At 69.1% G+C, this 55,847-nt stretch carries 58 protein-coding genes and 1 tRNA gene (2 of these 59 running past the window's edge); 19 read left to right on the top strand and 40 right to left on the bottom strand.

What is annotated here, in order from left to right; all coding sequences use genetic code 11:
* On the bottom strand, window positions 1–503 hold the 5' end (the start) of the coding sequence (hrcA, locus tag VNJ48_RS07560; protein ID WP_325600691.1) for a heat-inducible transcriptional repressor HrcA. The gene continues 526 nt to the left of window position 1, outside the view; 503 of the gene's 1,029 nt are visible here — the first part of the coding sequence; the start codon lies at window positions 501–503; its stop codon lies off the left edge, out of view.
* A 95-nt stretch (window positions 504–598) separates the two neighbouring features.
* Here hrcA and VNJ48_RS07555 point away from each other — a divergent pair, with 95 nt between their 5' ends.
* From VNJ48_RS07555 to VNJ48_RS07545, 3 genes are all read left to right on the top strand, one after another.
* Window positions 599–1,444, top strand: a complete 846-nt coding sequence (locus VNJ48_RS07555) for an MBL fold metallo-hydrolase (RefSeq protein ID WP_325600689.1) — start codon at window positions 599–601, stop codon at window positions 1,442–1,444.
* A 41-nt stretch (window positions 1,445–1,485) separates the two neighbouring features.
* Complete coding sequence (locus VNJ48_RS07550) at window positions 1,486–1,845, top strand: hypothetical protein (RefSeq protein WP_325600687.1); 360 nt, start codon at window positions 1,486–1,488, stop codon at window positions 1,843–1,845.
* Window positions 1,846–2,002: 157 nt separating this feature from the next.
* A complete protein-coding gene (locus VNJ48_RS07545) occupies window positions 2,003–2,857 on the top strand; it encodes a DUF3097 domain-containing protein (RefSeq protein WP_325600685.1) in 855 nt (284 codons plus the stop codon).
* Here the strand turns inward: VNJ48_RS07545 and hemW are convergent.
* The 8 genes from hemW to VNJ48_RS07505 form a co-directional block, all read right to left on the bottom strand.
* Window positions 2,854–4,068, bottom strand: a complete 1,215-nt coding sequence (gene hemW, locus VNJ48_RS07540) for a radical SAM family heme chaperone HemW (RefSeq protein WP_325600683.1) — start codon at window positions 4,066–4,068, stop codon at window positions 2,854–2,856. The two genes, VNJ48_RS07545 and hemW, sit on opposite strands and share 4 nt — an antisense overlap.
* A 107-nt stretch (window positions 4,069–4,175) precedes the next feature.
* Window positions 4,176–5,996, bottom strand: a complete 1,821-nt coding sequence (locus VNJ48_RS07535; protein WP_325600681.1) for an AMP-dependent synthetase/ligase — start codon at window positions 5,994–5,996, stop codon at window positions 4,176–4,178.
* 178 nt (window positions 5,997–6,174) lie between these two features.
* Window positions 6,175–7,089: an aminoglycoside phosphotransferase family protein gene (locus VNJ48_RS07530; protein ID WP_325600679.1), complete on the bottom strand. Its 915-nt coding sequence runs from the start codon at window positions 7,087–7,089 to the stop codon at window positions 6,175–6,177.
* Between the two features lie 31 nt (window positions 7,090–7,120).
* A complete protein-coding gene (locus VNJ48_RS07525) occupies window positions 7,121–7,432 on the bottom strand; it encodes a hypothetical protein (RefSeq protein ID WP_325600677.1) in 312 nt (103 codons plus the stop codon).
* Window positions 7,429–7,854 carry a hypothetical protein gene (locus tag VNJ48_RS07520; protein WP_325600675.1) on the bottom strand — a complete coding sequence of 142 codons (426 nt, stop codon included), beginning with the start codon at window positions 7,852–7,854 and terminating at the stop codon, window positions 7,429–7,431. The genes VNJ48_RS07525 and VNJ48_RS07520 overlap by 4 nt, the downstream gene beginning before the upstream one ends.
* Entirely contained in the window at window positions 7,854–8,603 is a 750-nt protein-coding gene (locus tag VNJ48_RS07515; RefSeq protein WP_325600673.1) for a hypothetical protein, read from the bottom strand. The genes VNJ48_RS07520 and VNJ48_RS07515 overlap by 1 nt, the downstream gene beginning before the upstream one ends.
* A complete protein-coding gene (locus tag VNJ48_RS07510) occupies window positions 8,603–9,232 on the bottom strand; it encodes a hypothetical protein (RefSeq protein WP_325600671.1) in 630 nt (209 codons plus the stop codon). Before VNJ48_RS07510 ends, VNJ48_RS07515 begins: the two co-directional genes overlap by 1 nt.
* 82 nt (window positions 9,233–9,314) lie before the next feature.
* Complete coding sequence (locus VNJ48_RS07505) at window positions 9,315–9,722, bottom strand: MerR family transcriptional regulator (protein ID WP_325600669.1); 408 nt, start codon at window positions 9,720–9,722, stop codon at window positions 9,315–9,317.
* Between the two features lie 55 nt (window positions 9,723–9,777).
* Between VNJ48_RS07505 and VNJ48_RS07500 the strand changes: the two genes are divergently transcribed.
* Entirely contained in the window at window positions 9,778–10,611 is an 834-nt protein-coding gene (locus tag VNJ48_RS07500; RefSeq protein WP_325600667.1) for an NAD(P)/FAD-dependent oxidoreductase, read from the top strand.
* A gap of 7 nt (window positions 10,612–10,618) precedes the next feature.
* On the opposite strand, the gene VNJ48_RS07495 is transcribed toward VNJ48_RS07500, so the two are convergent.
* Entirely contained in the window at window positions 10,619–11,449 is an 831-nt protein-coding gene (locus VNJ48_RS07495; RefSeq protein WP_325600665.1) for an AraC family transcriptional regulator, read from the bottom strand.
* A gap of 51 nt (window positions 11,450–11,500) precedes the next feature.
* On the opposite strand from VNJ48_RS07495, the gene VNJ48_RS07490 reads away from it, so the two are divergent.
* The 4 genes from VNJ48_RS07490 to VNJ48_RS07475 are packed head-to-tail and all read left to right on the top strand — an operon-like array spanning window position 11,501 to window position 13,709.
* Window positions 11,501–12,079, top strand: a complete 579-nt coding sequence (locus VNJ48_RS07490; protein ID WP_325600663.1) for a TIGR03086 family metal-binding protein — start codon at window positions 11,501–11,503, stop codon at window positions 12,077–12,079.
* A gap of 38 nt (window positions 12,080–12,117) precedes the next feature.
* The gene (locus VNJ48_RS07485) at window positions 12,118–12,810 is read left to right on the top strand and encodes a DNA glycosylase AlkZ-like family protein (RefSeq protein WP_325600661.1); all 693 of its coding nucleotides are present in this window, start codon (window positions 12,118–12,120) and stop codon (window positions 12,808–12,810) included.
* Window positions 12,800–13,225 (top strand): DNA glycosylase AlkZ-like family protein, encoded by a 426-nt coding sequence (locus VNJ48_RS07480; protein ID WP_325600659.1) that lies wholly within the window; start codon window positions 12,800–12,802, stop codon window positions 13,223–13,225. The genes VNJ48_RS07485 and VNJ48_RS07480 overlap by 11 nt, the downstream gene beginning before the upstream one ends.
* A 31-nt stretch (window positions 13,226–13,256) precedes the next feature.
* Window positions 13,257–13,709, top strand: coding sequence for an XdhC family protein (locus tag VNJ48_RS07475; RefSeq protein WP_325600657.1), 453 nt, complete (start codon window positions 13,257–13,259; stop codon window positions 13,707–13,709).
* On the opposite strand, the gene VNJ48_RS07470 is transcribed toward VNJ48_RS07475, so the two are convergent.
* The 4 genes from VNJ48_RS07470 to lepA all read right to left on the bottom strand — a co-directional run bounded on the left by VNJ48_RS07470 (window position 13,676) and on the right by lepA (window position 17,606).
* Window positions 13,676–14,578, bottom strand: coding sequence for an alpha/beta hydrolase (locus tag VNJ48_RS07470; RefSeq protein WP_325600655.1), 903 nt, complete (start codon window positions 14,576–14,578; stop codon window positions 13,676–13,678). The genes VNJ48_RS07475 and VNJ48_RS07470 overlap by 34 nt on opposite strands.
* Window positions 14,575–15,114, bottom strand: coding sequence for a HutD family protein (locus VNJ48_RS07465; protein ID WP_325600653.1), 540 nt, complete (start codon window positions 15,112–15,114; stop codon window positions 14,575–14,577). The genes VNJ48_RS07470 and VNJ48_RS07465 overlap by 4 nt, the downstream gene beginning before the upstream one ends.
* Before the next feature lie 64 nt (window positions 15,115–15,178).
* Window positions 15,179–15,730 (bottom strand): adenylate kinase, encoded by a 552-nt coding sequence (locus VNJ48_RS07460; RefSeq protein ID WP_325600651.1) that lies wholly within the window; start codon window positions 15,728–15,730, stop codon window positions 15,179–15,181.
* Window positions 15,731–15,734: 4 nt separating this feature from the next.
* Window positions 15,735–17,606, bottom strand: a complete 1,872-nt coding sequence (lepA, locus tag VNJ48_RS07455) for a translation elongation factor 4 (RefSeq protein ID WP_325600649.1) — start codon at window positions 17,604–17,606, stop codon at window positions 15,735–15,737.
* A 186-nt stretch (window positions 17,607–17,792) separates the two neighbouring features.
* Between lepA and VNJ48_RS07450 the strand changes: the two genes are divergently transcribed.
* Together VNJ48_RS07450 and VNJ48_RS07445 are read left to right on the top strand one after the other, a co-directional pair.
* The gene (locus VNJ48_RS07450; RefSeq protein ID WP_325600646.1) at window positions 17,793–18,302 is read left to right on the top strand and encodes a hypothetical protein; all 510 of its coding nucleotides are present in this window, start codon (window positions 17,793–17,795) and stop codon (window positions 18,300–18,302) included.
* 53 nt (window positions 18,303–18,355) lie between these two features.
* Window positions 18,356–19,195 (top strand): hypothetical protein, encoded by an 840-nt coding sequence (locus VNJ48_RS07445; RefSeq protein ID WP_325600644.1) that lies wholly within the window; start codon window positions 18,356–18,358, stop codon window positions 19,193–19,195.
* Here VNJ48_RS07445 and VNJ48_RS07440 read toward each other — a convergent pair.
* Window positions 19,138–19,710, bottom strand: a complete 573-nt coding sequence (locus tag VNJ48_RS07440) for a GNAT family N-acetyltransferase (RefSeq protein ID WP_325600642.1) — start codon at window positions 19,708–19,710, stop codon at window positions 19,138–19,140. The genes VNJ48_RS07445 and VNJ48_RS07440 overlap by 58 nt on opposite strands.
* Before the next feature lie 52 nt (window positions 19,711–19,762).
* Here VNJ48_RS07440 and VNJ48_RS07435 point away from each other — a divergent pair, with 52 nt between their 5' ends.
* The 3 genes from VNJ48_RS07435 to rpsT all read left to right on the top strand — a co-directional run bounded on the left by VNJ48_RS07435 (window position 19,763) and on the right by rpsT (window position 22,040).
* Complete coding sequence (locus VNJ48_RS07435; protein ID WP_325600641.1) at window positions 19,763–20,713, top strand: hypothetical protein; 951 nt, start codon at window positions 19,763–19,765, stop codon at window positions 20,711–20,713.
* The gene (locus VNJ48_RS07430; protein ID WP_325600639.1) at window positions 20,710–21,678 is read left to right on the top strand and encodes a phosphotransferase; all 969 of its coding nucleotides are present in this window, start codon (window positions 20,710–20,712) and stop codon (window positions 21,676–21,678) included. Before VNJ48_RS07435 ends, VNJ48_RS07430 begins: the two co-directional genes overlap by 4 nt.
* A 101-nt stretch (window positions 21,679–21,779) precedes the next feature.
* On the top strand, window positions 21,780–22,040 hold the full coding sequence (gene rpsT / locus VNJ48_RS07425; protein ID WP_325600637.1) for a 30S ribosomal protein S20: 261 nt from the start codon (window positions 21,780–21,782) through the stop codon (window positions 22,038–22,040).
* 200 nt (window positions 22,041–22,240) lie between these two features.
* On the opposite strand, the gene holA is transcribed toward rpsT, so the two are convergent.
* From holA to VNJ48_RS07405, 4 genes are all read right to left on the bottom strand, one after another.
* Window positions 22,241–23,227, bottom strand: a complete 987-nt coding sequence (holA, locus tag VNJ48_RS07420; protein ID WP_325600635.1) for a DNA polymerase III subunit delta — start codon at window positions 23,225–23,227, stop codon at window positions 22,241–22,243.
* A 13-nt stretch (window positions 23,228–23,240) separates the two neighbouring features.
* Window positions 23,241–25,505 (bottom strand): ComEC/Rec2 family competence protein, encoded by a 2,265-nt coding sequence (locus VNJ48_RS07415; RefSeq protein WP_325600633.1) that lies wholly within the window; start codon window positions 25,503–25,505, stop codon window positions 23,241–23,243.
* A 6-nt stretch (window positions 25,506–25,511) separates the two neighbouring features.
* Complete coding sequence (locus VNJ48_RS07410; protein ID WP_325600631.1) at window positions 25,512–26,408, bottom strand: helix-hairpin-helix domain-containing protein; 897 nt, start codon at window positions 26,406–26,408, stop codon at window positions 25,512–25,514.
* 137 nt (window positions 26,409–26,545) lie between these two features.
* Complete coding sequence (locus VNJ48_RS07405; protein ID WP_325600629.1) at window positions 26,546–27,601, bottom strand: hypothetical protein; 1,056 nt, start codon at window positions 27,599–27,601, stop codon at window positions 26,546–26,548.
* A gap of 123 nt (window positions 27,602–27,724) precedes the next feature.
* On the opposite strand from VNJ48_RS07405, the gene VNJ48_RS07400 reads away from it, so the two are divergent.
* On the top strand, window positions 27,725–28,981 hold the full coding sequence (locus tag VNJ48_RS07400; RefSeq protein WP_325600627.1) for a hypothetical protein: 1,257 nt from the start codon (window positions 27,725–27,727) through the stop codon (window positions 28,979–28,981).
* Here VNJ48_RS07400 and VNJ48_RS07395 read toward each other — a convergent pair.
* On the bottom strand, window positions 28,963–29,844 hold the full coding sequence (locus VNJ48_RS07395; RefSeq protein ID WP_325600625.1) for a DegV family protein: 882 nt from the start codon (window positions 29,842–29,844) through the stop codon (window positions 28,963–28,965). The genes VNJ48_RS07400 and VNJ48_RS07395 overlap by 19 nt on opposite strands.
* A 136-nt stretch (window positions 29,845–29,980) precedes the next feature.
* Here VNJ48_RS07395 and VNJ48_RS07390 point away from each other — a divergent pair, with 136 nt between their 5' ends.
* Window positions 29,981–30,868, top strand: coding sequence for an XRE family transcriptional regulator (locus VNJ48_RS07390; protein WP_325600623.1), 888 nt, complete (start codon window positions 29,981–29,983; stop codon window positions 30,866–30,868).
* Window positions 30,869–30,952: 84 nt separating this feature from the next.
* Window positions 30,953–32,530 carry a S8 family peptidase gene (locus VNJ48_RS07385; RefSeq protein WP_325600621.1) on the top strand — a complete coding sequence of 526 codons (1,578 nt, stop codon included), beginning with the start codon at window positions 30,953–30,955 and terminating at the stop codon, window positions 32,528–32,530.
* A 179-nt stretch (window positions 32,531–32,709) separates the two neighbouring features.
* Here VNJ48_RS07385 and leuS read toward each other — a convergent pair whose 3' ends face one another.
* Both leuS and VNJ48_RS07375 read right to left on the bottom strand, forming a co-directional pair.
* Window positions 32,710–35,217: a leucine--tRNA ligase gene (leuS, locus tag VNJ48_RS07380; RefSeq protein ID WP_325600619.1), complete on the bottom strand. Its 2,508-nt coding sequence runs from the start codon at window positions 35,215–35,217 to the stop codon at window positions 32,710–32,712.
* Window positions 35,218–35,461: 244 nt separating this feature from the next.
* Entirely contained in the window at window positions 35,462–35,983 is a 522-nt protein-coding gene (locus tag VNJ48_RS07375) for a DUF4870 domain-containing protein (protein WP_325600617.1), read from the bottom strand.
* Window positions 35,984–36,177: 194 nt separating this feature from the next.
* Between VNJ48_RS07375 and VNJ48_RS07370 the strand changes: the two genes are divergently transcribed.
* Entirely contained in the window at window positions 36,178–37,455 is a 1,278-nt protein-coding gene (locus VNJ48_RS07370; protein WP_325600615.1) for an MFS transporter, read from the top strand.
* A gap of 10 nt (window positions 37,456–37,465) precedes the next feature.
* Window positions 37,466–38,227: a glucose 1-dehydrogenase gene (locus VNJ48_RS07365; protein ID WP_325600613.1), complete on the top strand. Its 762-nt coding sequence runs from the start codon at window positions 37,466–37,468 to the stop codon at window positions 38,225–38,227.
* Between the two features lie 3 nt (window positions 38,228–38,230).
* On the opposite strand, the gene VNJ48_RS07360 is transcribed toward VNJ48_RS07365, so the two are convergent.
* The 6 genes from VNJ48_RS07360 to VNJ48_RS07335 are packed head-to-tail and all read right to left on the bottom strand — an operon-like array spanning window position 38,231 to window position 44,825.
* Window positions 38,231–38,941 (bottom strand): gamma-glutamyl-gamma-aminobutyrate hydrolase family protein, encoded by a 711-nt coding sequence (locus VNJ48_RS07360; protein WP_325600611.1) that lies wholly within the window; start codon window positions 38,939–38,941, stop codon window positions 38,231–38,233.
* 20 nt (window positions 38,942–38,961) lie between these two features.
* Window positions 38,962–39,729 carry a 3-oxoacyl-ACP reductase gene (locus VNJ48_RS07355; protein WP_325600609.1) on the bottom strand — a complete coding sequence of 256 codons (768 nt, stop codon included), beginning with the start codon at window positions 39,727–39,729 and terminating at the stop codon, window positions 38,962–38,964.
* Window positions 39,726–41,114, bottom strand: coding sequence for an aldehyde dehydrogenase family protein (locus tag VNJ48_RS07350; RefSeq protein ID WP_325600607.1), 1,389 nt, complete (start codon window positions 41,112–41,114; stop codon window positions 39,726–39,728). The genes VNJ48_RS07355 and VNJ48_RS07350 overlap by 4 nt, the downstream gene beginning before the upstream one ends.
* Before the next feature lie 2 nt (window positions 41,115–41,116).
* Window positions 41,117–42,475 carry a glutamine synthetase family protein gene (locus VNJ48_RS07345; RefSeq protein WP_325600605.1) on the bottom strand — a complete coding sequence of 453 codons (1,359 nt, stop codon included), beginning with the start codon at window positions 42,473–42,475 and terminating at the stop codon, window positions 41,117–41,119.
* An 8-nt stretch (window positions 42,476–42,483) separates the two neighbouring features.
* The gene (locus VNJ48_RS07340; RefSeq protein ID WP_325600604.1) at window positions 42,484–43,218 is read right to left on the bottom strand and encodes a FadR/GntR family transcriptional regulator; all 735 of its coding nucleotides are present in this window, start codon (window positions 43,216–43,218) and stop codon (window positions 42,484–42,486) included.
* A gap of 11 nt (window positions 43,219–43,229) precedes the next feature.
* Window positions 43,230–44,825, bottom strand: coding sequence for an amino acid permease (locus tag VNJ48_RS07335; protein ID WP_325600602.1), 1,596 nt, complete (start codon window positions 44,823–44,825; stop codon window positions 43,230–43,232).
* Between the two features lie 328 nt (window positions 44,826–45,153).
* Between VNJ48_RS07335 and VNJ48_RS07330 the strand changes: the two genes are divergently transcribed.
* Window positions 45,154–48,402: a S8 family serine peptidase gene (locus VNJ48_RS07330; protein ID WP_325600600.1), complete on the top strand. Its 3,249-nt coding sequence runs from the start codon at window positions 45,154–45,156 to the stop codon at window positions 48,400–48,402.
* Window positions 48,403–48,532: 130 nt separating this feature from the next.
* Here the strand turns inward: VNJ48_RS07330 and VNJ48_RS07325 are convergent, their stop codons facing one another.
* The 12 genes from VNJ48_RS07325 to VNJ48_RS07270 form a co-directional block, all read right to left on the bottom strand.
* Window positions 48,533–48,688, bottom strand: a complete 156-nt coding sequence (locus VNJ48_RS07325; RefSeq protein ID WP_325600598.1) for a hypothetical protein — start codon at window positions 48,686–48,688, stop codon at window positions 48,533–48,535.
* Between the two features lie 133 nt (window positions 48,689–48,821).
* Window positions 48,822–48,897 (bottom strand) — tRNA-Ala (locus VNJ48_RS07320).
* A 43-nt stretch (window positions 48,898–48,940) separates the two neighbouring features.
* On the bottom strand, window positions 48,941–49,594 hold the full coding sequence (locus tag VNJ48_RS07315; protein WP_325600596.1) for a histidine phosphatase family protein: 654 nt from the start codon (window positions 49,592–49,594) through the stop codon (window positions 48,941–48,943).
* On the bottom strand, window positions 49,591–49,971 hold the full coding sequence (rsfS, locus tag VNJ48_RS07310) for a ribosome silencing factor (protein ID WP_325600594.1): 381 nt from the start codon (window positions 49,969–49,971) through the stop codon (window positions 49,591–49,593). The genes VNJ48_RS07315 and rsfS overlap by 4 nt, the downstream gene beginning before the upstream one ends.
* A complete protein-coding gene (nadD, locus tag VNJ48_RS07305) occupies window positions 49,968–50,597 on the bottom strand; it encodes a nicotinate-nucleotide adenylyltransferase (RefSeq protein WP_325600592.1) in 630 nt (209 codons plus the stop codon). The genes rsfS and nadD overlap by 4 nt, the downstream gene beginning before the upstream one ends.
* Window positions 50,598–50,601: 4 nt before the next feature.
* Window positions 50,602–50,751: a hypothetical protein gene (locus VNJ48_RS07300; protein ID WP_325600590.1), complete on the bottom strand. Its 150-nt coding sequence runs from the start codon at window positions 50,749–50,751 to the stop codon at window positions 50,602–50,604.
* Between the two features lie 30 nt (window positions 50,752–50,781).
* Window positions 50,782–52,035 (bottom strand): glutamate-5-semialdehyde dehydrogenase, encoded by a 1,254-nt coding sequence (locus VNJ48_RS07295; protein WP_325600588.1) that lies wholly within the window; start codon window positions 52,033–52,035, stop codon window positions 50,782–50,784.
* Between the two features lie 153 nt (window positions 52,036–52,188).
* Window positions 52,189–53,169, bottom strand: coding sequence for an electron transfer flavoprotein subunit alpha/FixB family protein (locus VNJ48_RS07290; RefSeq protein ID WP_325600586.1), 981 nt, complete (start codon window positions 53,167–53,169; stop codon window positions 52,189–52,191).
* Between the two features lie 13 nt (window positions 53,170–53,182).
* Complete coding sequence (locus tag VNJ48_RS07285) at window positions 53,183–53,959, bottom strand: electron transfer flavoprotein subunit beta/FixA family protein (protein ID WP_325600585.1); 777 nt, start codon at window positions 53,957–53,959, stop codon at window positions 53,183–53,185.
* A 216-nt stretch (window positions 53,960–54,175) separates the two neighbouring features.
* Complete coding sequence (locus tag VNJ48_RS07280; protein ID WP_325600583.1) at window positions 54,176–54,889, bottom strand: Ig-like domain-containing protein; 714 nt, start codon at window positions 54,887–54,889, stop codon at window positions 54,176–54,178.
* A 33-nt stretch (window positions 54,890–54,922) separates the two neighbouring features.
* The gene (locus tag VNJ48_RS07275) at window positions 54,923–55,291 is read right to left on the bottom strand and encodes a hypothetical protein (RefSeq protein WP_325600581.1); all 369 of its coding nucleotides are present in this window, start codon (window positions 55,289–55,291) and stop codon (window positions 54,923–54,925) included.
* 29 nt (window positions 55,292–55,320) lie between these two features.
* On the bottom strand, window positions 55,321–55,847 hold the 3' portion of the coding sequence (locus VNJ48_RS07270; protein ID WP_325600579.1) for an enoyl-CoA hydratase/isomerase family protein. The gene runs 265 nt beyond the window's last position; 527 of the gene's 792 nt are visible here — the last part of the coding sequence; its start codon lies beyond the right edge, outside the window — the gene reads right to left on this strand; it ends in the stop codon at window positions 55,321–55,323.

Here is a 55,847-nt window from a genome sequence, read left to right as displayed (position 1 = left end):
GGAGCGACCGGGGTCTCGAGCAGGCGCTGCTCGACCCGGCCGGTGCTGAGGATCAGGATGAGCATGATCCGCGACGGCGTGATCTGGACGAGCTCGATGTGGCGCACCGTGCTGCGCGAGAGCGTCGGATATTGCACGATCGCGACCTGGTGGGTCAGGTTGCTGAGCAGTCGGACCGAGCGCTGGACCACGTCGTCGAGGTCGACGGCGCTGTCGAGCAGGGTCGCGATCGCCCGCTTCTCCGCAGCGCTCATCGGCTTGACGCCGCTCAGTCGGTCGACGAAGAGCCGGTAGCCCTTGTCGGTCGGCACCCGACCGGCACTCGTGTGCGGTTGGTGGATGAAGCCCTCCTCCTCGAGGGCGGCCATGTCGTTGCGGACCGTCGCCGGCGACACCCCCAGGCCGTGCCGCTCGACGAGGGCGCGGGACCCGACGGGCTCCTCGGTGGCGACGTAGTCCTCGACGATCGCGCGCAGGACGGCGAGCTTGCGGTCCTCGACCATCTGGCCTCCTCGTCGGTCTCGTCGGGCATCACCCCGGGGCTGGCACTCCTGGTGCTTGAGTGCCAAGCCTACTAGTCCTGCCTACAGTGACCGACATGCCCGAGTTCACTGAGGTGGCACCGCGTGTCTGGGTCGCCCACTACGACTGGATGCACGTCAACATCACCCTCATCGGTGGCAGTGACGGCCTCGTGATGGTCGACACCCACGGCTCGGAGCGACAGGCCAGGATCATCGCCGACGACCTCGGCCGACTCGGTGCCGGACCGCTCACCGCCCTCGTGAACACGCACGACCACTGGGACCACTGGTTCGGCAACGACGTCTTGGCCTCCGCGTACGCCGCACTCCCGATCCACGCCACCGAGTTCGCCCTCCAGCGGATGGTCGAGGCCGGGGACCGCCCGACGGATGAGCGGCTCGCCGAGCACGCTCGCGCCGAGGAGATCCTCGACACGACGCTGCGCCCGGCGACGCATGGCTTCTCCTCCGCGCTCGCACTCGACCTGGGTGATCGGGTCGTCGAGCTCATCCACCCCGGCCGAGGCCACACCGCCGGCGACCTGGTGGTCCGTGTCCCGGACGCCGACGTGCTGGTCGGCGGCGACCTCATCGAGGAGTCGGACAAGCCCTTCATCGGCGACGACTCCTTCCCGCTGGAGTGGCCGCTGACGCTGGACCTGGTGCTCGGACTGATGACCTCCTCGACCGTGGTGGTCCCGGGGCACGGCCAGGTCGTGGACCTCGACTTCGTCCAGGAGCAGCGCACCGAGCTCGGGATCATCGCCGAGACCATCCGCGACCTCGCCGGACGCGGAGTGCCGGCGTCCCAGGCCCTCGACGAGGGCGACTGGCCGTGGGACGAGCAGCTGCTCACCTCCGCCGTACGCCTGGGCTACGAACACCTCCCCCGGGCACAGAAACGGCTGCCACTCGTCTGAGGGGTGTATACGCCGGGCGCGAACTCCGTTAGGAACGACTCATGACCGAACAGAGCGACACACCCACAGCCAGCTCCACCACGAGCCCGGCCGATGCCGACAACGACTCCGCGAGCGCCGGGCCGGACGACGCATCCCTCGCCGGGGTCTCGGACGAGCAGCTCCCCGAAGACCTGCGCCCGACCGAGGACAATCCCCTCGCCCAGCCGCTCGACCCCGACGACGAGGCGACCAAGGACGCCGACGAGCTCGGGATGGACGACACCCAGGACGACACGAGCGGCGAGTACAAGTCGTCGGGCACGACCCCCAGCACGGAGTCCGAGGACTCGCTCGACGCCGACGCCGATGCCGCGTCCGTGAGCGGCGACGGCGCGCAAGGGGCCGGTATCAGCGGCTGATCGTCGTTCTCGGCGGTTGTTTGTAACGCCGGGTTGCTGGCTGTATCCACCCGGACACAACACCCGGGGTACAAGGGCTAACCCGGCGTTACAGCGGCCAGCGCACTCCGGCGTGGCGAGCCACCCCTGTGCTCAACCCGCACCTAGCGTTGCCCGGGTGACTTCCCCCACGGACCGATATGCCGGTGACGTCCTTGCCGCCGACTGGCGCGCCCCGAAGAACGGCCGCACCGTCGACGTCCCTGCCGAGCTCGGCCTGGTCGTGGAGGAGGTGACCACGGACTGGTGCGGTGAGATCGTGGCCGTCGACCGCGACCTCGACACCGTCACCCTCGAGGACAGGCGGGCCAAGCGCCGGACCTTCCCGATGGGACCGGGGTTCCTGCTCGAGGGCAAGCCCGTGGCGCTGGTGCGCGCGACGAGGGCCAACCCCAAGGCGGCGACGCGCACCGCGAGCGGTTCGGTGGCAGTGCACGGCGCCAAGGCCAGGGTCGCGCGTGCCAGCCGGATCTTCGTCGAGGGCCGACATGACGCCGAGCTCGTCGAGAAGGTGTGGGGCGACGACCTGCGGATCGAGGGTGTCGTCGTGGAGTTCCTCGGCGGCGTCGACGACCTCGCCGAGCACCTGCGCGACTTCAAGCCGGGTCCTCAGCGTCGCGTGGGGGTGCTCGTCGACCACCTCGTCCCGGGCTCCAAGGAGAGCCGGATCGCGCAGGGCATCGCCCGCTCGGGCGTCGGCAAGCACGTGCTGATCGTCGGCCACCCGTTCATCGACGTCTGGCAGGCGGTCAAGCCGTCGCGGCTCGGCTTCAAGCGCTGGCCCGACGTGCCGCGCGGCATCGACTGGAAGACGGGCACCTGTCAGCAGCTCGGCTGGCCCCACCGCAACCAGGCCGACATCGCGCGGGCGTGGAAGCATGTCCTCGGCGCCGTCCGCGGTTTCGGCGATCTCGATCCCCAGCTCCTCGGCCGGGTCGAGGAGCTGATCGACTTCGTAACGGCTCCTGACTAGGTCAGGTCACGGACGACAGCGTCGGCCAGCAACCGTCCCCGGCGGGTCAGCACCAGACGCTCGGTGGCGAGGGTGACGAGATCCTCCTCGACGAGTCGCGCCACCTGGGATCGGCCGTTGCGATCGAGTGCGAGCACCGGCAGCCCATCTCGCAGCCGCAGCTCGAGCAGGATCCGCTCGAGGCGCCGGTCGTCCTCGGTCAGGTGCTCGTAGGCCAGAGCCGGACTGTTCCCGGCGGCCAGCCTGTCGGCGTACGCCGCAGGATGCTTGACGTTCCACCACCGCACCCCACCGACGTGCGAGTGCGCCCCTGGCCCGGCTCCCCACCAGTGCCCGCCGGTCCAGTAGAGGACGTTGTGGCGGCACCTGCTCTCGCGCCGTCGAGCCCAGTTGGAGACTTCGTACCACTCCAGCCCGGCCGCGGTGAGGCGATCGTCTGCGATGTCGTACTTGTCGGCCAGGTCGTCCTCGTCGGGCATCGGGAGCTCGCCGCGGCGGACCTGTCGGGCCAGCGCGGTGCCGTCCTCGACGATCAGGGAGTACGCCGACACATGATCGGGTGCGCAGGACAGGGCCGCGTCGAGGGAGGTCTCCCAATCCGCGATCGACTCCCCGGGCGTGCCGTAGATCAGGTCGAGCGAGACCTCGTCGAACCCGGCCAACCGCGCCCACTCGACGACCGCCGGCACCCGCAGCGGGTCGTGGGTCCGGTTGAGCACCCGCAGCACGTGGTCGACGGCCGACTGCATGCCGAAGCTGATCCGGTTGAAGCCGGCCGTGCGCAGCGCCGTGAGGTCCCACGCGGCCACGCTGTCGGGGTTGGCCTCGGTCGTGATCTCGATGTCGTCGGCCAGGCCGAACTCGGCTGCCGCGCTCGCGACGATCGCACCGAGGTCGGCCGGCTTGATCAGCGTCGGCGTGCCGCCGCCGAAGAAGATGGTGTCGATCTTGACGTCGCGATCCCCCAGCACCCGCCGGGCGCTGCGGATCTCACTGATCACGGCCTCCGCGTAGGTCGCCCGTGAGGCGCCGGGAGCCTCGCCCAGCTCGTCGGCGGTGTAGGTGTTGAAGTCGCAGTAGCCGCAGCGCACCGTGCAGAAGGGGACGTGGACGTAGAGACCGAAGGGCCGGGTGCCGAACTCGGCCAACGCGGCGTCGGGAAGCGATCCGTCGGCGGGCGCGGTCAGGCCGGCGGGTTGGGCGGGAGGCACGCGCTCATCCAACCACCAGCACGCGAACGGGTGCCGGTGGTCTCCCACCGGCACCCGTCGTGTCGTGCGCCTGGCTCAGGCCTGGCGCAGGCCCGGATCAGCCCAGATCAGGCGTACATCTTGTCGATCGTGTCCTTGTAGTTGTCCTCGACGACGTTGCGCTTGACCTTCATCGAGGGGGTGAGCTCGCCGGACTCGACCGAGAGGTCGTGGTCGAGCAGCTCCCACTTCTTGATGGTCTCCCAGCGGTTCAGCTTGGAGTTGAGCTCGTCGACGTAGCCGCCGACCATCGCCTTGACCTCGTCGCTGTTGACGATCTCGGTGTAGGACTTGCCCTCCATGCCGTTCTCCGCGGCCCAGCCGGTCATAGCGTCGGGGTCGAGGGTCACCAGGGCGATGACGAAGTTGCGCTCGGCGCCGAAGACCATGAACTGGCTGGCGTAGGGGCAGATCGCCTTGAACTTCGACTCGATGGCCGGGGGCGCGATGTACTTGCCACCCGAGGTCTTGAAGAGCTCCTTGATGCGTCCGGTGATGGTGAGGAAGCCGTCGGCGTCGAGGGAACCCTTGTCGCCGGTGTGCAGCCACCCGTCGGCGTCGAGCGCCTTGGCCGTCTCCTCGGGGAGGTTGTGGTAGCCGTCCATGACGTGGGGACCACGCAGCAGCACCTCGTCGCCCTCGCCGATCTTCACCTCGGCGCCCGGCAGGGCGCGACCGACGGTGCCGATCCGGTTGTCATCGGGGTGGTTGACCGTGGCTCCGGCGGAGTTCTCGGTCATGCCGTAGCCCTCGAGGATCACGATGCCGGCGGCGTTGAACCACTCGGCGATCTCCCGGTTGAGGGCGGCAGCACCGGAGATGAAGAAGCGCACACGACCACCGAAGCGGGCGCGGACCTTGCTGAAGACCAGCTTGTCGAAGAGCGCGTGCTGCATCTTCAGGCCGGCGGGGACGGACTTGCCCTCGCGCTTGAGCTGCTCGACCTTGAGACCGACCTCGAATGCCTTGTGGAAGAGCTTCTCCTTGGCACCACCCTCCGCGGCCTGCATGGTCTGGATCCGACCGTAGGCCTTCTCGAAGATGCGCGGCGCAGCACCCATGAACGTCGGCTTCACCGACGCGCAGTTGTCGACGATCTTCTCGACGCGACCGTCGACGGCGGAGGCGAAGCCGCAGGCGAGCTGGGCGGAGAGCAGGACCTTGCCGAAGGAGTGGGCCATCGGCAACCAGAGGAACTGCAGGTCGCTCTCGTCGAGGATGTTCTGGACCTTGATGGCCTCGCCCTCGTAGACCCACGACTTGTGGCGCAGACGAACGCCCTTGGGGCGACCCGTCGTGCCCGAGGTGTAGATCAAGGTGGCGAGCTGGTCGGGCGCGATGGACTGCGCCTTCTCCTCGATCGCGCTGGGGTGCTCGGCCAGGTAGGCCGTGCCGAGCTTCTTCAGGTCATCGAGCGTGATGACCCAGTCACCGTCGCCGGGGCCGTCGAAGACGACGACCTTCTCGACGTGGGGCAGCTCGGACTTGTTGTCGGTGAGCTTCTTGACCTGCGTGGCGTCCTCGACGAAGACGACGCGGCTCTCGGAGTCACTGAGGATGTAGGCCGTGTCTTCGGCGTTGGTGGACGGGTAGACCGTGGTCGTGGCGCCACCGGCGCACATCACCGCGAGGTCCGCGAGGATCCACTCGTAGCGCGTGTTGGACGCGATGCCCACCCGCTGCTCGGGCTGGATGCCCAGCGACAGCAGGCCACCTGCCAGGGCAGAGACGGCCTCGCCGGTCTGCTTCCACGTGATGGACTCCCAGGTCTCGCCCTGGGGGTAGCGGAACGCCTCGCGGTCGGGCGACTTTGCCACCCGGTCGAGGAACAGAACCGCCACGTTGGGCGACAACGTGTCGACAAAGCTCGTGTCGTGGTTGATGGGCATGCGACTCCCTGACTGATGTGCTGGGCCGCGGTCGGCACGACCGCGTTGGCTGACTCTCCGGAGTAACCTAGATCACTGCGTTACGCGGCGGTAGCATTTGTCCGGCTGAAGGACATCTGACGTTCGACCAGGCTCATGTCGCAGGCCCTCCGGCCGGTTCCGCGCGGCTCCCGGGCGGTCAGTCCTGGACCGCCTTCGCGATCGCGATGCACCGGGTGATCCATTGCAGCTCGTCGGCGTCTGGTGCGCGGGAGTCCCGCTCCGCGTCCTCGATCGACCAGTGCGCGTTGAGCACCATCCGCACGACCACCCAGTCCCGGGCCCGGTCCTCCTCGAGCCCGGCGCTGTCCAGCACTGCATGGAACCGGCGCCGCACCCCTGCCCGGATGTCACCCGCTAGCTCGTCCCAGCGATTCCACAGCAGCGGGGCCGGCTCGTAGTGCGGGTCTCCGTTCATCGGCTTCGGGTCGATGACCAGCCAACGCTCCTCGTGGCCGGCCAGGACGTTCTCGTAGTGCAGGTCACCGTGGATCAGCGTGCCGGTGCTGGCATCGTCGGCGATGAAGTCCCGGGCCAGGGCGGTTGCCTGCTCCACCAGCCGCCTGGGGATCGGCGCGTTGCGCGGCATCTGCTGCAGGGCGCCGGTCCAGCGTTCGACGTACGACGTGATGGTGCGGAGCTGCGGCAGGGCCGGCACGTGGATCCTGCCGTAGAGCCCGCCCACGACCTCGCACGCCTCGACGTCCCACACCTCGGTGAGGTCCTCGGGGTGGAGGCGCTCGAGGAGCAGCGCGCGACGGTGGGGATCGGCGCACAGGAGGCGTACGGCGCCTGACCCACCCCACCGCTGCAGGGCCAGGCCCTCGTGCTCCGACTCGTCATCGCCGTCGAAGGTGATCTTGAGCGCGGCCGGCCGCCCGGCGACGGTGCGGACCGGGAGGACGAGGGAGACGAACCCATGCATCGCGCTGCCGTCGAGGGACAGCTGCCACTCCTCGAGGAGGTCCTCAGCGAGGCGAGGCAGCCGGTCGAGCCAGGCGCCCCAGGCAGGTCCCAGGCTGCGCCGCGAGTCCAGGTCAGCGGGAATCTTCACGCTGGCGTCCCCCTCCGGGAAGAGTGAGTCCTCACGCTCGAATGAGCGCAAAAGGCAGGACACAGCCGACCATGGCAAGGATCCAGCCGTACAGGTAGGGCAGGCCTCTGGCGTAGGCCCAGCCTCGGACGAAGAAGTAGATCGCGAACGGGGCGAGCAGCGGGGCCAGGATCGACCAGGGTTGCTCGCCTTCGTTCCAGATGTAGACCTGCATGTAGGTGAGAGTGAGAGTGGCTCCCACTGAGCCGACGAGGAAGCGCCAGTAGTAGATGTCCCCGTTGGTGAAGCGCCATCGCAGCACCTCGAGCAGCGGGCGCGAGGCCAGGTCGTCCCGGCTGATCATCCGGGCGATCCCGGACGGTCACCGGCTGCTTGCTGAGCGTCGCTCAGGGCTTGGGCGAGCTCGTCGTCTTCAGCGGCGACCTGCTCGACCGCGGCGTTGAACTGGGTCGCGAAGCGCGCGCGGTAGTCGACGGCCGTCGCGTGCTCGTCGGCACCGCTCATCACGTCGTGCCAGGTGGTCTCGCGCTTGAGCACACGTGCCACCAGGGCTCGATCCTCGTCGGGGAGATCGTTCTGCTCGAACTGTCGACGCAGCTCTTGCTGCGCTTCCGCACGGTCTGCCCGAGCACGCTCCGCTCGCGGCTGGAGCTGGGCCTTGGCTTGCTCCATCCGGTCCCTGAACGCTGCAGTCTGCTCGCGGAGCCCGGCCACCTGGGAGCGGAGCTGAGCCATCTGCGCGTCCAACCCCTCACTGCGCGCCATCAGCGCTCTTCCCTCGGGAACCTCGGCAGATGGCTGCTCGCGTCATCAGCCTTGTTGCCCACGTCCACGTTGTTCGTCATGGTGGACCCGACGATCGCGAAGTTGAGCCCCTTCAAGGTGACTGCGACCAGTGACGCGGTCTTGGAGAGCGCGGGGATCAGATCGGCCAGGGCCTCCAGGGTCCGGATGGCGTCGCGGGCAAACTCGATGATCTGCTTGATCCGTCTGCCGCCCGTGAATATCTCCTTGGCCAGCTTGGCCAGGCTGCCGGCGAAGTACATGCAGAGGTCGTCGATCAGGCTGAGCAACATCGCGACGACCTCCATGGCTGCCTTGGTCGCTGCCAGCATGTCGTCGATGGCCATCTGGACCATCTCGATGCACTCGGCTGCAGCGTCCAGGTTCTCGCCGAACTCCTCCATCTTGGCCGTCATGGCATCGGCGGTGTCCCCCTGCCACACGGCGGGGACGGCCGCGGCCATGGCTCGGTAGTTGTCGGCAAGGATGCCCGCAGCCAGCCCGGTGCGGCGCCAGTCCTCGGCCATGACGCTCACCGTGGAGAAGTCCCCGGCCAGCTTGTCGAAGATGGCGTCGAGCAAGTGGATGTGGACCTGTTCGAGGACCCAGTTGATCCCGCGGACGACATAGCCGCAGTTGTCCTTGATCTGCTCGACGAGGTCGCCTTCGATGCCGGAAGCGCCGGACACCAGGGTGGACTCCAGGTCGCGCAGAGCGACTGCATAGGCCATCAGTCGCGATCCCGTCGCTCGAGGTAGTCGTCCATCTTGTCCTCGTCGTCGCGGGCCTCGTCGTTCTCCTGGGCGTGGTGTACGGCAGCCTGCGCCTGTTGCGCCGCGTCCAGGACCGACAGCGGCGAGTGGGTGGGCGTGTGTGGCGCCGCGTGCTGAGGCGGATTGGGCAGGTTCTTGACGATAGCCTCGTTGATCTCGGGGTCGTTCAGAGCCGAATGCACCGTGTTGCCCGCGACCAGTGGCCCGTTGGTGCGGTCCGGCCAGCCGGGAGTCGAGTGACCCGGGCCCGTGCCCGGCGCCTCACCGGTCAGGCTCACCGCAAGCTGCCGGTGCCTCTCCGCCACGCCTTCGTCCGCCCTCAGGATGTCCTTGCGCGCCAGCGCGATCGCGTCCTCGAAGTCGAACGCCGCCTGATAGGCCTGCTCCAGGCAGTCGACGAGGTCGTGGTGAGCGGTGGTGTAGGTGTCCTTGAACAGGCTGAGGAACCCACGGAACGCGCCGTACTCATTCATCGACGACCCGAAGGCACCGAAGGAGTGCGTGCGGGACGTCTGTCGAGCCAGCTCGTTCATGGTCTCGACGACCTGGCCCGATCCGGGTCGGGAGATCTTGATCTCGTGCGCCATGACTTCTCCTCATGTGTCGCGGTGAGAGTAGCCACTAGTCGCCTCCGCCAAACCTCGTGGGTCGAACTCGAGTCGGCCTGAATCAGTCGAAGGCGGCCATCAGGTCGGCCAGGTGCCGTTGAAAGGCCGGGCAGCCGCTGATGTCGTGAGCCTTGCAGTTGTAGGCGTGCTCGGTCATCTCCCTCGAGATCCGCATCTGCTCCATCCGATGCTCCAGGTCGTCGAGGTGAGCCTGCAGCACTGCATGACGCTCCGGTGCTCCCGAGTCGAGCAGCACCGCGATCTGGTCGAGGGTCATCCCGGCGTCCTTGTTGCGCTGGATGGCGGCGACCCTCGCGATGTCGTCGCGGCTGTAGCGACGGCGGCCAGCGGAGTCGCGTGGCGGGGTGAGCAGCCCCACGGACTCCCAGTGCCGCAGCACGTTGGTGGGGAGGTCGAAGCGCTCGGCCACCTCGCCGACGGACCAGGTCCGATCACGACTTGACTTCATCCCAACATGAAGTCACACGCTGGTGTCTCCTGACAAGTCCAGACCAAGGAGCAACATGTACGACGCACTCGTGATCGGCGGCGGCCCCGCCGGACTGCAAGCCACGCTCACCCTCGGCCGGATGCACCGGTCCACCCTGATGCTCGACTCGGGCACCTACCGCAACGCCCCGGTCGAGGCCATGCACAACATCGTGACCAACGACGGCCGGCACCCCGCGGAGTTCCGCTCCATCGTGCGCGCAGAGCTTGCGGCATACGCCACGGTCGAGATCCGCGATCTGGGCGCGGAGTCCGTCGAGCGACTGCCGGACGGCACCTTCTCGGTGGCGTTGGCGGACGGCATGACCGAGACCTCCCGCGCGGTCGTGCTGGCCACGGGCCTTCGTGACGTGATGCCGGACGTGCCGGGCTTCGCCGAGCAGTGGGGCCGCACGGTCCACGTCTGCCCGTTCTGCCACGGCCACGAGCTGAGCGGGAGGCGGGTCGCCATCCAGGACTCACCGGCCGCGGGCCACTTCGTGGCCATGCTGTCGCCCGTGGTCGGCGCGATCGAGATCGTCCCACCGGTCACCGGCGTCCAGATGACCTCTGAGGGCCTGCGCGTCTCGTCCGACACGGGGGCGGTGGTCGTGGACGGGCTCTTCGCCCACCCCGCCTATGAGCAAGCAGCGCCCTTCGCCGCCCAGCTCGGCCTGGAGATGCGGGAGAGCGGCTGCATCGCCGTCGACCTCTTCGGCCACACGAGCGTCCCGGGTGTCTATGCCGCCGGCGACCTCGCCCATGTCGCCGACCTGCCGATGCCGATGCCGTCGGTGCTCGCGGCGGCGTATGCCGGCCAGCTCGCCGGAGCCTCCGTCGTCCGCGACGCCGCGATGGCGCACGCCTAGCTCGACCTCACGTCGGCTGGTCGGCGAGGTACTCCCCCGGCGTCATGCCGGTCACGGTGCGGAAGTCGTGGGTGAAGTGGGCCTGGTCGGCGTAGCCGAGATCTGCCGCCATGTCCGCCAGGGAGGACTCCCCCGCCTTCAGCGCCAGGACCGCGTCGTGCAGGCGACGACGCTGGATGAGCCACTTGGGGCTCAGTCCCACCCGCTGCTCGACGAGCCGCTGGAGGCTGCGCTCGCTGAGCCCCACGTGGGCTGCCAGCTCGTCCACCCGGGTGACCTCCGAGTGGTCGCGAAGCCACGCGACCACGTCGTTGATCAGCAGCCCGGCGTCATCGACCGGCAGGTATGCCGCCAGCCGCTGCTCGACCGCCTCGATCGCGACGGCATGGGCAGCCGGGTCGCGCGGATCATGCGCCATGGCCTGGCGGATCTCGGCGACCAGCAGATCGGCGTCGATGGCGTCGACCTCGGCCAGGTCGATGTGGCCGTCGGTGATCGCTGCCACGGATGCTCCCAGCACGAGCCGGCCTGCCGCCGGGGTGAGCATCGTGCCGACCGCCCAGCCGTCGCCTTCCAGGGTGACGCTCGAGCGACCTCGCGCGACGCCGTACAACCGGGCATAGGTGTTGCTGACCACGATGAGGCAGACCGGGTGCTGCAAGGTGCTCTGGGTCGACGGCTCCGCCAACAACCACACCGGGATCCAGTAGCGCTCCACCAGGTCGCGGAGATGCACGGAAGGTGGATAGCGGTGGATCGGCGGTGAGGGGCGGGTGACGCCGGTGAGGTGAGCACGGTCGACCGGATCGACCCGACCGGCTCCTCCCCCCGCTGACATGTGTCGGATTATCACAAGAGACACCGACAACGGGTCTGCCAGCCTGAGCGCATGACTTCTCCCACGACTGAGACCGCACTCCACTTCACCAGCCGCGCCGCCGACTTCGCCGCCATCCTCGACTCCGCTGACCGCCAGTGGGACCTCCCGACCCCCTGCGAGGGGTGGTCGGTGCGCGACGTGGTCACCCACGTCGTCGAGACCGAGCGCGACTTCCTCCAGCGCCAAGGCTTCGAGGTCGGCGCAGCTCCGGACCTCGCCGATCCCGCCATGGCCTGGAGTGCCCACTGCTCGACCGTGACCGAGGTCCTGGGTGGCGAGGGCGTCGCCGATCGGGAGTACGACGGCTACTTCGGCCGCACCACGATCGGTGGCACGATGGCCGACTTCTACGGCTGGGACCTCGTCGTGCACGGCTCCGACATCGCCCGGGCCACCGGCCAGCCGTGGTCGATCAGCGACCAGGAGGCAGCCGAGCTGCACGCCACCGCCGATGGCTGGGGAGATGCGCTCCACTCCGAGGGTGTCTGTGCGGGCGCGGTGCCCGTGCCGGACGACGCTTCCGCCTCCGACCGGTTGCTCGCGCGTCTCGGGCGCGATCCTGCGTGGCGCCCCACCGTTCGGGGTTGAGGACCGGACCGGTCCGCGTCGGGCCCTAGCGTGGAGCCATGGTGCTCTTGCTCGAGGAACTGACGGCGGCAAGCCTGGGCCGACAGTTCCCGGACGGCGTCGACGACGTCGCCGACCTCGTGGGCCGGACCGGCCCGATCCAGTCGCAGACGGCGCGTTCGCCGTACCTCGCCCTGGCAGCGCGGCGACCGGGCACCACCCACACCGAGGTCACTGCGGCGTACGCCCTGGGGCGGCTCGTGCGCGGCAGCACGATCCGGGGCACCGTGCACACCGCGACTCCGGGCCAGCACGCAGCGCTCGACATCGCCACCAGGACCGGTCAACGAGCCCTGTGGGAGCGGCTCCTCCGCCCGACGACGTTCACACTCGAGGAGCTGTGGACCGCGACGGAGAGGTTCGCTGCCGAGGAGTGGCGCAGCGCCGAGGAACTCACCGAGCACCTCCACGCATTCCTGCGCTCGCACGGGGCCCACGAGACGGTGGACCGACTCTCGGCCCAGCAGGGCGGTCGCTACCTGGCGTTCGGCCATGGCGGGCTGATGCGCAGGCCGGCCGCAGGCTCGTGGTCCGGGCAGGCGCGGGCGGTCTATCGCACGGCCGATGCCGTGGTCGACCGTCCGCACGCGACGCTCGACGATGCCATCGCTCTGCACGTGCGGTGCCACGGACCCGTCTCTCGCCACGACATCGCCCTGGTGGTCGGGGCTCGGGCTGCGGGTGGTCGATGAAGCACTCGACCGGCTGGGACTCGTCGGGGCCCCGGGTCCGGACGGACGTACGTACGTCGACGTGCCCGACGCCCCTGCCGGCCGGGACCTGCCAGGAGTGCGACTGCTGCCCGAGTTCGACGCCCTCATGTGCGGCTACGACCCGTCCGCGCGTGACCGCTTCGCCGAACCGGACCACCTGCGGCGTCTGTGGAACCAGAGCAACGGGATGGTCCTGCCGCCCCTGCTGGTGGACGGACGGATCACCGGTCACTGGCGGGCCGGAGGATCGGCCAAGCGTCGTCCTCTGGACATCGTGTGGTTCGCGGGGACACGCAGGCCGGATCAGTCAGAACTGGCGGCCACGGTCACCTCACTCGAGGCGGCCCTCGACATCACGATCACCGGCGTGACGCTCACTCGCGAGCAGGCGTGACGACACGTCGCGTGGATGCGATGGTGACCTCATGAGCGATCGAGAGCAGCCGTGGTCGGACGCAGGCACCGAGCCGGGCCGGGTCCTGGTGCTGAGCGACAACCCGATCGCCCGAGCCATCGTCGCCATCGGCACGGCCGCCGGGCGCGACGTGCAGGTGCAGGCGAGTGATGACTGCGGCCCCGGTCTCGAGCCGTGTGCGGGCGACGCGGTCGTGCTCTGTGACCACGACGCGCCCGACGCTCCCCGAGTGCTTCGAGCCGCCCTCGCCTCGCAGGCGTCGTACGTCGCCATGATGGCCAGTCGAGGCCGAGCAGCAGGTCTGATCGAGGAGCTTCGCAACGAGGGCGTGGACGTCGCTCGGCTGCACGCCCCCGCTGGTCACGACCTCGGCGGCAAGCGCCCCGGTGAGATCGCGCTGTCGGTCGTTGCCGAGATCGTCGCGGAGTCCTACGACCGACCCGGTGGACCCATGCGCGGCTGACCCGCAGCGCGGATCTCGGCAGCGACCATCGCCATCGTCACGCGAGCACGCACGGGGTCCTCGGTCAGGAAGTAGTGGTCGACCCCGGGCGTCACGTCGTGCACGACCCGGATCCCCGCTTCGCGCAACCGGTCGGCGTACGCATCTCCCTCCGTCCGGAGGACGTCGCGCTCGGCGGTCAGCACGATCGCCGGCGGCAGACCGGTGAGGTCGTCGGCGAGCAACGGTGAGGCGTAGGGCTCCAGCCTGGCCGCCGGGTCAGGCAGGTAGACCCTGCGCACCAGCCGTCGCAGCTCGGGCGAGATCATGCCGCGGTCGCCGTTGCGTGGTTCCGCAGAGAGGTCGAGGGCAGGGATGCCCAGCACTTGTAGCGTCGGCACGAAGCTGCCGGCATCGCGGGCCTGGAGGCACACCGACGCCGCCAGCCCGCCTCCCGAGCTGAACCCGCCCACCGAGACCCGATCGCCGTCGAGCCCGAGCTCGTGACCGTGAGCGGCCAGCCACGCTGCCGCGTCGTGGGCCTGGTGCTGGGCGACGGGATAGGCCACCCGTGGTGCGACCTCGAAGTCGACGTTGGCCACGGCCACCCCCGCGGTCGCTGCGAGGTAGCGGCACCACCAGTCGTCCATCTCGGGGTAGCGCATCAGGAACGCACCGCCATGGAAGTGCACGTGCACCGGGAGCGGACCGCTGTCGTCTCCCGCTGGTCGGTAGACGAAGACAGGCACCTGGCCGTGCCTCGTCGGGACCTTGACCCGGGTCGGCGCGGGGAGGTCGGTGCCCGCGAAGCGCAGATCCTTGCCGTAGTCGACGGTGAAGCGTGCGCTCGCGCGCATCATCTCCACCCGCAGGCGGTCGGCGAGCCTCATGAGCGTTGAAGAGTGACGATCGCGAGCGTGCAACGGCCGGAGACCTCCGTCGGACCGACGACGAGGTCGTACGCCGCAGCGTCAGCGCCGCCCGCCCTGGCCCTGCCCTGGAGGATCAGCGCAGCCTGGTCGTCCGCGAGGGGCAGGGTCGAGCCTCGGCCGAGCTCCAGCACGGTCACGAAGGGCGACACGGCAGCCGGGTCGACCATCACGTTGAGGGCACGCACCGGCCCATCCGGGAGGCTCGCACCTACCTCGGCCCCACCGGCGAAGGCGAACGGCCGACGCGGCTCGACGACGTGGTCGACGCCGTCGACCACGAGCGCCAGCACCTGACCCGCCACCACGGTGAGCAGGCGCTCTCGACCGGGGAAGGCGGAGAACGGCCCGTCCCGGTCGATGTCGGCCATGCTCACCCGCCACGCGCCGTCCTCGGCGCACAGCAGCTCGCGGGTGACTCCCCCGCCGTTCGACCACGGCTCAGCGCGGACTCCCGCGCTGCGGACGACGGTCGGCGCGCTCGCCTCTTCACTCATGGTCACGACGGTAGACGTGTGCTCCGAAAGTCCGGGCTGGATCTCCACTCGCGCGAGTGGACGTTCAGCAACCGAGCCGGCGCAGCAGGTCGTCCGCGTCCCGTGGTCGCGTCAGCAGCAGCACGCGTGGCCCAACCGGGTCGGCGTGCCAGGCCCGCATCGTGTCGCGCTTGCGCCGCCAGGAGGTGAAGTGCCAACGGACGATGGAATCCCGCGAGACGGCGTTGCGCAGCGTCTCGGTGTTGCCGTTGCAGAGCTGTTCCTGGGTCACGATCCTGGTCGCCGTACGTCGCACGAGCCGGCCGAGCGAGAGCAGGCGCGGGTAGTCCAGGCAGATCACCACGTCGGCACGCTCGACGGTCGCGGCTCGGTGCCGGCCATAGGCCGAGTCCAGGATCCACTCATCGCGGGCGATCCACCGGGCGGACATGTCGTCCTGCTCCTCCAGCGGCACCGGCACCCAGCCCGGTCGCCACATCTCCTCGTCCACGAGGGTCACGGGCAGGTCGAGCGCTGCACCGAGGGCGAGCGCGAGCGTCGACTTCCCGCTGCCGGTGACCCCGTGCAGGAGGATCCGGCGGGCCTGCGAGACCTCACGCCACGTTGCCGTCGCCACTGCGCTACTTCTTCGTCTTCTCCGTCGGCTGCGTGGTGGACAGCGCGGCGATGAAGGCCTCCGGTGGCACCTCGACGGTGCCGATGTTCTTCATCCGCTTCTTGCCCGCCTTCTGCTTCTCGAGCAGCTTGCGCTTGCGGCTGATGTCACCGCCGTAGCACTTGGCGAGCACGTCCTTGCGGATGGCGCGGATGTTCTCGCGGGCGATCACGCGCGCGCCGATGGCCGCCTGGATCGGCACCTCGAACTGCTGGCGCGGGATGAGGTCCTTGAGCTTGCCGGCCATCATCACGCCGTAGCCGTAGGCGGCCTCGCGGTGGATGATCGCGGAGAAGGCGTCGACGGGTTCGCCCTGCAGCAGGATGTCGACCTTGACCAGATCGGCGGCCTGCTCGCCGGAGCGTTCGTAGTCGAGCGAGGCGTAACCCTTGGTGCGCGACTTGAGCTGGTCGAAGAAGTCGAAGACGATCTCGCCCATCGGCAGCGTGTAGCGCATCTCGACGCGGTCCTCGGAGAGGTAGTCCATCCCCTGCAGGTTGCCGCGCTTGGTCTGGCACAGCTCCATGATCGTGCCGATGTAGTCGCTGGGGCTGAGGATCGTGGCCTTGACGACGGGTTCGCGGACCTCGGCGATCTTGCCCTCGGGATATTCACTGGGGTTGGTCACCACGATCTCGGTGCCGTCCTCCATGAGGACCTCGTAGACCACGTTGGGGGCGGTCGAGATGAGGTCGAGGTCGAACTCGCGCTCGAGTCGTTCACGGGTGATCTCCATGTGCAGCAGCCCGAGGAACCCGATCCGGAAACCGAAGCCGAGGGCGCCGGAGGTCTCGGGCTCGAAGGCCAGCGCGGCGTCGTTGAGCTGGAGTCGCTCGAGCGCCTCGCGCAGCGTCGGGTAGTCGTCGCCGTCGATCGGGTAGAGCCCCGAGTAGACCATCGGGTTGGGGTGCTTGTAGCCGCCGAGCGCCTCGGTCGCGCCGTGGTGCTGGCTGGTGACGGTGTCGCCGACGCGGGACTGGCGGACGTCCTTCACCCCGGTGATGAGGTAGCCCACCTCCCCGACGCCGAGGTCGCCGGCCTTGACCGGCTCGGGGCTGATCACGCCCACCTCGAGCATCTCGTGCACGGCACCGGTCGACATCATCTTGATCCGGTCGCGGTGCGTGAGCTTGCCGTCGATGACCCGGACGTAGGTGACCACGCCGCGGTAGGTGTCGTAGACGGAGTCGAAGATCAGCGCCCGCGGCGGTGCGTCCGCGTCACCGACCGGGCCCGGCGTCTGCAGGACGATCTCGTTCATGAGGTCGGCGACGCCCACTCCGGTCTTCGCGCTGACCCGCAGCACGTCCTCGGGCTCACACCCGACCAGGCCCGCCAGCTCGGCGGCGTACTTGTCCACCATCGCGCCCGGCAGGTCGATCTTGTTGAGGACCGGGATGATGTGGAGGTCGGCGCCCATGGCGAGGTAGAGGTTGGCCAGAGTCTGTGCCTCGATGCCCTGCGCTGCGTCGACGAGCAGGACCGCGGCCTCGCACGCCTCGAGCGAGCGGCTCACCTCATAGGTGAAGTCGACGTGCCCGGGGGTGTCGATCATGTTCAGGACGTAGGTCCCCGGCACGGCCCCGGGCGCGTTGTCCACGGGCACGGTCCACGGCATGCGGACGGCCTGGCTCTTGATCGTGATGCCGCGCTCGCGCTCGATGTCCATGCGGTCGAGGTACTGCGCCCGCTCCTGACGCGCGTCGACGACACCCGTCAGCTGCAGCATCCGGTCCGCCAGCGTCGACTTCCCGTGGTCGATGTGGGCGATGATGCAGAAGTTACGGATGATCGCCGGATCGGTCTGGCCCGGCAGGGGCGCGTTCTTGAGGGACACAGGCGACTTTCTGCACGACTTCAGGGCGGGTACGGCGAACAGCGCATTCTTCCACGCAGGGCCGCCCGCCCACGAACTACCGCCGACCAACCGGCCCCACCCATTGACGGGGGCAGCACAACGCGCTCCACTGGCAGCACAGGACGACCCCATCGGGGGTGTCGTCCGTTGAGTCTGGAGCAGTCCATGATGAATCTGTCCCGCGTCTTCCGCGCATCCGCCCTCTCCACCGTCCTGACCGCCACCCTGTTCGCCAGCGTGGCCCTGGGCGCCGCGCCGAGCTGGGCGGTCACGAAGCTGACCGACAGCCAAGCCTCCTCACAGTTGTCGGCATCGGGCATCGGGCGTTCCTCCAGTGGCGGCTGCACCAACCGCTACGGGTCCACGTGCACGTCCTACGAGCAGATCAACCAGGAGACCGTGAGCGGCATCAAGACCTTCAAGTCGATCAGCGGCTGCGCCATCACGATCACCGGTGGCACCGAGATCGGTCATGCCTCCGGCACCTACAGCCACTGGAACGGCTACAAGGTGGACGTCCCCCTGACGTCCTGCATCTCCAACTACATCACCAGCCACTACGCCTACGCCGGCACCCGTGGTGACGGTGCGGTCCTCTACAAGGCGCCGTCCGGCAACGTGTACGCCCGCGAGAGCAACCACTGGGACATCACGTACTACACCTGCGGCTGCTGATCGATCGGTCGATTTCACCCACACCCGAGCCGATGAAGCGCCAGAATCCCGGCGTGAAGATGGTGTTGCACGACATCACGGCGATCGCCGGGCCCGACGAGCACTGCCCGGAGTTCCGGGCAGGACTCGAGGAGCTCGGCTGGCAGGTGCTCGGTCGCGTCCGCCTCGCCACGCACGACGAGATCGTCGAGCTCATGGAGAACTACGACCCCGCCCTCGCACCGGCCCTGCTGGAGAAGGAGCTGACCGGAACGACCGTCCTCCGCGAACGCGACGGGACGTCCTTCGCGTTCGTGGACTGGTTCTTCCGGTGTCCCTTCACCCGGCTGATGACATTGCTCGACGACGGCAGGCTCGTGGAGACACACGAGACCTGGACGTCTGACCCGGTCGAGCCGCGAAGAGGGTGGGCGTCCCGGGCCCTGTTCGACCGCAGACGCGAGCAGACGCGGTCGGCGACCCGAGGCCGCAGCATCGTGCTCGTAGACGACCCCGGCCCTGCTGAGCTGGTCCGCGCGCACCGAGAGCACGTGGCCCGCGTGGTCGGCGATGCCGGCGCCAGTCCTGCGCCGCACATCTCGCTCGCGCAGGCGATGGATCTCTTCGACCACCAGCTGCGCCACGGCGTGGCGGTCGGTCGCCGGGCTGCCAGCCTGACCGGCCTCCTGACGATGGCCCCGCTCGTCGTCCTCTACATCGTCCTGATGCAGGTCATCCCCTGGGGCACGGACGGCGAGTTCGCCGTTCTGCCCTACCTGCTCACGTCCATCGGTGGCGTAGCGCTCGTAGTAGTCCTCGGCCGATGGCTGATGCTCCTCCTGCTCCCCCCTGTCGGCTACGTCCGCGCCATTCGGCCCGCCTTCCGGGGCATGGCACCGGTCGGCACCCAGTAGCGCCGCTTGACACCGCGGACGTCCTCGAGCTCCCCGCCCGCGGCCTCAATCACCTTACGTGAGGCGACGTTGGTCTCGTCGCACGTCACCAGGGCGGGGTCGATGCCGAGCGCATGGGCGTGCGGCAGCACGGCGCGGAGCATGGCCGTCGCATGGCCCCGCCGCCGAGCGGACGGCCGGACCTCGTAGCCGATGTGGCCGCCGTACTCCAGGAGCCAGTCGTTGAGGACGTGCCGACTGGAGATGCGACCCAGATAGTCGTCGCCGTCGACCAACCACCACGTGCTCTGGGGCACGTGATGGCTCGGTCGCGCCGCGTCCGGCGTCGCGTCGGCGTGGAGATGGTCGACGAACTCGGCGAACCCGGCCTCGGTGTGCCACCGGTCGGCGTACTGCCTGATCCAGCGAGCGATCATCGAGTCCTCGCTGATCATCCGGCCGTCGGCGAGAGACTCCTCCACAGCCGTCAGGAACGACTCGCGGACACGGACGTGGGGCTCGATGAGGTCGGGCATGGCAGTGATTATCCGATTACGGGCCAACAGGTTTTGTGGGGAGGATGTCCTCATGCCGTCAGCGCCCGGTCCTTATCCCGCCCCCGTGGGCAAGACCTCACACCGTCTGGAGTGGGCCTTCCTGCCGCCCAACCTGCGGGCCTTCATCGAGCGCAAGTGCGGCTCACCGGTGGTCGAGGCGATCTCCCAGACGTCGGGCTTCACCCCCGGTTTCGCCAGCGTGCTGGTCTGCGCCGACGGTTCGCGCCACTTCGTCAAGGCCGCCTCGGTCAAGGCGCAGCGCGCGTTCGCGGACTCCTACCGCGAGGAGGCCCGCAAGCTCGCGGCTCTCCCGACCGGCGTCCCGAGCCCGCGCCTGCTCTGGCACCTCGACGACGACTGGGTCGCGCTGGGCATCGAGTACGTCGATGGGCGGGCCCCGCGCCGGCCTTGGCGTCGGGCCGACCTCGATACCGTCCTCGACGCCCTGGAGGTCGTCGCCGACGAGCTCACTCCACCGCCTGCCGGCCTGGATCTCGATACCCTGGCGGACGACTTCGTCGACATGGTCTCGATGTGGGACCACCTCAAGGCAGTGCGTCCCGACCTACCGCACCTGGACGAGGCGGCCGCCCTGGCCGCAGGCTTCGCCGACGTCGTCGGTGGCACCACCCTCATCCACACAGACATCCGCGACGACAACCTGCTGGTCGACGCAGCCCGCAAGGTCTGGCTCTGCGACTGGAACTGGCCGGTCGTCGGTGCCGCCTGGATCGACACGATCCTCACCCTGATCGGTCCGCGGGGGGACGGGATCGACGTGGAGCCGGTGCTCGCGTCCCGTCGGCTGACCCGCGACGTACCCCCTGAAGCGATCGACCGCGTGCTGGCCCTGCTGGTGGGCTACTTCCTCAAGTCGGCCGACGACCCGGTGCCGGCGACCTCGCCGTTCCTCCGCGAGCACCAGCGCTGGCAGGGCGATGTCTGCTGGCACTGGCTGAGCGAGCGCCGGGGCTGGCAGTGAGCCCTCGCGCGGAGGGGGTGCGCGCCGGGTACGCCGAGATGCCGACCGCCATCCACACGTGGGTCACCGACGTGCTGGGCTCGCCCGTCGTGTCCACGCAGGAGATGACTGGCGGGATGTCGCCGGGTTGCGCGACGCGGCTCCGTTGCGCCGACGGCCGCCGGGTCTTCGTCAAGGCCGTCGGGACGCCGCTGAACCCCGTCACGCCGAGCATGTTCCGGCGCGAGATCGCCGCGCTGAACCTGCTCGGGTCGCACCCTCTCTGGGCCGGGCTCCTCGCCTCCTACGACGACGGTGACTGGGTCGGGCTCCTGCTCGAGGACGTCGAGGGGGCAAACCCTGACCTGGCCGACGACGACACGATGGGCGTGTTGCTCGACGCCACCGAGGACCTGGGTGCGCTGCTGCGTGAACGGGTGCCCTCGCCCGACGTCGAGGCCCTTGGCCTCCTCGACTTCCGGGACGTCGTGACGAACTGGGCTGCGTCGTTCGACGAGGTCAGCCGCCTCGAGGAAGTGCCGGTGCCGCGCTGGGTGCGGGACGACCTGGACGGGTGGCAGGCCCGCGTGGCCGGGCTGGCAGCCCACGACTGCCCCCGGCTGCAGCACTGGGACATCCGCGAGGACAACCTCGTCCAGCGCCCCGACGGGTCTCTCGTGTTCGTGGACTGGGGGCAGGCGCTGGTCGGTCCTGCCTGGATCGACCCGCTGCTCGCCCGACTCGAACGTGCCGAGGACCCGTGGTTCGACACATCGCTGGGCAGCTCCCCGGCCCTGGTCGCTGCGGGCGACGACACCCTGAACGCGTGGCTGGTCGGTTTCGCCACGATGTTGGCGGTGCGGACCGTCACGGCGGTGGACATCGGCCTACCGACGTTGGCTGCCTTCCGGCGCAGCGAGAGCGCCCGCATGTTCTCCGCTGCCGCGCGCCGACTCGATTTGGGTCCGCGAGCGGCTCGGGCGTAGTGTTTCCCCTTGCATGTCCGGCGCCCAACCCTGCTCTGGGGTGAGTCGGCAGCCGACACACGACTTTCCGTGACCAGCAACGAGCGAGCAAAGGTTCTCCTGTGGCCAACATCAAGTCCCAGATCAAGCGCAACAAGCAGAACGAGAAGGCGCACGAGCGCAACAAGGCCGTCAAGACGGGCCTGAAGAGCGCCGTCCGCAAGTTCCGCGAGGCCGTTGCCTCCGGCGACAAGGACACCGCTCTCACCGCCGGCCGCGACGCCGCCCGGAAGCTCGACAAGGCCGCCTCGAAGGGCATCATCCACAAGAACCAGGCAGCGAACCGCAAGTCGTCGATCGCGAAGCAGTCCGCCGCTCTCTGATCCTCTGACACGTTCACCTCGTCGCCTGCGACGGGGTGTTCGTGCATTTCGGCCCCGGCGACGTCGGGGGCCGACCGACTGTTCACCATGGGATACAGGCGAATAGGCACTCCCCATGGTCAATTGACCGTGGGAAGTGCCCACCGGGCGACATACCGTGGTGAATCGGCAGGGGGCCGCGCCAGAGGTGCGTGACTCTGTCAGCGACCGGTGCGCAGGCCGGCGACGGTGAGCACCAGCCGCTCGAGGGTGTACGCCGCATCGTGCGCCTGCCCCTTGATGTCGGCGTCTGCGACCGCGACCGCACGCAGGGCCGCCGAGATCCCCTCGGGCGTCCACGACCGGGACTGGTCGCGGACCTGCCGGACCTTCCACGGGGGGACACCGAGGTCGCGGGCCAGGTCGCCCTCGCGCATGCCGTTGGGGGCGCCGAGGAACCTGGCAAGGCTGCGCGCCGAGCCAGCCATCGCCGACGTGATGAGCACCGAGGCGGTGCCCCCGTCCATCGCCCATCGCAGCTCCTCGAGGGCCTGCGCCTTGCGCCCCGCGAAGGCCGCGTCGGCCACGGCGAAGGACTTGGCCTCCGCACGTCCGCCGAAGTAGCGCTGGACCTTCTCGACGGTGAGCTGCTCGTCGGGGAAGTCGTTGGTCAGCTGGTGGGCCGCCGCGGCCAGCGACCGGAGGTCTCCCCCGACGGCGGTCACCAGGAAGGTGGCCGCGTCGGGTGCGATCTTGGCGCCCAGCCCGGCGAACTCGGAGGTGACGAAGCGCGGGAGGTCGCTGGCCTTGATCTCCTCCGACTTCACCTCAGTCACGGACGCCAGCTTGCGCAGCTTGGCCAGCAGTCCGCTGCCCTTCTGTCCCCCACCGTGCACGAGCACCAGCGAGATGTCGTCCACCGGGGCGCTGGCATAGTCGAGGATCCCGTCGTAGCACTCGTCGGCCAGCCCCTCCAGCCCGCGGACGATCACGCAGCGGGTCGAGGAGAACAGCGAGGGCGCAGCCATCTCACCCAGGCTGGCGAGCGTCAGGTCGCTCGCGCTGGACTCGGCGATCTCAGCCTCGGCATCGAACGCCTTGACGCCCGCGCGCACGCCCTGGACGGTGCGTTCGCTGAGGTACTCCTCCTTGCCGGTCACGAGGATGACCCGGCCGAGGACCTGCGCTGCTGTGGGGATGGAAGCCATGGTGGGGCCCACCCTAGCCGCGAGCACGGACAGCGATCCCGTCCTCGGTGCGGAGCACGATCACGTCGCCGTCGAGGTCCGTGCGGCGTACCTCCGCGCCGGTGGCCGTCAGCGCCGCCAGCACGTCAGGAGCGGGATGGCCGTAGTCGTTGTCCTCCCCCACCGAGATCAGCGCGAGCTGCGCGCGCAGCCCGGTGAGGAAGTCGAGGTCCTGGTGCCGGCTGCCGTGGTGCGGGACCTTGAGCACGTCGACCTGCAAGTCAGGCACGGTACGCCGCAGGGCGAGCTGGGCCGGCGGCTCGATGTCGCCGGTGAGCAGGATCCGCACCCCCTGCACTTCGGCCAGCAGCACGACGCTGGCGTCGTTGGCGAAGCTCCCGTCGCCTGCCCCCGTCGTCGGCGCGTCCGGCAACGGCCACAAGGTCTGCACGGTCACGTCGCCGATCTGTCGTGTCGATCCGTACGCCGCCACGACAGGTGGCGTCGCCACGACCCGACTCACCGCGGCCGCGCCTTCCGGCGGATCGACCATCGAGGTCACCGCGACCTCACCTGTCGCGCGCCCCTCGAGGACTCCGGGCAGCCCGTCGGCGTGGTCGGCGTGGAAGTGGGTCACCACGACGAGCGGGACCCGGGTGATGCCGAGGCGATCGAGACAGCCGTCGATGACCTCGGGGTCCGGCCCGGCATCGACGACCACCCCCGCGCCCGCCCCGGCGTTGAGGACGAGTCCGTCGCCCTGTCCCACGTCGCACATCGCCAACACCCAGCCCTCCGGCGGCCAGCCGAGGGTCGGGGGCCGGGTGAGCACCGTGACCACCAGGAGCACGGAGCAGCCGATGCCGGTGACGGGCGAGCGCAGCAACCGAGGCGCCATCACGACGAGCAACAGGCACAGGACCGTGATCGCGAGGATCGCCGCCGGCCCGGTCCCCCACTCCACCGCGGAGGTCGGCAACGAGGCCCCGCGCTGAGCGACCACCACGATCCAGGACACCGACCACGCCGCCGGGGCCGCCACGACCTCGCCCAGCGGTGCCCAGACCAGGCCCACGAGACCCCCCGCCAGCCCCAGGACCGTCGCCGGCGCCACCGCAGGCGCAGCCAACAGGTTCGCCACCACCGCCACCAGACTGATCTCGCCGGAGATCGCGGTCACGACCGGCGTGCACGCGACCTGGGCGGCCAGCGGCACCGACACGGCCTCTGCGGCCCACTGCGGTAGCCACCGGCACATCGAGTCGCGCCACACCGGCGCCAGGAACAGGATGCCCCCGGTCGCGAGCACCGAGAGCGCGAAACCGGCCGTCACCGCCAACCCCGGGTCGATCAGCAGCAGCGAGAAGACTGCCGCGCCCAGGCATCTGCTGCCACGCTCACGACCGTTGCTGCCCATCCCGATCAACGCCACCGTCCCCATGGCCGCGGCCCGCACCACGCTCGGCTCGGTCCGGGCGATGAGCACGAACCCGACGATGCCGAGCGCCGCTGCGGCGTACATCCACCTGCCCCGCAACCCGCACCATCGGCCGATGATCAGCACGAACCCGACGAGCAGGGTCAGGTTGGTGCCCGAGACGGCCAGCAGATGGGTCAGGCCGGTCGTCCGGAAGTCCTCGGCGAGCGCGGGGTCGAGCCCGCTGTCATCGCCCACCACGAGGGACGGGACGAGCTCACGCGCGTGCCGGCCTCGTGGCTCCACCGCGTCGCGGATCGATCCCCGCACGGCGGCCGCCCCCCGCCACCAGATGTCGGGGCCCTCCTCGATCGCCGGCGCCCCTCGCACCGCGAGCACCCCGAGCACCTGCGGGCCGCGTCCGTCGTCGGGCGCCAGCCGGCCCGTGACCGCGACGGAGGTCCCCAGTCGGACGCCGAGCCAGCTGTCGTCGGCCAGCACCACGACCGGCGCCTGCAGGGAGTACGCCGCCCCGCGACCATGCACCTGGGTCAGCACCGCTCGCACCACGACGACATCCCCGAACCGTCCCGACACCAGGCGCGGATCGCCGCTGATCTCAAGGCGCGCGTCCACCACCGCCCGCGCTTCGACCAGGTCAGCGACCGGTCCGGTCTCGTGGGCCGCGACCCGCAGGGTCGCCACTCCCAGCACGGCCAGGGCCGCCAGGGCGCACGCGATCCAGGGCCACGACCGAAGGGCGGCGGCTGCCCCGAGGCACCCCACTGCCATCAAGAGGCTCAACCAGCCGGGCAGCCCTTCGGCCGCCAACCCACCGAGCCAGGCGCCGGCGCCCAGCAACGGTAGTCGGAGGTCGCTCACCCCGCGTCAGATCGTGGCGTGCGGAGCGATCTCGGCCAACGTCGCGTCACCGATCCCGGCCACCTCGAGCAGCTCGTCCACCCTGGTGAAGCCTCCGTTCTCGGTGCGCCAGTCAACGATGGCCTGCGCTGTCACCGGTCCCACTCCGGGCAGAGTCTCGAGTGCGGTGAGATCTGCTGAGTTGAGGTTGACCAGGACTCCCGACTCTCCCGCCGTGCCAGCTGGGGACCCCAGCGAGCCCGCCACGCCCGTTGGAACGGACACCCCGACCAGGATCTGCTCGCCGTCGACGAGAGGCCGCGCCAGGTTGAGCGTGGCCAGGTCGACTCCGGGTCGTGCGCCACCAGCCGCCTCGACGGCGTCGACCACGCGCGAGCCCGGCGGAAGCACCGCGATCCCGGGGCGCCGCACCTTGCCGGCGACGTCGACCGTGACGTCACCGCCGGTCGTTGCCGGCGAATCACTGGTCGTGGGCGACCCCGGCGCCGCCGGGTTCACCGCGGACACCGAGGGCGTGGTCAGCGGCTCACTGGCCTGCACCAACGCCGGGACCGGTTCGGGATCCGACCGCACGGCGAGCCACGCTGCCAGCCCCACCGCGAGTGCGATCACGACCGCAATGACCGCCACATGCGTCCCGGTCAGCGGCAGCCGCGCCGCCAGTCCACGCACGAGCCCTCGCGACGCATGGCGCCCCGGCGTTGGGATGCGCGCAGGAAGTGAGGGGACGGCGCCGGGGTCGACGGGCTCGTCGGCGTACAGCCCGCGAACCTGCGTGTGGCGATGGGGGGCAGGCGGGTCGCCCCGGACCGCGGCGAGCTCCGCGCTGAGCGTCGCGAGCCGCCGCGAGACCGCTTCGGCGTGCTCGTCGCTGGTGGTGCTCCTCGGCTGGAGTGGGCGCATGGCTCGAACCTAGGAACGAACAGCCGCACCTGCCACCGCAACGTCTGTTGCCTGTGGACAAGTCGTCCCGGCCGACCTTCTCCACAGTGCCGGCCCGGGCATGTGGTCACCGTTTGCGGCGGTCGCGGGAGTCTGTCTCAGAGGAACTGCGGATCGTCGCCTTCGTAGATCCCCACGACACGTTGGATCGCTCCGGTGGGAGTCACCCGGAGAATGGTCGAGTAGTAGCGGCCAGTCGCAGCGTCGTATCGGCCCACGTCGAAGAGCAGGTCGTGCGAGTTCTCCCACCTCGCGCCACCGACGTCGAGCTTGGCGGGCAAGGTCACGCGACGCAGAGCCGTGCCGGTGAGCGGGTCCACGACCTTCCACCGGCGGCCTCGGCCGTCCAGCCGGACGAGACCTCGAGTGCCGTCGAGGCTCCATGCGTCGACACGCGTCGATGACTGAGCGACGGGCGCGAGACTCACGAGATCGACCAGCATCGGCGATGCGCGCCGGCAGCAAGCGAGCCCCTGCGGGCTGACAGATGTCACGGCGGACATCCCTGGCACGCGGACCACCTCGCCGGTGGCGGGGCGTGCCACGAACACGTCTTCGGCATATCCGCGGATGTTGTCGGTGCGCTGGATGGCCACGCCCCAGTCGCCCACGGCAACGGGAAGTGCGACCAACCCGCTCCAATCGGGCAGGGGTAGTTCCTGGTCCGGCGTCTCTTGGTCGTCGCCGGGTCCGAGCCACAGAGTCCCGTCCCCGCCCCCGCCGCAGGTGTGCGAGGTCCACGCAACCAGACGTCCGTCGGCGCTGCTCACGTCGAACACACAGCGACCGAATCGGCGTAGCACCTGGCCCTGCGCGTCGAAGACCCACCCGGTCTGGCGAGTTGATCTCCGGTCCCGGACGGAGGCGAGATATCCGCCACGATAGGCAGCGACGCTGTTCACCGTGTCGCGGCCCCGCACATCGAGTCGTACGGGCGGCGCGCCACCCGGCAGCCACACCGTCGCGCCCCGGGACCAGGCGATCTCAGGCGGAGCGCCCTTCGCAATGCCGGCCAGGTCATCTCGAGGCGAGGCTCGCTGGTCCTTGGCCTCTGCTGCGGGCGGCGCGGCGGACCGCGTGCCGCTCTCCGGCTGCGTAGTACACGCGCCCGCGACGGAGGCGATGACGAGCGCCACCCAGACAACCGACCGCATCTCGCCCCCCCGTGTCCCGGACGGGACGAGTCGAAGGTACGCCCAGGTGGTCGACAACCAAACCGGGCGCCCGCGCATCACATGGGCACAGTGCCCGCCCATCACCGCTCGTCAGGACATCACATGCGCATGACCGGTCTCCTCGTCCTTGCGCTGGCTGCGGCCAGCCTGGCCGTCCCGCACGGCGCTCCGGCCGCCGGCAGCGCACCGAACGAGAGCGGTGCCCCGCTCCTGACCTTCGCCGACGACCCGTGGACCAACATCTCTCCCAACGGCGACGGCAGGCTGGACGCTGCCCGGTTCCGGTTCGAGCTCGGCCGGCGTGCCTCGGTCGCCGTGACCATCCGGCCGGCGCAGAACGGGGACGCCAAGCCCCTCCAGCGCGAGTCGCTGGGTGAGCTCGAGCCAGGCCGACACGCCTGGCGTTGGGACGGCACACGGCGCGGCAGGTCGGTGGCCGACGGCACCTACGAGCTCGTCTTCACCGCCAGGCGTGGCACCCGGACGGAGCGGGTGTCGAGGTACGTCGGCGTCGACACCGACGGCAGGGGTCGGCTCCTGACGACGCGACCCACTGTCCACCCGCTCGCCGAGGCAGTGGAGGACCAGATCGCCCTCACGTGGGTGACCCGCGAGTGGACCGAGCACCACGAGGAGGCTGATCCCGGTGACCGGCAGAGCCGGTCGCGTCTCTCGATCAAGGATCGTCGCGGGACGACGGTCTGGCACACCTTCCGCAAGAACGAGTACGCCCCGCACTTCAGGTGGGACGGCCGAGACGCAGACGGCACGGTGCTGGCCGCGGGCGACTACGTCGCCGTGCTGAAGACTGTCGACCAAGCGGGCAACTTGTTCACCGACGCGACCACCCTCCGCGTCTCGCACGAGCAGCTCGAGCAGAGGACGTGGACCACGACCGTCCCCGCAGCCCAGACGGTGCCCTACCGGCATGCCAGCCACGGCTGCCTCAGCTGTGAGGACTTCGTCGAACCGGTCCCGAGCGATCGGTTCCCGGGCGGCCTGAGCTACCGACCTGCCGGAGTCAGCAGCTGGGGCTCCCGGACGATCCCGCTCCCGTTTCCTGCGGCGCCGGTCGACACCTACCGGGTGAGCGCATTCGGTGGCCCGACGACGCCAGGGGCCCCCGACGTCGGCATCCTGTACGGGTCCGGTGGCAGTGCGAGGACGCCCGTGGGCGATGGGACCACGACCGTCCCGTGGGGGCCGGTCGGGGTCGACGACCTGCCGTTCCTCCCGAGCGGGACCCAGCCGATTGGCTGGAGGTTCCTCGCCGACTACTCATACGAGCTGAACCGGCACCAGTCCTACGACGTCGCGAGCTTCACCGTCGAGTACAGGTACTACGCGCCAGTGGGCTGAGCATCGTCCAGCCGGGGCGCCACACACACCGCGACCATGCCCGGGCCGACGTGGGCCCCGAGGACAGCACCGAGCTCGCCGCACCAGATGTCACGACCCTCGAGGTTGGCGGCGAGCCGCTCGGTGAGCTTGGCGGTCAGCTGCTCGGCGCGGTCCGGGCTGGCCAGGTGTGCCACGCAGACGTCGACCGACAGGTCCCCTGCCGCCTCGACCGCGAGGTCCTCGAGCCGTGACAGCGCTCGGGCGCCCGTGCGGACGCGTTCCAGGTTGGCGACCCTGCCGTCGATGATGCCGAGCAGCGGCTTGACCGCCAACGCGCCTCCGAGGAACGCGGCAGCTGCACCGATCCGGCCACCGCGACGGAGGTACTCCAGGGTGTCGACGTAGAACAGCGACCTCGCCGAGGCAGCGCGATCGCGGGCGGCCTGCGCGGCTTCCGCGGCTGACCCCCCGGCGTCGAGCACGTCGGCCGCCGAGAGCGCTGCGTAACCCGTCGCGACGCCGACCTGCCGGCTGTCGATGACCGTGACGCTGACCTCGACCTGCTGGGCGGCCAGCTGGGCCGACTCGTAGGTCCCGCTCATGTCGCCTGAGATGTGGATCGACACGATCTCGTCGGCGCCGTCTCGCGCGAGCCGCTCGTAGACCTCCGCCATGGTGGCGGGGTTGGGCCGCGACGTGCTGACCGGAAGGAACTCGGCGAGCGCCTTTGCCACCAGCTCAGGCGTCGCTCCCCCCGCTCCCTCGTCGTAGACCTGGGCGCCGATCACGACCTGCAGGGGCACGACCACGATGCCGCGCGCCTCCGCCTGCTCAGGCGGAATGCTCGCGGTCGAGTCGGTGACGATCACGGTCCCTGGCACGAGCCAGACCCTAGTGCCCGGAGCCGCCCGCGAGGTCGATACGTCCACCCCCGGCGCTTACGCAGGTTCTCGCATTGCACCTTCCTGCAGCGCGATCCCGGCGAGCCGATTGCCCCAACGGGATTGAATGTCACTGATGTCCGGATCCCCCACGACGTTCGCCGAGACGCTGCGACTCGCCATCGAAGACCGTGGCCTCGGCCTCGATCGCATCCGGGACCATCTCGAGCAGCGCGGGGTGTCTGTCAGCATCGCCACGCTGAGCTACTGGCGGTCAGGACGCAGCGAGCCGGGACGCAAGACCTCGATGGCTGCGATCCCACACCTCGAAGAAGTGCTCGAGCTGGACCCGGGGACCCTGCTCCAGACGCTCCCCCTGAACCGTGACCGGTCACGACGCACGGCCGTGTGTGGGCTCGATGAGTTGTGGCCCGAGTCCCCGCAGACCGACATCCTGGGGCGGTTGGACACCCGCTGGGACGCGGAGCTCGACCGCGTCACCCTGCACGACATCCTGCGGATCGGTGCCGACCGTCGCCAGGTCAGCCTCACCGTCCGTCAGGTGATGCGGGCCCGTTCCGACGGCCCGGACCGGCGGGTCGTCCTGCACACCCAGGACGACACCACGGTCGAGCTGCCGTCGCTCCGGATCCTGCGGGGTTGCAAGCTGGGCCGGGTGGAGGGCAGCCGCCCGGACGGCGTGATCGGCGCCGAGCTGTTGTTCCCCCAGCCCCTACGCCGCGGCGACACGGTCATCGTGGAGTACGAAGTTGTCGCGGCTGAGCCCGGAGCGCTGGAGAGCGAATACCTGCGACGGTTGCCCTCCCCCCTTCGCGAGTACTTCCTCGAGGTGGAGTTCGATCGCGCTGCCGTACCAGCCTCGGTGGTGGCGCTCATCGAGGAGAGCGCGAGGCGCGTCGACCTCGATCGCACGCATCGAGGTCACCTCGTGCAGACCGACGCAGCCCCCGGCACGACCGGCATCCGTTGGTCGTGGCCGGAGGACGAGCAGCGCTTGAGTTAACTGTTAACAACCCGCAGTCCTTGCCGAGATCGGCACGAGGTCGCCATGGTCGACTTGTCCATCTTTTCTCGGGAAGGATCAACCATGAAGCACGCACACCAGCGGCTAGGAGCCGGCGTCGCCGGCTCCTTGGCCATCACCGCCCTGGCCCTTGCGCCAGTTGCAGCCGCAGCGGCTGACGAGCCCACCCCACAGCAGGCCACCACGACCGACCAGGTCTCCGATGGCAAGGCGCCACTGCTCGGCACTTCAGCCGACGGCCGCTACATCGTGGTCCTGAACAAGGAGGCCGCCGCCGGCCAGCTCCGCACGACCAAGGCCGAGGCCCGCTCCGACGGCGCCCAGGTCACCCACACCTACACAAGCGCGCTCAACGGCTTCGCGGCCCAGCTGCCGGCTCAGGCGCTCCGCGGTCTTCGCAACAACCCCAACGTCGCGTTCATCGAGCCCGATGCGCAGGTACAGGTCTCCGAGACGCAGTCTCCCGCCACCTGGGGCATCGACCGGATCGACCAGCGCGACCTGCCGCTGAACAACTCCTTCACCTATGCCACGTCCGGCGCGGGGGTGACGGCGTACGTCATCGACACCGGCATCAACACCGCGCACGTCGAGTTCAGCGGCCGGGCGGTGTCGGGCTACAGCGCCATCAACGACGGCCGCGGCACCAGTGACTGCAACGGTCACGGGACCCATGTGGCCGGCACCGTGGGTGGGGAGACGTACGGCGTGGCGCAGGACGTGCGCCTCGTCGCGGTCCGGGTCCTTGACTGCAACGGCAGCGGCTCCAACTCCGGTGTCATTGCGGGCGTCGACTGGGTGAGCCAGAACCATGCCGCAGGCGCTCCGGCCGTCGCCAACATGAGCCTCGGCGGCGGCGTCTCCAGCGCCCTCGACACCGCGGTCAACAACTCCATCGCCGACGGCGTCACCTACGCACTGGCCGCTGGCAACGACTCCGGCGCCAATGCCTGCAACGGCTCGCCGGGCCGGGTTGCCGCTGGGCTCACGATCGGCTCGACGACCAACACCGACGCACGGTCCAGCTTCAGCAACATCGGCAGCTGCCTCGACATGTTCGCGCCCGGCTCCAGCATCATGTCGGCGTGGCACACGAGCACCACCGCGACCAACACGATCAGCGGTACGTCGATGGCCACCCCGCACGTCGCGGGTGCGGCCGCCCTCTACCTGCAGTCGAACCCGTCGGCCTCGCCGGCCACGGTCAGCAACGCGCTCATCTCGGCGTCCACGCCCAACAAGGTGACCAACGCAGGGACGGGCTCGCCCAACCGGCTGCTCTACGTCGGCACCGGCACCACGCCGCCCCCGCCGCCGCCGCCGCCGACGGGCTGTGACGCCATGCCGGAGAAGGAGACCGGTTCGCTCTCCTCGGGCGCCGTGGAATATCACCCGGGCACCAGCGGCTACTACTACTCGGCTGCGGGAACCCATGTCGGTTGCCTGACCGGGCCCAGCACCGCCGACTTCGACCTGTTCCTCGAGCGGTGGAACGGCTCGTCCTGGGTGACTGTCGCGCAGTCCATCAGCTCCACCTCGGAGGAGAAGATCACCTACAACGGCACCACGGGCTACTACTCGTGGCGCGTGGAGTCCTACTCAGGCTCGGGCAGCTACACGTTCGGCCTCGACCGCCCCTGAGCGGTCTCACTCAACAGATCCGGCCCCGCGGCTCGCCGCGGGGCCGGTTCTGGTCTGTAGTGGTCACACCACGATCTTGATGGTCGCCTCGCAGCTCGACCGCTCGTTCCTCGCGCTCTCACGCTTCGACGACGACTTCGATGGTCGCCTCGCAGCTCGACCGCTCGTTCCTCGCGCTCTCACGCTTCGACGACGATGCTGACCAGCTTCGGAGCTCGTACGACGACCTTCCGGACCGTCCTGCCGTCCAGGACGCGCACGACTGCCTCGTCGCTGAGCGCCGCCGCTTCCAGGTCCGCCTCCGTGATGTCGGGCGACACCTCCAGCCGGGCGCGGACCTTGCCCTGGATCTGGACGACCGCGGTCACCGAGTCCTCGACCAGCAGTGCCTCGTCGACGACCGGCCAGCCCGCGCGCGCCACGGTGGGCTCGTGACCCAGCCGCTCCCACATCTCCTCGGCGACGTACGGCGCCACCAGCGACAGCAGGATCGCGACCGCCTCGACGGCCTCGCGCACCGCGGGGTCGGCAGGACCGCACCCGGAGTCGATCGCCTTGCGGGTCGCGTTGACCAGCTCCATCGCCCGGGCGACCATCACGTTGAAGCGGTAGGTCTCGACCAGCTCCGCTGCGTCGTGGACCGTCCGCGCCGTCGTACGCCGCAGCGCCAGGTCACCGCCGGAGGCATCCGCTCCGGGTGACGACGTCACGTCGTTCGACAGCCGCCACGCCCGCTGCAGGAAGCGCAGCGACCCTTCAGGCGACATGTTGGCCCAGTCGATGTCGTCCTCAGGCGGACCCGCGAAGACCAGGGTCAGCCGCACGGCGTCCACCCCGAACGCCGACACCTGGTCGCCCAGGTCCACCCCGTTGCCCAGAGACTTGCTCATCTTCTTGCCCTGATTGATCACGAAGCCCTGGTTCAGCTGCGCGCTCCAGGGCTCGCGGAAGTCGACCAGGCCCATGTCGTTCAGGACCTTGGTGAAGAACCGGCCGTACAGCAGGTGCAGCACGGCGTGCTCGACGCCGCCGACGTAGAGGTTGGACGGCATCCACGCGTTGACCTTGGCGGTGTCGAACGCCTGGTGGTCGTCATGCGGCGAGCAGTAGCGGAACATGTACCAGGACGAGTCCACGAACGTGTCCATGGTGTCGGTGTCCCGGGTCGCCGGACCACCGCAGGTCGGGCAGCTCACGTTGACCCAGTCGGTCGCCCCGCCCAGCGGCGAGGTGCCCTTGGGCTTCAGGTCAGTGCCGCGCAGCATCGGCAGCGTCACCGGCAGCTGGTCCTCCGGCACCGGGACCTCACCGTCCACCGCGCAGTGGATGATCGGGATCGGGGCACCCCAGTAGCGCTGGCGGCTCAGCAGCCAGTCGCGCAGCCGGAAGTTGACCGTGCCGCGTCCCAGCCCCTGGCCTTCCAAGTAGCTGATCGTCGTCGACTTGGCCTCCGCGACACCCATCCCCGACAGGTCGATCTCGTCGTTGGCGGAGTTGATCGCCGGACCGTCGCCCGTGAAGGCCTCGCCTTCCCAGTCGGCGGGCGGCTGGACGGTGCGGACGACCGGCAGGTCGAAGACCTGCGCGAACTCCCAGTCGCGCTGGTCCTGGCCGGGCACGGCCATGATCGCGCCTGTGCCGTAGTCCGCCAGCACGTAGTCGGCGGCGTACACCGGGATGCTCGTGCGGGTCAGTGGGTTGGTCGCATGGACACCCAGGAAGACACCGGTCTTGGGCCGGTCGGTCGACAGCCGGTTGATCTCGGTCTCCTTGCGGACCTCGACCAGGTAGTCGTCCAGCGCCGGGCGCTGCTCGTCGGTGACCAGCTCACCGGCCAGTGCGGCGTCCGCCGCGACCACCATGAAGGTGGCGCCGAACAGCGTGTCCGGCCGGGTCGTGTAGACCGTGATCGGCTCCTCGCGACCCTCCACGGCAAAGTCGACGTGGGCGCCCTCGGAACGACCGATCCAGTTGCGCTGCGTGGTGACGACGCGGGCCGGCCAGGTGTCCTCCAGCTCGTCCAGGCCGTCCAGCAGCTCCTGGGCGTAGTCGGTGATCTTGAAGTACCACTGGGTCAGCTCCTTCTTGGTCACCTCCGCCCCGCACCGGTCGCAGATGCCGCCGACGACCTGCTCGTTGGCCAGGACGGTCTGGTCGTTGGGGCACCAGTTGACCGGGCTGTTCTTGCGGTAGGCCAGGCCGCGCTTGAAGAACTCCAGGAACAGCCACTGGGTCCAGCGGTAGTACTCAGGGTCGGAGGTGTTGAACGTGCGCGACCAGTCGAACGAGGCGGCGTACTTCTTGCACGACTCGATCGACGTGGCGATGTTGGCGCGCGTGTAGGTGTCGGGGTGCTCGTCGTTGCGGATCGCGGCGTTCTCCGCCGGCAGGCCGAAGGAGTCGAAGCCCATCGGGTTCAGCACCTCGTAGCCGCGCTGCCACCAATAGCGCGCGACCACGTCGTGCAGCGCGAACACCTCGGCGTGACCCATGTGCAGGTCACCGCTGGGGTAGGGGAACATCGTCAGCGCGTAGCGCTTCTCGCGCGGGCTGTCGTCGTCGGCACGGAAGGGCTCGAGCTCGTCCCAGACGCCGCTCCACTTCGTCTGAACGGCCTCGATGTCGTACGTCGCGGCCTGGTCGTTCTCGGGTGCCTGCGTCTCAGGTGCTGGGTGCGTCTCGCTCATGATCTCGTCCCTGTCTGGTCCGGTGGTCCTGCTGGTCGGTCACTGCATCTCGACATGAAAAAACCCCTCGCATGGAGGGGTGGCCGCGCGACGTGGTGAGTCAGCGCGGCTGGAGAAGAAGCAGGAACTGTCCGGTCATGACGACCATGCTAGCGCCGTCGCGGCCGGTGGAGAAACACCCATGCCGACGACCCGGTGGCACGGGGTCGTCGGCGTGCGTGGTCCAGGGATCGAGAGCGAAGTCCTAGCGCACGAACTTCGGCGTCATGGGCGGGTCCCACCACTCGCCGTTGTTGGCCTTGATGGCGCCGAGCAGGTGCACGACGAAGGCGTAGACCAACGCGAGCGCGAAGCTGAGGAAGCCGATCAGGACGAACATCAGGGGGATCGACACCAACAGGACGATGCCCGTGATGATCTGGACGTTGAGCGAGTTGGCAGCGTGCGCCCGGACGAAGGGACCGCGGTCCTTGTACATCAGGTAGACGGCCAAGGAGCCGACGAAGCCCAGCATCCCGGCGGACAGCACCATCGCAATCAACGGGACCCCGTGAGCGACCGCGCCCAGGGTCCGCTCCTCAGCAGGCGAGATCGGCTTGGGCTGGATGCCGTACCCGCCCTGCGGCGCATATCCGTGCTGACCGACCGGCTGACCGGCGGGCTCACCGACTGGCTCACCGACGGGCTGGCTGGGCGGCTGCTGGCCCGCCTGTCCGCTCTGCGCCGGATAGGGGTTGGTCGGTTCGGTCGGGAACTGCTCGGTCATGGTGAACCCTCCTTGGTGGTCTGAGCCAACTCAACCACGCCGTTGCGCCATTTCCACCCCGGTTCGGGGGTGGTTCAGGGTCGCATCAGGGACGAAGCCGGGACGACCCTCCAAAGCGTTTGACAGTACGCCGACGCGTGCCGGATCCTCGCGCTACATCGACTCCTTGGGGGGTCCCCCAAGGAGGATGAGGCATGACCTGGGCCGACGCGGTGCAGCCCCTGCGCCAGAGTAACTTCGCGTGGTACTTCGCCTCCCGCTTCGTCAACACCCTCGGCAACATGATGGCCAGCATCGCGCTGACCTTCGCCGTCCTCGACATCACCGACTCCGCAGCAGCGCTCGGCCAGGTGCTGGCTGCGCACTTCATCCCGATGATCGTGCTCCTGTTGTGGGGCGGGGTGATCTCCGACCGGTTCCCGCGCGAGATCGTCATCCAGATCTCGAACGTCGCCTCGGCCCTCACCCAGGGCGCGATCGCCGTCCTGGTCCTGCTCGGCACCGCCGAGCTGTGGATGCTGATCGCGCTGTCCGCCGTCCACGGCGCGGTCTCGGCGATCTCGTTCCCGGCCATGGCCAGCCTGCTCCCCCAGCTCGTGGAGCGCCACCAGCTGCAGCCGGCCAACGCCCTGATGTCGTTGACGCGCAACGGTCTCACTGTCCTGGGCCCGACCCTGGGGGCACTGCTCGTGGTCACGGTCGGCGCCGGCTGGGCGCTGGCGATCGACGCAGCGACGTGGCTGGTCGCAGCCCTGCTGCTCATCCCGGTGAAGATCCCACGGGCGGAGAAGGACGCCGAGCAGAAAAGCACCATCGCCGAGCTGCGCGAGGGCTGGACCTACTTCCGCTCGACCACCTGGCTGTGGGCGGTCGTGCTCGGCTTCGGCTTCCTCAACATGATCCACAACGGCGCCCTCTTCGTCCTCGGACCGGTCATCGCCGAGGACACCATCGGGCGCCAGGGCTGGGGCTACGTGTTGTCCGCCGAGGCCGTGGGTCTGCTCGCGATGGCGGTGGTCCTCCTGCGGGTGCCGGTGAAGCGGCCCCTCTTCTGGGGCATGATCGCCATCTCCTTCGCGTCGGTGCCCATGCTCGTGCTCGGCGTCAACCCGAACCTGGTGGCCCTCGTCTGCGCCGCATTCGTCGCCGGCGCCGGCATCGAGGTCTTCTCGATGGGTTGGAACCTCGCCATGCAGGAGAACATCGAGGACCGCATGCTCTCGCGCGCCTACTCCTACGACGCCCTGGGGTCCTTCGTCGCGATCCCCATCGGGCAGCTCGCGTGGGGCCCCCTCGGGGCCGCCTTCGGCAACTCCCGCGTCCTGGTGGTCTCGGGCATCGCGTACGCGGTCATCTGCCTGCTCGTCCTGACCTCGCGCTCGGTGCGCGACCTGCCCCGTCGGCCAGTGGACCGGACGGAGGAGCGGACGGGTGGTGGGACGGTCGAGCACCCGGTCGAGAGCGCTGGCTAAGGTCACGACCATGACCACTCCTGACATGTTCCGCCTCGACGGCAAGGTCGCCATCGTCACCGGGGCGTCGAGCGGCATCGGTGTCGCCTTCGCCCAGGCCCTGGCCGAGGCCGGGGCCGAGGTCGTGCTGGGGGCCCGCCGCATCTACAAGCTGGGCAGCACCGCCTCGCTGGTCGAGGCAGCCGGGCAACGTGCCCTGGCCGTGGCCACGGACGTCTCGGACCCGGAGCAGTGCCAAGCACTCGTGGATGCGGCCATGGCCGAGTTCGGGCGCGTCGATGTCCTGGTCAACAACGCCGGCGTCGGCACCGCCGTTCCGGCCACCCACGAGACCCCGGAGCAGTTCCGCTCGGTCATCGACGTCAACCTCAACGGCTGCTACTGGATGGCCCAGGCGTGCGGTCGGGTGATGCAGCCCGGCTCGTCGATCATCAACATCTCCTCGGTGCTCGGCATCACCACCGGTGGGCTCCCCCAGGCGGCATACAGCGCCTCCAAGGCGGGACTCAACGGGCTCACCCGCGACCTCGCGCAGCAGTGGATGGGCCGCAAGGGCATCCGGGTCAACTCCATCGCCCCGGGATTCTTCGAGTCCGAGATGACCGACAGCTATACCGATGGCTACCTCGACCACGCCATGCAGCGGGTGCCCGCGGGCCGCATGGGCGACCCGGCCGAGCTCGCAGCCACCGTCGTCTTCCTGGCCTCGCCTGCCGCCGGCTACATCACTGGTCAGACGCTGCCCGTCGACGGCGGCATGACCATCGCCTGAGCGTCAGGTCGTCCGGGACGAGGCCGCCCCGACCAGGGCCCGGAAGAGGCCGGCGTCGGCAGCCATCTCCGGATGCCACTGGACCGCCACGCACAATCGGTCGCCCGCTGCCTCCATCGCCTCGACCAGACCGTCGTCGGCCCACGCGGTTGCCGTGAAGCCGGGGTGCTCCCGCACCGACTGGTGGTGGTGGCAGTGCACGGTGAGCGACGTCCCGAGCAGCGAGGCGAGTCGACTGCCCGGCGCCAGCGACACCGGGGTCTCGCCGAAGAAGCCCGGGACCGGGCTGTGGCGGTCGTGGTCGACGAGGTCCGGGACGTGCTGGTCGAGCACTCCCCCGGCATGCACGGCCATGACCTGCATCCCCCGGCACACCCCGAGCACCGGCAGGCCCTGCTCGTCGGCGGCCTCGAGGAGGGCGACCTCCCAGGCGTCGCGGTCGTTGCGCCAGCTGGTGGTGCGCTCGTGCGGCTCCTCGCCATAGCGCTCAGGGGAGACGTCCGCCCCACCGCTGATCACCAGGCCGTCGAGCCGGGCCAGGACAGCGCTGGCCGCTTCGGCGTACGGCGTCGTGGGCGGCAGCAGCACCGGCACACCCCCCACAGCCTCGATCGACCGCGCGTACGTGGTCGGCAGCAGGTCGGCGGACTGGTCCCACACGCCCCACCGCGCCTGCTCGCGGTAGGTGCTGAGCCCGATCAGTGGCTTGTTCACGACGACGTCCTGAGCTCGGCTCAGAGGGGGGTCACGTAGGCGCCGGAGATCCCGCCGTCGACGAGGAAGGTCGACGCCGTGATGAAGGACGACTCGTCGGAGGCCAGGAAGAGGACCGCGTTGGCCATCTCCTCGGGCTCGGCGAACCGGCCCATCGGGACGTGCACGAGTCGTCGCGCGGCGCGCTCGGCATCGGTGGCGAACAGCTCCTGGAGGAGCGGGGTGTTCACCGGTCCGGGGCACAGCGCGTTGACCCGGATGCCCTCACGCGCGAACTGGACGCCGAGCTCACGACTCATCGACAGCACGCCGCCCTTCGAGGCGGAGTAGGAGATCTGCGAGGTGGCAGCGCCCATCACCGCGACGAACGACGCCGTGTTGATGATCGAGCCCCGACCCTGCTCGAGCATGTAGGGCAGGACGGCCTTGCAGCAGAGATAGACGCTGGTGAGATTGACGTCCTGCACGCGGCGCCACGCCTCCAGGTCGGTGTCCAGGATGGAGTCGTCCTCGGGCGGGGAGATGCCTGCGTTGTTGAACGCGATGTCGACCGATCCGTAGACGTCCTTGGCCGTCCGGAACAGCGCGTCCACGTCGTCCTTGCTCGTCACGTCCACGTGGACGTAGGTGAGGCCCAGCTCCTGGGCGAGCTCGTCGCCACGAGCGTCGTCGAGGTCGCCGATGACGACCTTGGCTCCCTCTTCGACGAACCTGCGCACCGTGGCGAGCCCGATCCCGGAGCACCCTCCTGTGACGACGGCGACCTTGCCGTCGAGGCGTCCGGTCATGGTTGCTCCCTCTCTTCTTCCTGGGCGACTTCCTGGGCGATGAACACGTTCTTCTCCTCCGTGAACGCTGCTGGGGCATCGGGTCCGAGCTCGCGGCCGAGACCGGACTGCTTGTAGCCCCCGAAAGGAGTCCAGTAGCGCACGGCGGAGTGGGAGTTGACGCTGAGGTTGCCCGACTCGACCGCGCGCGCGACGCGCAGCGCGCGGCTCACGTCGCGGGTAAAGATCGAGCCCGAGAGTCCGTACTCGGTGTCGTTCGCGAGTCGGACGGCCTCCTCCTCGTCGTCGAACGCCATCACTGCCACGACGGGGCCGAAGACCTCCTCACGCCAGATCGGCATGGCCGGGTCGTCGGCCAGCACCACCGTCGGCGGGACCCAGAAGCCGTCGGACGCAGGCGCCGTCCCGGTGAAGGCCGTCTCGACGCCGTCGAGGTAGCCGAGCACCGACTCCTTCTGCTTGGCCGAGACGAGGGGTCCCATCTCGCTGTCCGGGTCCGAGGGGTCGATCACCTTGAGGGCCTTGACCGACGTCTCGAGACGGCCGAGGAACTCGTCGTACGCCGAACGCTGCACCAGGATCCGCGAGCGCGCGCAGCAGTCCTGGCCGGCGTTGTCGAAGACGGCGTACGGCGCAGTCGCGGCCGCCTTCGCGATGTCGGCGTCGGCAAAGACGATGTTGGCGCTCTTGCCCCCGAGCTCGAGGGTCACCCGCTTCACCTGGTCGGCGCACCCTCGCATGATCTGCTTGCCGACCTCGGTCGACCCGGTGAAGCAGACCTTGCGCACCAGCGGGTGCGTCACGAAACGCTCGCCGACGATGGAGCCCTTGCCGGGGATCACCGTCAGCACGCCCTCGGGCAGGCCCGCCTCGAGCGCCAGCTCGCCGAGCCGGATCGCCGTCAGTGGCGTGAGCTCCGCAGGCTTGAGCACGACCGTGTTGCCGGCTGCGAGAGCAGGACCGAACCCCCAGCCCGCGATGGGCATGGGGAAGTTCCAGGGCACGATGATGCCGACCACGCCGAGGGGCTCGTGGAAGGTGACGTCGATCCCGCCGGGCACCGGGATCTGTCGGCCGAAGAGTCGCTCCGGCGCGGCCGAGTAGTAGTTGAGGACGTCGCGAACGTTGCCCGCCTCCCAGCGGGCGTTGCCGAGCGTGTGGCCGGCGTTGCGGACCTCGAGGTCGGCGAGCTCGTCGAGGTGCGCGTCGACCACCGAAGCGAAGGAGCGCAGCAGACGAGCGCGCTCCCCCGGGGCGACGTCGCGCCAGGCGGGGAAGGCGTCGTGCGCCCGCTCGATCAGGGCGTCGGTCTCCTCCGCGGTCGCCATGACCACGTCGGTGACGGGCTGGGCGGTGGCGGGGTTGACCACGGTGAAGGTCGTCATGTCTACAGCCTCTCGAAGCCGCGGCGCAGCTCCCAGTCGGTGACGGCGGCGTCGAAGGCAGCGAGCTCGACGTCGGCCATGTTGGTGTAGTGGTCCACGACCTCACCGCCGAGCGCCTCCCTGGCGATGGCCGAGCCATCGAAGGCCTCCCTCGCCTCACGCAGGGTGGCCGGCACCTTCGGCAGCTCCGAGACGTAGGCGTTGCCCTCGAGTGCCGGACCGAGCTCCAGACCCTGCTCGATCCCGTGCAACCCGCCGGCGAGCATGGCGGCCAGGGCGAGGTAGGGATTGACGTCTCCGCCGGGCACGCGGTTCTCCATGCGGGCACTCGGTCCGCGCCCCACGAGCCGGACGGCACACGTGCGGTTGTCCTCTCCCCAGGCGATGGTCGTGGGGGCGAAGGAGCCGTCCGCAAATCGCTTGTAGGAGTTGATGTTGGGGGCATACAGCAAGGTGAAGTCGGGCATGGTGGCGAGGACGCCGGCGATGAACTGGTCGTACAGCTCAGTCCTGTGGTCGTCCTCCCAGAACACGATCGCGCCGTCTGCGCCGCGCAGGGACAGGTGGATGTGGCAGGAGTTGCCCTCGCGCTTGTCGTACTTCGCCATGAACGTCAGCGACTTGCCGTGCTGCGACGCGATCTCCTTGGCGACGGTCTTGTAGACCGCATGGTTGTCGGCCGAGACGAGCACCTCGTCGTAGAGGAAGCCGATCTCGTGCTGCCCGAAGTTGCACTCCCCCTTCGCCCCCTCGACGTTCAGACCTGCGGCGTACATCGTGTTGCGGATGTCACGCAGCAGCGGCTCGACCCTTGTCGTCCCGAGGATCGAGTAGTCGACGTTGTACTGGTTGACCGGCGTCAGGTCGCGATAGGCGGCGTCGTGTGCCTCCTCGTAGCTGTCCTCGAAGACGATGAACTCCAGCTCGGTCCCTGCGAGTGCCACGAACCCCTTCTCGGCGGCCCGCTCGAGCTGGCGCTTGAGGATGCTGCGCGGTGACTGCGCCACCGGTGAGTGGTCGGGCCACACGAGGTCGCACTGGACCATCGCGGTCGCGGGAAGGTGGGTGAGCAGGCGGATGGTCTCCAGGTCGAGGACGAACTCCATGTCGCCGTACCCGCGGTCCCACGAGGTGATCGCGTAGCCGCCGACGGTGTTCATGTCGACGTCGACGCCGAGGAGGTAGTTGCACCCCTCGGTGCCCTGCTCCAGGGCAACGTCGAGGAAGAACTGCCCGTGGAGCCGCTTGCCCTGCAGCCGGCCCTGCATGTCGGTGAAGGCCACGACGACGGTGTCGATCTCCCCGGCCTCGATGCGGCGCTTGAGGTCGTGGACCGTCAGGTGCCTGTCGTTGCGAGTCATGTGTTCCCCTATCCGAGAAGGCCGCGCAGCAGCGCGGCTGTGTCGTCGCAGTGCTGCTCCATCGCGCGTCTGGCTCGTGTCGGCTCCCCGTCGAGGATGGCCTTCACGATCGCGCGATGCTGCCGGCTGGAGTGCTCGATGTTGACGTCCAGCACCGGGATGGCCTGGAGCATGTCGTGCAGACAGGACTGGACCTCGGTGACGGACCTGATGGTCATCGGCGACCCTGTCACGGTGGCGATGGCCAGGTGCAGGCGCGAGTCCGCCTGACGGTGTACGGCGGAGTCGACTGCCTCGTCGACCGCAGCCAACGAGGTCGTCAGCAGCATCCGTTCGGACGCCGAGATGCCACGACTCGCCGCGACGTGGCAGGCCCCCGGCTCGACCACCCGGCGAAAGGTCAGGCAGTCGAGCAGCTGCTCCTTCCGATCGGCGAGTCCAGCCGACCCGTCCTCCACCGGGGCCTGCGGGCGGTAGGAGACCACCGTCCCACCGCCCCGGCCCCGCGTGGTGTGGACCATGTCCGCCTGCCTGAGGGCCGCGATCGCCTCCCGGAGAGTGGCCCGGGAGACCCCCATCCGCTCGGCGAGGTCGCGCTCGGTGGGCAGCACCGACCCGTTGGGGAAGACACCGAGCCGGATCGCTGTCGCCAGCTGCTCGACGCATCCCTCGAAGGCGTGGTGCCCCCGGACGGGACGCAGGACGACATCGCCCAGCTGATCCGAGGCTCGGGCAAGGTTCATGGCCGCACGACTCAGGGGACTTCAGCCGCGTCGATCGTGCGGATCGGGCCCTTGAACCACTTCTTGGCCGAGACCTCCCACCAGATGGTGATGGCGATCAGCACGCCGATCACCACGATCGGGGCGTAGTTGACGAACTTCCAGGAGAACAGCTCGTCACCGGGCAGGCCACCCCGATAGCTCGGCATCATCAGGAACAGGGACACGATCACGATCTCGGCGACGGCGAGGGGGTTCATCCACTTGTACTTCGCGCCGTTGTTCCACTCGCCCTTCTCGAAGTTGTCCCCGTGCTTCCACCGCAGGTAGATCGGGATCGCGAAGGAGAGGTAGAGACCTTGCACCGCGATCGAGGTGACCGCGAAGAACGCGATCGGCACGATGATCGGCGCGTCGGCCGTCCCGATGTTGACCTCGACGAGGGCCGGCAGGGTGATCAGCACGCTGATGGCCGCCACCAGCAGGACAGCGTTGGCCGGGACCCGGTTGGACGAGAGCTTGGACCACAGGTGCGAGCCGGGGACGGCACGGTCACGGCTGAAGGCGTAGGTCATGCGGGACGAGGACGTCATGCAGGCCACGGAGCAGAACAGTTGTCCGGCGGCCGAGATGAACAGCACCGTGCCGGTCCAGTTGGCCCCGAGGGCGGCGTCGAAGATCGGCAGGACGCCACCAGCGCCCAACGAGTTGTCCGGGTTCCCGTCGGCACCGTTCGGGACTGCGAAGACGATGGCCATGAGCAGGATGTAGCCGCCGATCGCGGAGTAGAGGATCGACTGCCAGATGCCCTTGGCTGCGTGCATGGACGCACCCTTGGTCTCCTCGCTCAGGTGGGCGCAGGCGTCGTAGCCGGTGATCGTGTATTGCGTGAGCAGGAAGCCGAACGGGATCACCGCGAAGAAGAAGATGAAGCTCGAGACGCTGCCGTCGGAGTAGCCGGAGTTGTTGACTCGCTCGGTGAAGGCGTAGTTGATGCTCTGGTGCTGGTCGGGGACGAACAGCAGGATCAGCACGATCGCCAGGACGCCTGCGACGTGCCACCAGACCGAGACGTTGTTCATGATCGCCATCAGGTGACCGCTGAAGATGTTGAGCACGGAAGCGATCCCCAGCACCACCAGGAAGATGATGAACACGCGGGTGAGCGAGTAGCCCTCCGCCCAGGAGCTCGAGAAGGCGCTGATGGTGAAGTCGATGAACGTGGCGCAACCGTAGGCCACACCCGCGGTGACGGCGATCAGCCCGATGAGGTTGAGCCAGCCCGTGTAGAACCCGGCGCGCGGACCACCCAGCTTGGCTGCCCACCAGTAGATGCCACCAGACGTCGGGTAGGCGGAGACCAGCTCGGACATCGTGAGCCCGATGACCAGGATCAACGCGCTGATGATCGGCCAGGACCACGAGATGGAGACCGGGCCGCCGTTGTTCCACGCCGCCGCGAAGTTGGTGAGACAGCCGGCGAGGATCGAGATGATGGAGAAGGAGATGGCAAAGTTCGAGAAGCCCGACCAGCTCCGGTCGAGGTCTTGGCTGTAGCCCATCTCCGCCAAGCGCTTGGTGTCTGGGTCTTCCATGTCCACGTGCCGGTCGCGCGATTCGGTGCTCATGACCTTGCCTCTCCCTGGTCGAAACTTGCGGCAAGTGTGATGTGGCACACCCGAACTGTCAATGGCATGACCTTAGACCTTTGGCAGCACGGTCCGGGAATGGCGATACCCGGCGCCCCCAGAGGGGACCACCGGCCTTGCGTGGACGCCACCGAGCCCGCGGCTGGGTCGAGAGGAAGTGCAGAAACCGGGCGACGATACGGAAAAGATGCTCGCGCTGGTGGTGCAATCGGGAAATCTGTTGTCCACTGTCCTTTGGCCAGCAAGTGTGAGGAGACTCATGCGCGCTGGCCCCATCTGTCATTCTCGGCGATCTAGGGGACCTACCTTGTTCGGACAACGTAATTGGGGCCGCGCGCGCATCTCGCTCGCGGCGCTCGCAACTGGCACCCTCCTGACCGGAGGCCTGGCCGCACCTGCTTCGGCCACACCTGACGAACCCGCACCGCCGAAGGCGGTGGACAAGGCCGACAAGCTCGGTTCCGAGGACACTGAGCTTCTTGCTGAGGCCGTCGCCGACGGCGACAAGACGGTCACCGTCATGTTCGTGGCCCAGAAGGGCTCCGCTGCGCAGGCGCGCAAGCAGGTCAGGGCCCTCGGTGGCTACGTCCGCTACTCGGCCGACAAGCTCGGCTACTTCAGCGCCGTCCTACCGACCGCCGCGGTCACCAAGGCCGCCGCGCTGGACGCGATCATCGCGGCTGACCTCGACCAGGTCATCCCGCTGCCGGACGTCGAGGTGAACGGCGCGGCCGGGGCGGCGGCTGCCGGTCCTGGCGCCACTACCCCGGACAACAACCCCTACATGCCCACCAACGAGACGGGCGCCATCGCTTTCCGTGCCGGCCACTCCACGTGGGACGGGCGCGGGATCACGATCGGCATCCTCGACTCGGGCATCGACCTGGCTCACCCGGCGCTGCAGAAGACCTCGACCGGCGAGCGCAAGATCACCGACACGTTCACCGCGACCGCACCCTCCGAGGGCGACGGCACCTGGCGCCCGATGGACACCACCGTCACGGCGGCCGACGGCACGTTCACGGCCCCCGCGATGGACACGTTCCCCGCAAGCACGTGGAAGTCCCCCAACGGGACCTTCAGGTTCAACCGCTTCTCGGAGGCGTCCACCAACGTCGCGGGTAGCGAGGTCGCCGGAGACGTCAACCGCGACGGCGACAAGACCGACATCTGGGGCATCCTCTATGACCCGGCGAGCAACGACATCATCATCGACGTCGACCAGGACCTGGACTTCACCGACGAGGAGGTGCGGCGGCCGTACTCGGAGAAGTTCCAGGTCGGCACCTTCGGCAGCGACAACCCCGCCACCGACGTGGTTGAGGCGATGCCCTTCGTCGTCGACTACAAGGAGGACGTCCCGCGCGCTGGAGGCCCCGTCGACTACGTCGACATCGGCATCGTCTCCGGAGCGCACGGTTCGCACGTCGCCGGCATCACTGCCGCCAACAACATGTTCGGCGGCGAGATGGACGGCGCCGCTCCCGGGGCCAACCTGGTCTCGGCCCGCGCCTGCTCCTTCGGTCCTGGCTGCACCGCCGCCGCGTTGACCGACGGCATGGCCGAGCTCGCTGCCAAGCGTGGCGTCGACATCATCAACATGTCGATCGGCGGGCTACCCGCGCTCAACGACGGCAACAACGCCCGCGCCGAGCTCTACAACCGGATCATCAACGACCTCGGTGTCCAGATCGTGATCTCGGCCGGCAACTCCGGCAACGCCTTGAACACCATCGGTGACCCGTCGGTGGCCACTGACGTCGTCAGCGTCGGCGCCCAGATCTCCAAGGCGACCTGGAAGGCCAACTACGGCTCCGATGTCCGCTACGAGTCCGGCATGCTGACCTTCTCCTCCGGTGGCCCCCGTGAGGACGGCGGCTTCAAGCCCAACATCACGGCTCCCGGCTCGGCGATCTCCACGACGCCGACCTGGCAGCCGGGCATCGCTGTCGCCGAAGCGGGCTACTCCCTCCCGGCCGGTTACGCGATGTTCAACGGCACCTCGATGGCCTCCCCGCAGGCGGCGGGCGCGATGGCACTCCTGCTGTCCGCCGGCAAGCAGGAAGGCCTGGCCACCAGCAACGCCGCAGCACTGCGTCAGGCCGTCTACTCCACGTCCGTCTACAACCCGGGCGTCCCGGCGTTCCTCCAGGGTCACGGCCAGATCAACATCCCGGCTGCCTGGACGCTGTTCCGTCAGAGCCTGACGCCCGACACGTTCACGTCGTCCGCGCCGGTCTGCACCGAGATCTGGAAGATCCTCGGCAGGACCACCGGGACGGGCATCTACAACCGCTGCGCCGCGGATGCCGGTGGCCAGGCTGCCGGGTCCACCCGCACCTACCCGGTCACCATCACCCGCACCTCGGGCAAGGCGAAGTCGGGCACCTACGCCCTCAGCCTTCGTGGCAACGACGGTACGTTCTCGCTGGGCCAGACCTCGGTCAGCCTGCCGTTGAACAAGCCGGTCGTCGTCCCGGTCACCGCCACGCCCTCGGAAGGGGCGCACACCGCGATCCTGCGGGTGGACGACCCCAAGACCAAGGGCCTCGACTTCTCCGTGATGAACGCGGTCGTGGCGGCTGCCGAGCTCAAGGCCCCCACGTACGGCTTCAGCACGTCCGGAGTCTCCTACCGCAACGAGACCCAGCGCTTCTACGTCAACGTGCCCACCGGCACCAAGGCGCTGCAGGTCAAGCTGACCGGCCTCGCCGCCGGTAGCCAGACCCGGTTCCTGGCCTTCCACCCCTTCGGTCAGGGAGTGGACTCGACCGCCAGCACCGCTTGCTACTCCAACTTCAGCAACGTCACCGCGTGCAACCCATCCTCCCGTTCCTATGCCAACCCGCAGCCCGGCATCTGGGAGATCCTCGTGGAGTCGCGTCGTACATCGCCGCTCCTGGAGAACCCGTTCACGCTGGACGCCTCGCTGCTGGGCGTCACGATCAATCCAACGTCCCAGATCCTGGAGACCGTGCAGAAGGGTGTCGCCACCCCCGTCAAGTGGGACGTGACCAACGACTTCGGTCTGGTCACGGCCTCCGCCAAGGGCGGGCCTCTCGGCTCGGAGAAGTCGAGCACGGAGAGCATCGGCCACCTCATCAACAAGACCTACACGGTCGAGGTGCCGACCGGTGCGTCGAGGCTGGACGTGCAGATCGGCAACACGAGCGACACCGGAGCTGACCTCGACCTCACGGTCAAGGGCCCCAGCGGGACGAAGTCGTCGGCAGACGGCGACTCCGAGGAGGCGGTCAGCTACGTCAACCCGACCGCGGGGACCTACACCGTGACAGTGGAAGGCTATGACGTGCCGGCAGGTACGACGACGTTCGACTACCGCGACGTCTTCTACGCCGGCGCTCTCGGCAGCCTGTCGGTCGACTCCACGCCGTTCACGCTGGCCAATGGTGCGACCCACACGGTCACCGGCACCGTCACAGCCAACCAGTCGGCGGCCGCGGGCCGCTCGCTGGTCGGCGCGATGAACGTCACCAGCGACAGTGGCGCCCTGCTGGGCACCGGCAAGGTGACGATCAAGACCGTCACCGAGTAGGCCGCACACGCGACAGGGCCCCGTCAGACACCGGTCTGGCGGGGCCCTTCGTCGTCCCTGACCCGACCAGCCACCGCCTGGGTGGCGCGGCTCGTACTTGGGCGCGCGGACCGCGTCCTGTGGCCGACGGTCAGCCCTTCTCACCGTCCTTGCCGTTCTTCTCATCGTTGTCGATGTCGCCGGGGGTGTCCCTCTCCTGCTTGTCCGAGCAGGCCGTGGCGGTCGTCGCCACAGTGAGGGCGAGGAGTCCGGCGGCGATGGCGTGGCTGATCTTGCGAGTCTTCATGGGTGGTTTCCTCTCGTGGGGAAACCAACACACCATGCAGCGCGCTCGGTGCCAACACCCCTAGGGTGCCGAGATGGCCGACGGCTGACCCGAGGACTCTGCGGCACGTACGGCAGATCGCCGTGTTCAGTGATGGTGGAGGTGAGGGGACTCGAACCCCTGACCCTCTGCATGCCATGCAGATGCGCTACCAGCTGCGCCACACCCCCATCGGGGCTGACCGACACCGTCGATCAGACAACTCGCGGAATCCTAGCCAACGGCTCCCGCAGAAGTGAAATCGGGTGCCACTCGGTTGTACGCCGTCAGCCGGGGCGCGCGATCGATGGCGCTGTCGTCCACCACTGCCCAGGCGCAGTTGTCGAGTGCGCGCAGCGTCAGCGCCGCCGACCGGTCCCAGCCGAGCAGTGCGACCAGCGCCACCCTGAGCGCTGCGCCGTGCCCGACGACGACGCCGGTCTCCCCCGGCGCGACGGCTGCCATCGCACCCCGCAGCGCCGGCAGCATGCGCGCCAGCACGGCAGCGGTCGACTCGGCACCGGGCACGGCGTCGGCGCTCTGGCCGGGCCCGCCGTCGGCAACCCACCGCGCGTGCTCGGACGGGAAGGCCGCCGCGAACTCAGGGATGGTCAGGCCCGAGCGCTCCCCCATGTCGTACTCCCTCAGACTCGGGTCGCGCACGACCGCCAGCCCGCGGGCAGCCGCGATGACCTCGGCGGTCTCAGCGGCTCGCGCGAGGTCGGAGGACCAGACGAAGGACGGTCGGAGCGCCGCGATGACCGGCGCGACAGCAGCCGCCTGGGCGCGACCGATCGCGTCGAGCGGCACGTCCGTGTGCCCTTGGGCACGACCTTCGGCGTTCCAGGCGGTCCGACCGTGACGGAGCAGGACCAGGGTGCGGGTCACGCGTCTGCGGCGGGCGGTCCCGGCTGTGGCACCGCGATGGAGGGGCAGTCGCGCCAGAGCCGCTCGAGGGCGTAGAACTGCCGCTCCTCCTCGTGCTGGACGTGCACGACGATCTCGCCGTAGTCGAGGAGCACCCAGCGACCCTCCCGGTGGCCTTCGCGGCGGATCGGCTTGGCGCCGGCCTCGCGCAGCTTGTCCTCGACCTCGTCGACGATGGCCTTGACCTGGCGCTCGTTGGTGGCGGAGGCCAGCACGAACGCGTCGGTGATCGCGAGCTGCTCGCTGACGTCGAAGGCGATGACCTGCTGGGCCAGCTTGTCGACGGCCGCCTCCGCGGCAACCTGGACGAGCTCGATGGCGTGGTCGGTGGCGGTCATTGTGCATCCCTGCTGTTGGTGTCAGAAGTCGGTGAGGCGTAGAGATCGTGCTTGGCGATGTATTGCACGACGCCGTCCGGCACGAGGTACCAGACGGGCTCGCCGCGACGCTTGCGGTCGCGGCAATCGGTGGACGAGATCGCCAGTGCGGGGATCTCGACCATGGTCACGCGATCCGAGGGGATCGCATCGAGGGTCGACTTGTCCATTTCGTAGCCCGGACGAGTGCACCCGACGAACTGGGCGAGCTCGAACAGCTCATCGGCGTCACGCCAGGTGAAGATCTCCGCGAGCGCGTCGGCGCCGGTGATGAAGTAGAGCTCCGCATCGGGCATCTGCGCGTGCAGGTCGCGGAGCGTGTCGATGGTGTACGTGGGTCCGTCGCGGTCGATGTCCACCCGGGAGACACGGAAGCGGGGGTTGGCGGCAGTCGCGACGACGGTCATCAGGTAGCGGTGCTCGGCCGGTGACACGTCGCGGTCGGCCTTCTGCCACGGTGCGCCCGTGGGCACGAAGACGACCTCGTCGAGGCCGAACCACGCCTGGACCTCGGAGGCAGCCACCAGGTGCCCGTGGTGGATGGGGTCGAAGGTGCCACCCATCACGCCCACACGACGAGGAGTCACGCGCTTAACTGTGCTCGCGCCCGCCGCCGAAGGTGACCAGGGCCAGCAGCAGCCCGAGCAGGATCGCCAGGGCGATGCCACCGACGGCGTAGGGGTGGATGGCCGGCTCGCCGTGGGACTCGGCGGCGACGATGATCAGGGCGCTCAGCGACATGGGCGGCATCCTATCGGCCGGGATGCGGGCCTAACGAATGTGCCCGTCGCCGACGACGACGTACTTGGTGGACGTCATCTCCTGCAGGCCCATCGGCCCCCGGGCGTGCAGCTTCTGGGTGCTGATCCCGATCTCGGCACCGAAGCCGAACTCGCCCCCGTCGGTGAACCGGGTCGAGGCGTTGACCAGCACGGCCGCAGAGTCGACCGCGGCGACGAAGCGTCGGATGGTGGCCTGGTCGCGCGCCACGATGGCGTCGCTGTGGCCGCTGGAGTAGGTGCGGATGTGCTCGACCGCAGCCTCGACGTCCAGCACCACCGCGGCGGAGATGTCGAGGGAGAGGTATTCGGTGCCGAAGTCCTCGTCAGTCGCCTCCACCACCCCGTCGTACGCGCTGAACCGTTCGTCCCCGTGGATGGTCACGTCCTGCGCGTGGAGTGCGGCGACGACCCGCGGCAGGAAGTCGTCGGCGACGGCTTCGTGGACGAGCAGCGACTCAGCCGCGTTGCACACGCTGGTGCGGTGGGTCTTGGCGTTGACCACGATCGCGAGCGCCTGGTCGAGATCGGCCGACGCGTCGACGTACACATGACAGTTGCCGACCCCGGTCTCGATCACCGGGACGGACGCCTCCTCGACGACGCTCTGGATCAGCCCGGCTCCTCCGCGGGGGATGAGCACGTCCACGAGGCCACGGGCCCGCATCAGCGCCTTGACCGACTCGCGCGAGTCACCAGGCACCATCTGGACCGCGTCCTGCGGGAGGCCCGAGGCGACGAGCGCCGATCTCAGCGCGGTCACGATGGCCGCGTTGCTCGAGCGCGCGCTCGACGAACCGCGGAGCAGGACTGCGTTGCCCGACTTCAGGCAGATCCCCGCGGCGTCCGCAGTGACGTTGGGACGCGCCTCGTAGATCATCGCGACCACCCCGAAGGGCACCCGGAGCTGACGGAGCTCGAGCCCGTTGGCCAGGACCGACCCTCGCACCACCTCGCCGACCGGATCGGGCAGCCCGGCCACGTCACGCAACCCATCCGCCATCGCCGCGAGACGCTCGTCGGTCAGGCGCAGGCGATCGACGATGTTGCTGGCGGTGCCGTGGTCCTCGGCACGCGTCACGTCCTCGGCGTTGGCCGCCAGGATCGACGACGACGCCCCCAGCAACGCGTCGGCCATGCCGTGCAGGGCCGCGTCCTTGGCGGCGCGGGTCGCGAGCGCGAGGTCGTGGCTGGCGATCCGTCCCCGGGACGCGACCTCGCGCACCGCGTCGGCTTCGTTGGTCATGCGTGCCAGCGTAGGTCTGCGGCCCTCGGTGCCCGGCGACATCTCACTCCAGGACAGAGGTCGAGTCTCATGTGGGGGAAGATCGCGCTTGCCCGGCCATGACGAACGCCCCCCACCGCGGGTGGGGGGCGTTCGGCGTACGAGCTGGGCAGTTCAGGCCTTGCGCTTGGTGATCTCCTCGGTCGCGGCCGGGAGGACCGAGTGCAGGTCACCCACCACACCGAAGTCGACGAGCTCGAAGATGGGGGCCTCGTTGTCCTTGTTGACGGCCACGATCGTCTTCGAGGTCTGCATGCCTGCGCGGTGCTGGATCGCACCGGAGATGCCGCTGGCGACATAGAGCTGCGGCGAGACCGTCTTGCCGGTCTGGCCGACCTGGTAGGAGTGCGGCATCCAGCCGGAGTCCACCGCGGCACGCGAGGCGCCGACAGCGGCGCCCAGCGAGTCGGCGAACTTCTCGATCGGCTCGAAGTTGCCACCGGTGCCGCGACCACCGGAGACCACGATGGCGGCCTCGGTCAGCTCGGGGCGACCGGTCGCCTGGCGCGGCTGGGACGCGATGATCTGGGTCGACCGGGCGGCCTCGGAGATGGTCGGGGTGAACGCCTCCACCGTGCCGGCGCCGGCGGTCTCCTCAGGTGCGGCCGAGTTGGGCTTGACCGTGATGATCGGGGTGCCCTTGGTGACCGTGGCGGTGACGGTGTAGCTGCCGGCGAAGACCGACTGGGTGGTGACCGGCTCTCCGCCCTCGCCCGCCTCGACGTCGACCGCGTCGGTGATGAGGCCGGACTCGATCTTGATGGCCAGGCGCGCCGCGATCTCCTTGCCCTCGAACGTCGAGGAGAAGAGGATCGCGGACGGGGCAACGGACTTCTCGACCAGTTGCGACACAAGCTGCTGGAGGGCCTCGGCCTTCGGGGCCACGAGGTAGCCCTTCAGCTCAGCGTCGTCGATGACGTAGACCTTCTCCGCACCGTAGGCCTTGACCTTCTCGACCGCCCCGTCGGCCTTGTCGGCCGCACCGAAGAACACCGCCGAGGGCTCGCCGAGCCGGCGCGCGATGGTGAGGAGCTCGTAGGTCGGCTTCTTGACCTCGCCGTCGACGTGGTCGATGACAACCAGAACTTCAGACATGACCGATGCTCCCTTAGATGAACTTCTTGGATGCGAGGAACCCGGCGAGCGCGACCGCGCCCGAGCCGTCCTCGTCGGTGACGATCTCGCCGGCGGTGCGCGGCGGGCGGGGGGTGGTGTCCGCGACCTGGGACCAGGCAACGGACAGCCCGACCTGGTCGGGCTCGATGCCGAGGTCGGCCAGGGACAACGTCTCCATCGGCTTCTTCTTCGCCGCCATGATGCCCTTGAACGAGGGGTAGCGGGCCTCGCCGGTCTGGTCGGTCACCGAGAGCACGATCGGCATCGTCGCGCCGATGACCTCGGTCGAGCCCTCGTTGTCGCGCTTGATCCGGACCTGGTCGCCCTGGGTCTCCACCACGGAGGCGAGCGTCACCTGGGGCAGGCTCAGCCGCTCGGCCAGCATGGCGGGCACGACACTGCCCGAGGCGTCGGTGGAGGCCATGCCACAGACGATGAGGTCGGCGGGACCGTTGTCCGCACCGATCTTCTCGATCGCCTTCGCCAGCACCAGCGACGTCGCGATGTAGTCGGAGCCGGCGATGGCGTCGTCCAGGACGTGGACGGCCCGGTCAGCGCCCATCTGCAGTGCCTTGCGGACCGCGTCGACAGCCTTCTCGGGACCGACGCACAGCGCGGTCACCGTGACCTCCTCGTCGGCGCGCTTCTCCCTGAGCTGCAGCGCCTGCTCGATGGCGTATTCGTCGAGCTCGGACAGCAGCCCGTCCACGCCGACACGGTCCACGGTGTTGTCCGCCTCGAACTGCCGGTCGGCAGTGGCGTCAGGCACATATTTCACACAGACGACAATGTTCATGGTGTTGGCCTCGCGGCCCCTCCTGTGGTGGTGATCGGCGAGCGCTCCGGGCGCACGTCGATCCTAGGATGTGTGCTGGCGAGGCTACCTTTCGGTAACCGCGTCGGGAACAGATCCCGCGGTGGGGTTGCTCACAGCGAACCGCCCCGGACCAGTGCTCCGGGGCGGCTGTCGAGCTGGAGACGAGCGTCAGCGGGACACCCAGAACCTCTTGGCCACCGTCGACCTGCGGTGGTTGGCGTCGCCGAGATACGTGACGACGGCCCGGTAGCGGCCGCGCTCGAGCAGGCCGAGGTCGAAGCCGCGCGAGCCCTTGCCGAGCCGGCCCCGCCTCGTCTCGAGGATCTCGGACTGCCCGGCCCTGCGCAGGACGAGCTTGACCTTGCCCGACGGCACGGTCCGGTGGAAGCCGATGACCTTGACGGTGGCGCTGGTCTCTTCCCCCAGCTGCTTGCCGATGATCCGAAGCCGCGTGGTCGTGTCGGCCTTCACGACCGTGAAGCTCGACGGCGCGGCCGAGCTGCCCTGGTAGTTGACGGGGTCACTGGGCGTGAAGGTCGCGCCGACGGTCTGGACGCCCACGTCGGACGGCTTGACCTCCAGCTTCGCGATGCCGCCGACGACGGACACCTTGGTGGAGACCCCGTCGACCACGAACGTCACCTCACCGGCAGGAGCGCCGCTGGTGGTGGTGACCTGCGCGGTGGCCTCCACCGAGGCACCGAACTCGATCGTGGTGGGCGACACCGTCAGCGTCGTGCTCGACTGCGCCGCGCGAGCAGCGCTGACCGCGGCGGCACCGGCCGTGCTGGCCTGCGCGGGAGCGGCTGCGAGGCCGCCGCCGGTCAGGACAGCAGCAAGAGCGGTGGCGAGAAGGTTCTTCGTGCGTACGGATGCAGTCATGTGCGTTCCTCCAGAGAAAGGACGTGCAGATGGTCAGGGTCGGATGATGCGATCCAGGATGCGCCCGACGATCAGCCAGACGACGGCAGCCAGCCCCCAGTTGACCAGGGCGTTCTTGATGATTGCGTTGTCGCCGGTGAACTTGAGGACACCGTCGTTGCGATCGAACACGCCCAGGTCCACGAAGCTGGCCGTCTCCTTGATGAACTGCACCAGCGTGTTGTCGCCGTTGGCCTTGAGCGCGACCAGCAGGGCGCCGAGGGCCAGCACGAGCGCGCACAGCACGCAGATCAGCCACACCACCTGAGCGATCCGGGCACGCACGGCCGAGGCTGCGGCCGCTGCCTTGGCCTTGCCGTTGCCGGTTTCCTTGCGGTCGGTGGTCGTCTTTTCCTTGGCCACTGCGGGTCCTTCCGGTTGGTGTGCTGGCGTTACCGTGCCACGAACGTCGCCTGGCCCGGCCCGTTCTCAACGAACGAACGCATGCCGATGGCACGGTCCTCGGTGGCAAAGATTGCTGCGAACTGCATTCGCTCCATCTCGAGTCCGGTGTCGATGTCGACCTCGAGCCCCCTGTCGATGCATTCCTTCGCCGCCCGGATGGCCAGGCTCGCGGCAGTGGTGAACTGCCCGGCCCAGGCCAGCGCTGCGGCGTACACCTCATCGGCAGGCACGACCTTGTCGACCAGACCGAGCGACAACGCCTCGTCCGCCTTGACGAACCTGCCGGTGAAGACGAGGTCCTTGGCCTTGCTCGGTCCGATGAGGCGCGAGAGGCGCTGGGTGCCTCCGGCGCCCGGGATGATCCCGAGCAGCACCTCGGGCTGGCCGAACGTGCTGTCCTCGGCGGCGATGCGGATGTCCGCAGCCAGCGCGAGCTCGCAGCCCCCACCCAGCGCGTAGCCGCGCACGGCTGCGACCACGGGCTTGGGGATGCGCGCGATGGCCGTCACGGCAG

This window comes from Nocardioides sp. (assembly GCF_035576065.1).
Lineage (GTDB): Bacteria > Actinomycetota > Actinomycetes > Propionibacteriales > Nocardioidaceae > Nocardioides.
Note: the sequence above shows the minus strand (reverse complement) of the source record. Positions and strands in the feature narration are given on the sequence as shown.

Coding starts and splice junctions, on each gene's coding strand:
- holA (WP_325600635.1), bottom strand. CDS start 23,227: ATGGCTTCCATCCCCACAGCAGCGCAGGTCCTCGGCCGGGTCATCCTC.
- VNJ48_RS07355 (WP_325600609.1), bottom strand. CDS start 39,729: ATGACCGGACGCCTCGACGGCAAGGTCGCCGTCGTCACAGGAGGGTGC.
- VNJ48_RS07440 (WP_325600642.1), bottom strand. CDS start 19,710: ATGCCCGACCTCATCGAGCCCCACGTCCGTGTCCGCGAGTCGTTCCTG.
- VNJ48_RS07505 (WP_325600669.1), bottom strand. CDS start 9,722: ATGAAGTCAAGTCGTGATCGGACCTGGTCCGTCGGCGAGGTGGCCGAG.
- VNJ48_RS07515 (WP_325600673.1), bottom strand. CDS start 8,603: ATGGCCTATGCAGTCGCTCTGCGCGACCTGGAGTCCACCCTGGTGTCC.
- VNJ48_RS07340 (WP_325600604.1), bottom strand. CDS start 43,218: ATGAACCTTGCCCGAGCCTCGGATCAGCTGGGCGATGTCGTCCTGCGT.
- VNJ48_RS07525 (WP_325600677.1), bottom strand. CDS start 7,432: ATGATCAGCCGGGACGACCTGGCCTCGCGCCCGCTGCTCGAGGTGCTG.
- VNJ48_RS07290 (WP_325600586.1), bottom strand. CDS start 53,169: ATGTCTGAAGTTCTGGTTGTCATCGACCACGTCGACGGCGAGGTCAAG.
- VNJ48_RS07405 (WP_325600629.1), bottom strand. CDS start 27,601: ATGCGGTCGGTTGTCTGGGTGGCGCTCGTCATCGCCTCCGTCGCGGGC.
- VNJ48_RS07295 (WP_325600588.1), bottom strand. CDS start 52,035: ATGACCAACGAAGCCGACGCGGTGCGCGAGGTCGCGTCCCGGGGACGG.
- VNJ48_RS07370 (WP_325600615.1), top strand. CDS start 36,178: ATGACCTGGGCCGACGCGGTGCAGCCCCTGCGCCAGAGTAACTTCGCG.
- VNJ48_RS07535 (WP_325600681.1), bottom strand. CDS start 5,996: ATGCCCATCAACCACGACACGAGCTTTGTCGACACGTTGTCGCCCAAC.
- rsfS (WP_325600594.1), bottom strand. CDS start 49,971: ATGACCGCCACCGACCACGCCATCGAGCTCGTCCAGGTTGCCGCGGAG.
- VNJ48_RS07375 (WP_325600617.1), bottom strand. CDS start 35,983: ATGACCGAGCAGTTCCCGACCGAACCGACCAACCCCTATCCGGCGCAG.
- VNJ48_RS07520 (WP_325600675.1), bottom strand. CDS start 7,854: ATGGCGCGCAGTGAGGGGTTGGACGCGCAGATGGCTCAGCTCCGCTCC.
- VNJ48_RS07450 (WP_325600646.1), top strand. CDS start 17,793: ATGATGAATCTGTCCCGCGTCTTCCGCGCATCCGCCCTCTCCACCGTC.
- VNJ48_RS07500 (WP_325600667.1), top strand. CDS start 9,778: ATGTACGACGCACTCGTGATCGGCGGCGGCCCCGCCGGACTGCAAGCC.
- leuS (WP_325600619.1), bottom strand. CDS start 35,217: ATGAGCGAGACGCACCCAGCACCTGAGACGCAGGCACCCGAGAACGAC.
- VNJ48_RS07475 (WP_325600657.1), top strand. CDS start 13,257: ATGAGCGATCGAGAGCAGCCGTGGTCGGACGCAGGCACCGAGCCGGGC.
- VNJ48_RS07400 (WP_325600627.1), top strand. CDS start 27,725: ATGCGCATGACCGGTCTCCTCGTCCTTGCGCTGGCTGCGGCCAGCCTG.
- VNJ48_RS07435 (WP_325600641.1), top strand. CDS start 19,763: ATGCCGTCAGCGCCCGGTCCTTATCCCGCCCCCGTGGGCAAGACCTCA.
- VNJ48_RS07280 (WP_325600583.1), bottom strand. CDS start 54,889: ATGACTGCATCCGTACGCACGAAGAACCTTCTCGCCACCGCTCTTGCT.
- VNJ48_RS07485 (WP_325600661.1), top strand. CDS start 12,118: ATGGTGCTCTTGCTCGAGGAACTGACGGCGGCAAGCCTGGGCCGACAG.
- VNJ48_RS07325 (WP_325600598.1), bottom strand. CDS start 48,688: ATGAAGACTCGCAAGATCAGCCACGCCATCGCCGCCGGACTCCTCGCC.
- VNJ48_RS07495 (WP_325600665.1), bottom strand. CDS start 11,449: ATGTCAGCGGGGGGAGGAGCCGGTCGGGTCGATCCGGTCGACCGTGCT.
- VNJ48_RS07470 (WP_325600655.1), bottom strand. CDS start 14,578: ATGAGGCTCGCCGACCGCCTGCGGGTGGAGATGATGCGCGCGAGCGCA.
- VNJ48_RS07555 (WP_325600689.1), top strand. CDS start 599: ATGCCCGAGTTCACTGAGGTGGCACCGCGTGTCTGGGTCGCCCACTAC.
- VNJ48_RS07300 (WP_325600590.1), bottom strand. CDS start 50,751: ATGTCGCTGAGCGCCCTGATCATCGTCGCCGCCGAGTCCCACGGCGAG.
- VNJ48_RS07390 (WP_325600623.1), top strand. CDS start 29,981: ATGTCCGGATCCCCCACGACGTTCGCCGAGACGCTGCGACTCGCCATC.
- VNJ48_RS07410 (WP_325600631.1), bottom strand. CDS start 26,408: ATGCGCCCACTCCAGCCGAGGAGCACCACCAGCGACGAGCACGCCGAA.
- VNJ48_RS07350 (WP_325600607.1), bottom strand. CDS start 41,114: ATGACGACCTTCACCGTGGTCAACCCCGCCACCGCCCAGCCCGTCACC.
- VNJ48_RS07385 (WP_325600621.1), top strand. CDS start 30,953: ATGAAGCACGCACACCAGCGGCTAGGAGCCGGCGTCGCCGGCTCCTTG.
- VNJ48_RS07490 (WP_325600663.1), top strand. CDS start 11,501: ATGACTTCTCCCACGACTGAGACCGCACTCCACTTCACCAGCCGCGCC.
- VNJ48_RS07345 (WP_325600605.1), bottom strand. CDS start 42,475: ATGACTCGCAACGACAGGCACCTGACGGTCCACGACCTCAAGCGCCGC.
- VNJ48_RS07465 (WP_325600653.1), bottom strand. CDS start 15,114: ATGAGTGAAGAGGCGAGCGCGCCGACCGTCGTCCGCAGCGCGGGAGTC.
- VNJ48_RS07335 (WP_325600602.1), bottom strand. CDS start 44,825: ATGAGCACCGAATCGCGCGACCGGCACGTGGACATGGAAGACCCAGAC.
- VNJ48_RS07365 (WP_325600613.1), top strand. CDS start 37,466: ATGACCACTCCTGACATGTTCCGCCTCGACGGCAAGGTCGCCATCGTC.
- VNJ48_RS07550 (WP_325600687.1), top strand. CDS start 1,486: ATGACCGAACAGAGCGACACACCCACAGCCAGCTCCACCACGAGCCCG.
- VNJ48_RS07510 (WP_325600671.1), bottom strand. CDS start 9,232: ATGGCGCACGAGATCAAGATCTCCCGACCCGGATCGGGCCAGGTCGTC.